Origin of the sequence: Azotobacter beijerinckii (assembly GCF_900110885.1) — a bacterium.
GTDB lineage: Bacteria > Pseudomonadota > Gammaproteobacteria > Pseudomonadales > Pseudomonadaceae > Azotobacter > Azotobacter beijerinckii.
Genome location: NZ_FOFJ01000002.1, coordinates 1 through 56488, shown reverse-complemented (window position 1 = coordinate 56488; position 56488 = coordinate 1). Strand labels below are relative to the sequence as shown.

The 56488-nt window shown below is 63.8% G+C and carries 50 protein-coding genes and 1 pseudogene (1 of these 51 cut by a window edge); 22 read left to right on the top strand and 29 right to left on the bottom strand.

Annotated elements, in window-relative coordinates:
* The 15 genes and pseudogenes from BMY22_RS01215 to BMY22_RS01145 all read right to left on the bottom strand — a co-directional run.
* On the bottom strand, positions 1-759 hold the 5' portion of the coding sequence (locus BMY22_RS01215) for a glycosyltransferase (RefSeq protein ID WP_090618933.1). 384 nt of this gene lie to the left of the window's left edge; 759 of the gene's 1143 nt are visible here — the first part of the coding sequence; it begins with the start codon at positions 757-759; its stop codon lies beyond the left edge, outside the window.
* Positions 756-1721 carry a glycosyltransferase family 2 protein gene (locus tag BMY22_RS01210; RefSeq protein ID WP_090618932.1) on the bottom strand — a complete coding sequence of 322 codons (966 nt, stop codon included), beginning with the start codon at positions 1719-1721 and terminating at the stop codon, positions 756-758. Before BMY22_RS01210 ends, BMY22_RS01215 begins: the two co-directional genes overlap by 4 nt.
* A gap of 39 nt (positions 1722-1760) precedes the next feature.
* Positions 1761-2591 (bottom strand): glycosyltransferase domain-containing protein, encoded by an 831-nt coding sequence (locus BMY22_RS01205; RefSeq protein WP_090618930.1) that lies wholly within the window; start codon positions 2589-2591, stop codon positions 1761-1763.
* A gap of 289 nt (positions 2592-2880) precedes the next feature.
* Positions 2881-3792, bottom strand: coding sequence for a glycosyltransferase family 2 protein (locus BMY22_RS01200; protein ID WP_090618929.1), 912 nt, complete (start codon positions 3790-3792; stop codon positions 2881-2883).
* A 161-nt stretch (positions 3793-3953) separates the two neighbouring features.
* Positions 3954-4934 carry a glycosyltransferase gene (locus tag BMY22_RS01195; protein ID WP_167363679.1) on the bottom strand — a complete coding sequence of 327 codons (981 nt, stop codon included), beginning with the start codon at positions 4932-4934 and terminating at the stop codon, positions 3954-3956.
* Between the two features lie 91 nt (positions 4935-5025).
* Positions 5026-5964, bottom strand: a complete 939-nt coding sequence (locus BMY22_RS01190) for an ATP-grasp fold amidoligase family protein (protein ID WP_090618926.1) — start codon at positions 5962-5964, stop codon at positions 5026-5028.
* 96 nt (positions 5965-6060) lie between these two features.
* Positions 6061-7011, bottom strand: coding sequence for a phosphoribosyltransferase family protein (locus BMY22_RS01185; protein WP_090618924.1), 951 nt, complete (start codon positions 7009-7011; stop codon positions 6061-6063).
* Between the two features lie 66 nt (positions 7012-7077).
* Positions 7078-8868 (bottom strand): ABC transporter ATP-binding protein, encoded by a 1791-nt coding sequence (locus BMY22_RS01180; protein WP_090618923.1) that lies wholly within the window; start codon positions 8866-8868, stop codon positions 7078-7080.
* A gap of 50 nt (positions 8869-8918) precedes the next feature.
* Positions 8919-10022, bottom strand: a complete 1104-nt coding sequence (locus tag BMY22_RS01175; RefSeq protein ID WP_090618921.1) for an NAD-dependent epimerase/dehydratase family protein — start codon at positions 10020-10022, stop codon at positions 8919-8921.
* On the bottom strand, positions 10019-11296 hold the full coding sequence (gene tviB / locus BMY22_RS01170) for a Vi polysaccharide biosynthesis UDP-N-acetylglucosamine C-6 dehydrogenase TviB (RefSeq protein ID WP_090618920.1): 1278 nt from the start codon (positions 11294-11296) through the stop codon (positions 10019-10021). The genes BMY22_RS01175 and tviB overlap by 4 nt, the downstream gene beginning before the upstream one ends.
* Positions 11297-11362: 66 nt before the next feature.
* Positions 11363-13576, bottom strand: coding sequence for a polysaccharide biosynthesis tyrosine autokinase (locus BMY22_RS01165; protein WP_090618918.1), 2214 nt, complete (start codon positions 13574-13576; stop codon positions 11363-11365).
* Positions 13577-13609: 33 nt separating this feature from the next.
* Positions 13610-14056, bottom strand: coding sequence for a low molecular weight protein-tyrosine-phosphatase (locus BMY22_RS01160; RefSeq protein WP_090618917.1), 447 nt, complete (start codon positions 14054-14056; stop codon positions 13610-13612).
* A gap of 633 nt (positions 14057-14689) precedes the next feature.
* Positions 14690-14872, bottom strand: a pseudogene (locus tag BMY22_RS01155) (MATE family efflux transporter); the annotation flags it as partial.
* Positions 14873-14929: 57 nt separating this feature from the next.
* Positions 14930-16291, bottom strand: coding sequence for an IS701 family transposase (locus tag BMY22_RS01150; RefSeq protein WP_090618915.1), 1362 nt, complete (start codon positions 16289-16291; stop codon positions 14930-14932).
* 28 nt (positions 16292-16319) lie between these two features.
* Positions 16320-17555, bottom strand: coding sequence for an MATE family efflux transporter (locus BMY22_RS01145; protein WP_090618913.1), 1236 nt, complete (start codon positions 17553-17555; stop codon positions 16320-16322).
* 135 nt (positions 17556-17690) lie between these two features.
* Between BMY22_RS01145 and pdxB the strand changes: the two genes are divergently transcribed.
* The 5 genes from pdxB to BMY22_RS01120 all read left to right on the top strand — a co-directional run bounded on the left by pdxB (position 17691) and on the right by BMY22_RS01120 (position 23770).
* Positions 17691-18833 (top strand): 4-phosphoerythronate dehydrogenase PdxB, encoded by a 1143-nt coding sequence (gene pdxB, locus BMY22_RS01140; protein ID WP_090618911.1) that lies wholly within the window; start codon positions 17691-17693, stop codon positions 18831-18833.
* 232 nt (positions 18834-19065) lie between these two features.
* Complete coding sequence (locus BMY22_RS01135; RefSeq protein ID WP_090618909.1) at positions 19066-19983, top strand: AAA family ATPase; 918 nt, start codon at positions 19066-19068, stop codon at positions 19981-19983.
* The gene (locus tag BMY22_RS01130) at positions 19983-20942 is read left to right on the top strand and encodes a DUF58 domain-containing protein (RefSeq protein ID WP_090618908.1); all 960 of its coding nucleotides are present in this window, start codon (positions 19983-19985) and stop codon (positions 20940-20942) included. Before BMY22_RS01135 ends, BMY22_RS01130 begins: the two co-directional genes overlap by 1 nt.
* On the top strand, positions 20939-22945 hold the full coding sequence (locus BMY22_RS01125) for a transglutaminase TgpA family protein (RefSeq protein WP_090618906.1): 2007 nt from the start codon (positions 20939-20941) through the stop codon (positions 22943-22945). The genes BMY22_RS01130 and BMY22_RS01125 overlap by 4 nt, the downstream gene beginning before the upstream one ends.
* A gap of 72 nt (positions 22946-23017) precedes the next feature.
* Positions 23018-23770, top strand: coding sequence for a CHAD domain-containing protein (locus tag BMY22_RS01120; RefSeq protein WP_090618905.1), 753 nt, complete (start codon positions 23018-23020; stop codon positions 23768-23770).
* 18 nt (positions 23771-23788) lie between these two features.
* Here BMY22_RS01120 and BMY22_RS01115 read toward each other — a convergent pair whose 3' ends face one another.
* Together BMY22_RS01115 and BMY22_RS01110 are read right to left on the bottom strand one after the other, a co-directional pair.
* A complete protein-coding gene (locus BMY22_RS01115) occupies positions 23789-24133 on the bottom strand; it encodes a hypothetical protein (protein ID WP_090618903.1) in 345 nt (114 codons plus the stop codon).
* 103 nt (positions 24134-24236) lie between these two features.
* On the bottom strand, positions 24237-25049 hold the full coding sequence (locus BMY22_RS01110; RefSeq protein WP_090618902.1) for a TatD family hydrolase: 813 nt from the start codon (positions 25047-25049) through the stop codon (positions 24237-24239).
* A gap of 221 nt (positions 25050-25270) precedes the next feature.
* On the opposite strand from BMY22_RS01110, the gene BMY22_RS01105 reads away from it, so the two are divergent.
* Positions 25271-26707, top strand: a complete 1437-nt coding sequence (locus BMY22_RS01105) for an MltF family protein (RefSeq protein WP_090618900.1) — start codon at positions 25271-25273, stop codon at positions 26705-26707.
* Positions 26708-26718: 11 nt separating this feature from the next.
* Here the strand turns inward: BMY22_RS01105 and thpR are convergent, their stop codons facing one another.
* The 4 genes from thpR to BMY22_RS01085 are packed head-to-tail and all read right to left on the bottom strand — an operon-like array spanning position 26719 to position 31004.
* Positions 26719-27246, bottom strand: coding sequence for an RNA 2',3'-cyclic phosphodiesterase (thpR, locus tag BMY22_RS01100; RefSeq protein ID WP_090618898.1), 528 nt, complete (start codon positions 27244-27246; stop codon positions 26719-26721).
* Between the two features lie 23 nt (positions 27247-27269).
* Positions 27270-27767 (bottom strand): transcription elongation factor GreB, encoded by a 498-nt coding sequence (gene greB / locus BMY22_RS01095; RefSeq protein WP_090618897.1) that lies wholly within the window; start codon positions 27765-27767, stop codon positions 27270-27272.
* Positions 27768-27818: 51 nt separating this feature from the next.
* Positions 27819-30320 carry an ABC transporter permease gene (locus BMY22_RS01090; RefSeq protein ID WP_090618895.1) on the bottom strand — a complete coding sequence of 834 codons (2502 nt, stop codon included), beginning with the start codon at positions 30318-30320 and terminating at the stop codon, positions 27819-27821.
* The gene (locus tag BMY22_RS01085; protein ID WP_090618894.1) at positions 30321-31004 is read right to left on the bottom strand and encodes an ABC transporter ATP-binding protein; all 684 of its coding nucleotides are present in this window, start codon (positions 31002-31004) and stop codon (positions 30321-30323) included. It abuts the gene before it with no gap.
* 10 nt (positions 31005-31014) lie between these two features.
* On the opposite strand from BMY22_RS01085, the gene BMY22_RS01080 reads away from it, so the two are divergent.
* The 3 genes from BMY22_RS01080 (at position 31015) to BMY22_RS01070 (ending at position 33021) form a co-directional block, all read left to right on the top strand.
* Positions 31015-31620: an arylesterase gene (locus BMY22_RS01080; protein WP_167363678.1), complete on the top strand. Its 606-nt coding sequence runs from the start codon at positions 31015-31017 to the stop codon at positions 31618-31620.
* An 88-nt stretch (positions 31621-31708) separates the two neighbouring features.
* On the top strand, positions 31709-32002 hold the full coding sequence (locus BMY22_RS01075) for a hypothetical protein (protein WP_090618892.1): 294 nt from the start codon (positions 31709-31711) through the stop codon (positions 32000-32002).
* A gap of 62 nt (positions 32003-32064) precedes the next feature.
* Positions 32065-33021: a L,D-transpeptidase family protein gene (locus BMY22_RS01070; RefSeq protein WP_090618891.1), complete on the top strand. Its 957-nt coding sequence runs from the start codon at positions 32065-32067 to the stop codon at positions 33019-33021.
* Positions 33022-33134: 113 nt separating this feature from the next.
* Here BMY22_RS01070 and BMY22_RS01065 read toward each other — a convergent pair whose 3' ends face one another.
* A complete protein-coding gene (locus tag BMY22_RS01065; RefSeq protein ID WP_090618889.1) occupies positions 33135-33386 on the bottom strand; it encodes an Lpp/OprI family alanine-zipper lipoprotein in 252 nt (83 codons plus the stop codon).
* A gap of 468 nt (positions 33387-33854) precedes the next feature.
* Here BMY22_RS01065 and BMY22_RS01060 point away from each other — a divergent pair, with 468 nt between their 5' ends.
* The gene (locus BMY22_RS01060; RefSeq protein WP_090618888.1) at positions 33855-34127 is read left to right on the top strand and encodes a GNAT family N-acetyltransferase; all 273 of its coding nucleotides are present in this window, start codon (positions 33855-33857) and stop codon (positions 34125-34127) included.
* A gap of 62 nt (positions 34128-34189) precedes the next feature.
* Here BMY22_RS01060 and BMY22_RS01055 read toward each other — a convergent pair whose 3' ends face one another.
* On the bottom strand, positions 34190-35266 hold the full coding sequence (locus BMY22_RS01055; RefSeq protein WP_090618886.1) for a 3-deoxy-7-phosphoheptulonate synthase: 1077 nt from the start codon (positions 35264-35266) through the stop codon (positions 34190-34192).
* A gap of 276 nt (positions 35267-35542) precedes the next feature.
* Between BMY22_RS01055 and cysB the strand changes: the two genes are divergently transcribed.
* Positions 35543-36517: an HTH-type transcriptional regulator CysB gene (gene cysB, locus BMY22_RS01050; RefSeq protein WP_090618885.1), complete on the top strand. Its 975-nt coding sequence runs from the start codon at positions 35543-35545 to the stop codon at positions 36515-36517.
* Between the two features lie 21 nt (positions 36518-36538).
* On the opposite strand, the gene BMY22_RS01045 is transcribed toward cysB, so the two are convergent.
* The 5 genes from BMY22_RS01045 to rloA all read right to left on the bottom strand — a co-directional run bounded on the left by BMY22_RS01045 (position 36539) and on the right by rloA (position 41881).
* Complete coding sequence (locus tag BMY22_RS01045; RefSeq protein ID WP_090618883.1) at positions 36539-37273, bottom strand: phosphoadenylyl-sulfate reductase; 735 nt, start codon at positions 37271-37273, stop codon at positions 36539-36541.
* A 126-nt stretch (positions 37274-37399) separates the two neighbouring features.
* Positions 37400-38734, bottom strand: coding sequence for an aminodeoxychorismate synthase component I (gene pabB / locus BMY22_RS01040; protein WP_090618882.1), 1335 nt, complete (start codon positions 38732-38734; stop codon positions 37400-37402).
* A gap of 88 nt (positions 38735-38822) precedes the next feature.
* Positions 38823-39809, bottom strand: a complete 987-nt coding sequence (locus BMY22_RS01035) for an alpha-L-glutamate ligase-like protein (protein ID WP_090618880.1) — start codon at positions 39807-39809, stop codon at positions 38823-38825.
* Positions 39810-39812: 3 nt separating this feature from the next.
* Positions 39813-41339 (bottom strand): osmotic stress tolerance membrane protein RloB, encoded by a 1527-nt coding sequence (gene rloB / locus BMY22_RS01030; protein ID WP_090618878.1) that lies wholly within the window; start codon positions 41337-41339, stop codon positions 39813-39815.
* Between the two features lie 5 nt (positions 41340-41344).
* Positions 41345-41881, bottom strand: a complete 537-nt coding sequence (gene rloA / locus BMY22_RS01025; protein ID WP_090618877.1) for a retropepsin-like aspartic peptidase RloA — start codon at positions 41879-41881, stop codon at positions 41345-41347.
* 278 nt (positions 41882-42159) lie between these two features.
* Between rloA and BMY22_RS01020 the strand changes: the two genes are divergently transcribed.
* From BMY22_RS01020 to prpF, 5 genes are all read left to right on the top strand, one after another.
* The gene (locus tag BMY22_RS01020; protein WP_090618875.1) at positions 42160-42882 is read left to right on the top strand and encodes a GntR family transcriptional regulator; all 723 of its coding nucleotides are present in this window, start codon (positions 42160-42162) and stop codon (positions 42880-42882) included.
* Positions 42879-43763: a methylisocitrate lyase gene (gene prpB, locus BMY22_RS01015; protein WP_090618874.1), complete on the top strand. Its 885-nt coding sequence runs from the start codon at positions 42879-42881 to the stop codon at positions 43761-43763. Before BMY22_RS01020 ends, prpB begins: the two co-directional genes overlap by 4 nt.
* Positions 43764-43843: 80 nt before the next feature.
* Positions 43844-45007 (top strand): bifunctional 2-methylcitrate synthase/citrate synthase, encoded by a 1164-nt coding sequence (prpC, locus tag BMY22_RS01010; protein ID WP_090618872.1) that lies wholly within the window; start codon positions 43844-43846, stop codon positions 45005-45007.
* A 1-nt stretch (position 45008) separates the two neighbouring features.
* Positions 45009-47612, top strand: coding sequence for a Fe/S-dependent 2-methylisocitrate dehydratase AcnD (gene acnD / locus BMY22_RS01005; RefSeq protein ID WP_090618870.1), 2604 nt, complete (start codon positions 45009-45011; stop codon positions 47610-47612).
* 115 nt (positions 47613-47727) lie between these two features.
* Entirely contained in the window at positions 47728-48921 is a 1194-nt protein-coding gene (prpF, locus tag BMY22_RS01000; RefSeq protein ID WP_090618868.1) for a 2-methylaconitate cis-trans isomerase PrpF, read from the top strand.
* A 115-nt stretch (positions 48922-49036) separates the two neighbouring features.
* Here prpF and ppsR read toward each other — a convergent pair whose 3' ends face one another.
* A complete protein-coding gene (gene ppsR / locus BMY22_RS00995; RefSeq protein WP_090618867.1) occupies positions 49037-49855 on the bottom strand; it encodes a posphoenolpyruvate synthetase regulatory kinase/phosphorylase PpsR in 819 nt (272 codons plus the stop codon).
* 163 nt (positions 49856-50018) lie between these two features.
* On the opposite strand from ppsR, the gene ppsA reads away from it, so the two are divergent.
* From ppsA to BMY22_RS00965, 6 genes are all read left to right on the top strand, one after another.
* A complete protein-coding gene (ppsA, locus tag BMY22_RS00990) occupies positions 50019-52394 on the top strand; it encodes a phosphoenolpyruvate synthase (protein ID WP_090618865.1) in 2376 nt (791 codons plus the stop codon).
* Positions 52395-52684: 290 nt separating this feature from the next.
* A complete protein-coding gene (rraA, locus tag BMY22_RS00985) occupies positions 52685-53173 on the top strand; it encodes a ribonuclease E activity regulator RraA (RefSeq protein WP_090618863.1) in 489 nt (162 codons plus the stop codon).
* A gap of 221 nt (positions 53174-53394) precedes the next feature.
* Positions 53395-53646, top strand: a complete 252-nt coding sequence (locus BMY22_RS00980; RefSeq protein ID WP_170849272.1) for a CrfX protein — start codon at positions 53395-53397, stop codon at positions 53644-53646.
* 1 nt (position 53647) lies between these two features.
* A complete protein-coding gene (locus BMY22_RS00975; RefSeq protein ID WP_090618860.1) occupies positions 53648-54472 on the top strand; it encodes a mechanosensitive ion channel family protein in 825 nt (274 codons plus the stop codon).
* A gap of 86 nt (positions 54473-54558) precedes the next feature.
* Entirely contained in the window at positions 54559-55149 is a 591-nt protein-coding gene (gene sigX, locus BMY22_RS00970; protein ID WP_090619098.1) for an RNA polymerase sigma factor SigX, read from the top strand.
* Positions 55150-55255: 106 nt separating this feature from the next.
* The gene (locus BMY22_RS00965; RefSeq protein WP_090618858.1) at positions 55256-56308 is read left to right on the top strand and encodes an OmpA family protein; all 1053 of its coding nucleotides are present in this window, start codon (positions 55256-55258) and stop codon (positions 56306-56308) included.
* Positions 56309-56488: the final 180 nt, after the last annotated feature.

Below are 56488 nucleotides of genomic sequence, written 5' to 3'. Positions count from 1 at the left end.
ATGCGGCTGGTAGCCCGGCAGGTGTACGCACTCGTCCAGTTCCTGCGCGCGGATGGCGGCTTCGAGGCGTGCGCGCTCGCGCCCTTCGCCGATCAGCCAGAGTTCCACGGGAATGCCGCGGGCCAGCAGCAGGTCGGCGGCCTCGACCAGCGCCAGGGGGTTCTTGACGGCTTCCAGGCGGCCGACGAAGCCGACCCGCAGCGCTCCCGGCGTCGCGGCCTGCCCGCTGCGTTCGACCGGCAGCTTGACCGGGTTGTAGACCCGCACCGCCTTGGCCGGCGGCACCTCGCCGCTCTCGACCAGCCAGCCGGTCACCGCATCGGAGATGCCGACGACGCAGTGGGCGCAGCGGTAGAGCTGGCGGAACACCCGGCGAGCCCGCCTGCTGTGCGCCGGGATGCCGATCTCCTCGCCGACCCGCACCGGCACGCCGGCCAGCCGGGCGGCGATCAGACCGTGGAAATTGGCCTCGGCGCCATGGCTGTGCACCACCGTCGGGCGCAGCTGCCGGAACAGCCGGAACAGGGCGAGGATGGCGGCCGGGCTGGGAATCCTCACCGGCTGCTGCAGGCACTGGACCGGGGCTCCCAGGGCTTTCAGGCGCCGCTCCGCAGCGCCGCCGCCGCCGATGGCGCAGAACAGGTGCCGCATGTCACCCACAGGCTGTTCGGCGAGGATTTCCATGCGTTTTTCGACGCCGCCGAAGTCCAGCGAGGTAAGCAGGTGGAGGACCGACGGGCGTTGGGTGGCGAGCGTCATGGCCGGACCATGTCCTTGAGGGCGCTTTTCCAGCCGGCGAAATTCCGGTAGCCGCCCGACAGCCAGAAACGCAGCAGTTCCGGAGGGCGGCGCCAGCGCGGGCGCGAGGCGATCTCGAGGCGTTTTTCGAGTGCCGGGAGCTTGCCTTGCAGGGCGGCGATCGTTTGCTCGACGAGCTCGCCGGCGCCCAGGGCCCTCAATTGGCGAGCCCTTTTCTTGAGCCTGCTTATGTACAGGTTCGTGGCGATTATCTGGTGCTTCCAGCCGCCGCTGGCATCCCGGATGCCGTAGTGGGTGAGCTTGCTCAGCCGGGAGAGCTTTCCGGCGCTGCTGGTGAGGCTGTGCGAGGTGTTTTCTTCATGTCTTCGGTAGATCTGCAGCGGTTGCTCCACGATCAGCCGGAGCTTGCAGAAATCGCCGATGCGATTGATCCAGGCATCGTGCGTTCCGATCTCGACCGGAATGGGCAGCACGACTTCGAGCCAGGATTTTCTGAGCGCCGTGCAGCAGCCGGCTTTCAGGTAGGATTTTTCAAGGCCGAGTGCGCGGATGTTTTCCAGGGTGGTGCCGGTGGAGGATTGCAGGTCTTGACTGGCAATTCTCTGATCGTTGGTGACGATCATTTTTTCGGGGTGGGCAAGAAAGGTTTTTTCTATGATTTGCAGCTTGTTTTCCAGCCAGACATCATCCTGATCGCTCAGGAAGATTATTTCGCCGGTGCACAGCGAGAGCGCCCGCTCGAAGTTTTTTATGAAGCCCAGGTTCTTTTCGTTCCGATAAATGAGCACAGGAAACGGAGCCTGCTTCTGAAAGTCCGTCAGGATGGCGAGGGTCCCGTCCTGGGAACAGTCGTCGCAGACCACCAGTTCATCGGGCTGCCGGGTCTGGCGGAGGAAACTGTCCAGCTGCTCCGGCAGATAGCGCGATCCATTGTAGGTGGCCATGGCAATGGAAATTTTCATGGCGTGCTTGAAAGTCCCGTGATTAGTTGTGATATCCACTTATTTCGATTGTGCGCCATCAGGCCTGATATAGGTCAGGCCGGTCAGGTTTCTGATTATCTTTCTGTATGCCTTTCGCATATAAAATGTCATCAGATAAGTTGAGTAGCGGTAGTGGCAGGAATAGTGCTCGGCTGGTGGGTGGCGTAGATGCTTTTCTCGCAAGGAAAAATATTTGCTTTTTCCGTGTGCGTTGTCGTCGCCCATGACGGTAAATTTGAGGTTGTACTTGAGTGCTATATAGTTGAAGGAAAGCTGGTCTCGTCTGCTTCGATTGAGCACTATTTCCCACCAGGCGTTCATGGCCTGTTCCAGTGCTACGGTTTTCTTTCTGAGCAGGACATTGCATTCATTCAGTCCATTTTTTTCCGGGTAGCCCTGCCTTTTCAGGAACTCGACGTGTTCCTTGATTACCTCGATAGAGTCCTTCTTGCGTGACAGGCAGGCCATGGCTTCTTCATAGACGCAGTTTCTGGATGGGTGCTTGAAGGTAACCAGATCATGTTCGTCAAGCAGTCCAATCAGTTCGTTCACATCGCCTATTATGTCAATGTTGCCATCGATCCATATGGTATAGTCGTAGTTTTCGAGGACGGGATGTCCGACGATTTTGGGTTTTCTCGATTTTCTGACGCTGTCCAGGTGCGCGTACTTTTCGTCGAGAGGAATTATTTTCCAGAACTTGGAGTGGATATCGCAGTCGGTGAACGCCAGGTAGTCGATGTTTCCTTCTGTAGACTTGTAGGTCAGCTCTTCCAGATTGTCATAGCCTGCCGTTATGGCCGTATATATGGCTATTCTCTTGCGTGTGGCTGCGCTGGTCTGATCCATGTCGATGGGTTCTTGAGTGGTATATTGTCGCTCAGCGATATTGCCTTGCCGGTCCGGATGTGTCTTGTGGAGTTGCTGTCGACTTGCTCCGTCGATGAGGAATTTCTGGCGTTATAGGCGGCGCAGGATTCGACGACCCGGCTGCAGGCGGTTCAGGTCGCTTGCCGGGGATAATCTCTTGCATGCGGACGCACGGGGCAGGCTGGACGAGGAGAGCCGATGGGTTGGGTGCGCTACACGCCAGCATGATTACCCATCGAGCTTGGGTCGGCATCCGTATGGAGGGGGCCTAGTCAACCTTCAATCCAAGGTTTTTCAATGTCTGGTGCAGAATGGGTCTTACTCTGTTTTGACACTTGTTCATATGCTGTCGCACATAGGCGCGCAGGGGCGTGGTGTCTTTCTTGTATAGCGTGTTTTTCCACATGTCCTTCAGAGAGAATTCCTGTCTGACCAGCCGTGCATAAGATGTCAGGATGTAGCTGGATTTCTCATCGTACATATCCTTGTTTCTTTCGTGCAGTTCTTCGAGAGCAACGTCCAGAGGGATGCTTCGGGAGACTCGCAGTGCACCGATTTCATGGTCGTGATGCAGGACATAAAGTGGTGTTCGCTGCCGGTAAAAGTATCCACCGTAACGGCTGCAAAGGCGCAGCCAGGTATCCCAGTCCTGCAGGCGCCTGACGTCCTCTTTGAAGCCGCCGATGCTTTGCAGTCGACTCGTTTGGGTCAGTACCTGATTGGAGGCCACATTTTTGATAAGCAACTGCTGGAGGGTAAGTAGACAATCCTCCGGAGGATAATAGAGTTGAGGTTCCTGGCCGGGCCTCTTGCTCCAGAAATTGCTGCAGACAAAGGCGTATTTGTCATCCCAGACATGCAGCAGGCGCTCGAGCCGTTCGGGGAGAAATTCGTCGTCGTCATCCAGTCCGGTAATGAACTCACCACGGGCGGCGAATATTCCCAGGTTGCGTGCGCTGCAGGCGCCGCGTGGAGCCGGATTTCTGAAATAGCGGATCTTCGGATTGTCTTCGGCCAGTTCCGAGACCCATGCAGAGGTCCTGTCCGTGGAGCCATCGTCGCAAATCAGTATTTCGTAGTTCTCGTAAGTCTGGTTCAGTACCGACCGCAAGGCGCGTTCGAGCCTCTCGACCCGATTGTGAGTTGGAATATAAATGCTGACCAGCGGATTCGGGCGCATGCCTGGTACTCCGGCAAGTAATGCTCTAGCAAAAGTCAGGTTGTCATTTGCGAGCACATACCATTTACACATGCCCCTCAAGCCTTTGAGGTTGCCCGTGACCGGGTTCGGCAAGGATTGAAACCCGACTTCTTGTCGGGTGCTTACCAGACGAGCTCTGCTTACGAGTAGTTGGATTGTTGGCGGAGAATGTCTTTCAGAGCACTCTTCCAGCCGGAGAAGTTATTGTAGTCGCCGCTTAGCCAGAGCCTTATTATTTTTGGAAGGCGTTTCAGTCGATTTTGGGAGTTGTTATGGATTCTGGATTCCAGTGCGCTTATTCTTCGATCCAGCTTCCGTATGGCTGTCTCTTGTCGTGACAGCAGTCCCAGCTCTTTCAGGTTTTCCGTTCTTTCCAGAAGGCGCTTTCTGGCCCAGCGTGTTCTATCGAGTTCCCGGCGCCAGGCTCCGGTTTTGTCGGCTAGCCCATAGACCCTGATGGAGTCGAGAACATTCATTTGTTCGGGTTTGCTGGCACGCCACTGGGATACATTTTTGTCATGGCGGCGATAATACTGTTGAGGCGGTAGGCAAATAGTTCGAACATCCATGGCTAATGCTAGTTTGTGGATCCAGGTGTCATGGGCGGCGACCTCCGTGGGGATGGGGAGCACGATCGAGACCCACTCCCTCCGTAGAGCCGTGGCACATCCGGAGACATAGGTTTCGACCGTGGAGCCAAGGGCGAGGATATTGCCCAGCTGTGTCTGTCGGGAGGGAACAAGGTTTTCGTCGGTGATGATCATGTCTGTATGGATAACGAAAATATTCGGCTGGGCCAGGAGTACTCTGGTCATTTCCAGGATTTTCGTATCGAACCAGTAGTCGTCCTGGTCGCTCAGAAAGATGATGTCGCCCGTGCAAAGTGAAATTGCCTTTTCAAAGTTTTTCTTGTATCCGAGTCGGATCGGGTTTTGCTCGATTCTTACCTCGAACGGGGCGTCTTTTTGAAAGCTCTGGAGAATCGCCATGGTCGAATCGCTGGAGTCGTCGTCACATATTACCACTTCGTGAGGTGGTTTTTTCTGCCGAAGAAAGCTGTCCAGTTGTTCCGGTAGGTATCGAGCACCATTGTAGGTGGCGATGGCAATTGAAATTTTCACGAAGAATCGCTCTGTTTTTTGCTGGATCAGACAGTGAATATCCAAGGTTGTGCGGATATTCGGTTGCGGCAGTTTTAGAGGCTCAACCAGCTCAGGCTGGCGGCGGTTTCTCGGGCCAGCCGAATTTTCGGCCCAATATCAGATCCCATTCGGGAGGGCTGAGTCTATAACCTCCTCCGCCTGGGGTGATGGTTAGTTCGCCGATATATATTTTTCTATCGTACAAATAGAAGTCAACCCGCAGATAGCCAAAGGGAGCCGCAAGTCGTTTGGCGATGCTGAGCATTTCCGGCAGCTCTTGGGGAGGGGTGAGCAGGCGCTGGTCTTGGCTGGGTTTTTTTTCAACGCGACTGAAGGGAGCAATGGACCAGTCTTCGAGAAACAGGCTTTGCGTTATTTTTTTGAAGCGACCTTGCATGACTTGTATGAAAATATAGGGTGAAGTGCCGGGGGCACCATTGAATACATTGAACTTGTAGTCGTCTGGCGGTTCGCCATTGGAGAGCAAGGCCTTTTCGAAGATTATTTTGGGGCGGATGCTGGCGTAGTGTTTTTCCCGGGCCAGTCTGGAGAAATCCTTCTTCAGCCAGTCATTGGCTGTTCTAGCCAATGCCGCAAAGTCTTCTTTGTGCTTTTCGGTGACGATCTTGATTTGTCCGGAGCTATGGTTGGCTTTCATTACAAAGCTATCAGGAAGCGTTTCGAGGGTTTTCGTCGTTACTCGTTCGCAAACAAGATAGTTGGGGATCAGGTATTGGCTGCCTACGTTTTTTTCTATGTAGTCGCGGACGCGAACCTTGTCGGCCAGGACGGAAAATATGGGGGATGGGTAGCGCATCCTGTGGAAGATTTTCTCGGAAAAGCACCTCGGCTCTTTGAAGTTGCAAAATTTTCCATGGAGTATGAAATATCGCCGCTGATAGAAGATCGGTTCGGGAAGGGTCAGATCCAAAAATTTTTGGGCTTTTCTGTGGAGGACGAGAATCTTGAGAGGAAGAGCTTCCCTGAGCAAACCTTTGATGCTTGGCATTTTTCTATCGTACGTATTTTATATGTTGATCTTGGGCGGAGCTTGTAGTTATGCGATCTGAATCGATCGATTCGCATTCAGATGGTCAAGAGTTTTTCAGTGTCTTCTGGCCGGCAGGGACAGTGATTGCGTCAATTTTTTGTATATGTTTCGAAAGACCCAGAGGGAAGGGGTCGTATAAATAGATTGCAATGCGCCGGACTGATAGAGTCTGTGGTTGGTGGCGCAAAATACTGGCTTGCCTGTTGCTTTTGCTATTTCGAGCGCCTGGCCTGGATCGCTTTCCAGGAACAAGTCCAGTCTGGAGGTGCTGTAGTACTCGGCCTTGTGCATAGCGTGCGTTCGGGGATGGCAATATTTGCTGTCTGGCAAATCCCGCATGATCAAGTGTTCGTATTTGATGTTGTGCGCTCTTAGCCAGACCTCGGTTTCTTTTCTGTATTTTTCCGGTCGACTGCTGATCAGTGAGTGGATCTTGTACGACGGCAGGTTCAGCGGCTTGGCGTTTGTCAGAAGGTCCGTGTATTTTTCATCGTCTTCATTCTGGTCTTTTATTGGGGGGGCACACAGGACGCCATCTATATCAATGCATGCGTGAGACAGTATGCGGTGGTGATAAATATTCCACTCGAAAATCCGCGGACACGCTACGTGTTCAAAGTAAATGTCAATCTCTGCGGGTTTTGCCGAGGCGGAGTAAACAGCCATTTTGAGGAGTTTTCCCATGAACGCGCCTGGCAGTTGCTCGACGGCTGACCGCATGGACATGCCCGAGATGATGCTGTCGTCCACCAGCAGGATTTTCTTCGCATCCCAGGCATTGGTCAGGATATTGGCGGTTCTTCTCGTTCGACCATGGGCAGGTTTTTCATTTCTGCAGAACGAGGCAAGGTCAAGGCAGTTCACATTCAAGTACAGGGAGATCATGTAGGCGGGGATCATGCCGCTTCTGGGAATACCGACTACCAGGTCAATTTCCCTGTCGTGCAACTTGTGAATGTTCTTTCTGATGTCTTCGGCGAGGTTGGCATAGGAGATGAAGTTCATAGGGATACTTGCCTCGCACGGGGTGATTTTCTCGAGGGCAGGATGAGTCTCAAAAGCCTTGCAATGTCAGGAGCTGCCGATCGGCCGGCGGCAAAGAACCTGCTCGTGGTTTTCCGTGCGCAGCAGGAGGCCACCGGCAAGTTCGTAGATGCAGTCGCAACCGCTTAGCGTCGAGGTGCGGTGGGCGATGATGAGTACGGTCAGCTCCGGCCCCAGGTTGCGGATGGCTTCCATCACGGCGCTTTCGGTGCCGTGGTCCAGGGCGCTGGTGGCTTCGTCGAAGATCAGCACGTCGGCCTGCTTGTAGAGCGCGCGGGCGATGCCGATGCGCTGGCGCTGGCCGCCGGATAGGCGCACGCCGCGCTCGCCGATCTGGGTGTCGTATTGCTCCGCCAGGCCTTCGACGAACTCGGCGATATGCGCCTGGCGGGCCGCCTCGCGCAGGCGGTTCCAGTCCAGGTCGCGCCGCTCGACGCCGAAAGCGATGTTTTCGGCGATCGAGGTGTCGGCCAGGTAGATGCTCTGCGGCACATGGGCGATGTGGGCCTGCCAGTCGCGCCGGTTGGCCGGGGTCAGGGCAACGCCGTCGATGAGGATCTGGCCGCCGGTGGGTTCCAGCAAGCCCATGAGCAGGTCCAGGCTGGTGCTCTTGCCGCTGCCGGTCTTGCCGACGAAGCCGACGCGGCTGCCCTTGGCGATTTCCAGATTCAGATGCCGGAGCACGTCGGGACCTTCGGGGGCATAGCGAAAGCAGATGTCCCGCAGCTCGATGCTCCGTGCGAAGGGTATCGGTCGTGGCGCTTCCCGTTTCAGGTACTCGGCCGGAATGGGTTGTGCGAGCAGGTCCATCACATCCTCGATGTTGCCCCGGCTGCCCATGATGGTCGCCCAGCAGTGATAGAGCTGCTGCATCTGCGGCAGCAGGCGTTGCGCGCCGATCGCCAGGGCACCCAGTACCGGCAGGGCGGCGGCCAGACCGCCCGCGCGCTGGCTGAGCCCGTAGGCCAGCATGGCGAGGGAGAGCATGCCGACGGCTTCGATCAGGTAGCGGGGCGCTCCACCGAGAAAGGCGTTGGCCACCTGCGCCTTGCGCAGGTCGGCGTCGACCTTGCGAAAGCGTTTGACATAGAGCGCCTGGGAGCCGTCGATCAGGATGTCGCGAATGCCGCCGAGGCCTTCCTGGATGGCTTGCAGGCGGACATTGTGCGCCTGGGCGATGCTCCGGCTGTTTTTTCGCAGCTTGCGCCGGGTACCCAGGCTGACCAGCAGGTACTGCAGGCCGAACAGCAGGCCGGCGGCGAGGGCGACCGCCGGGTCGATCAGGGTCAGGGCGGTAAATATGGCCAGCGCCATGAGGCTGGCGATCATGGCGTTGATCAGCGGCATGAGCAGGCCGCCGACCACGCTCTGGACCTTGCCCATGCCGGCGATGATCTGGCTGGTATTGCGCGCCACATGGTAGCGGTAGGGCTGCATCAGGGTGCGCCGGTAGACCTCGACGCCCAGGTCGTAACCGATGCCGTGGGTGGTCTTGTTGCTGGCCCAGGTCAGGGTGATGCGGATGAGTGCGGCGACCACCGCCATCGATCCGAACAGTAGGCTGGCGGGGAGCAGGATGTTCTCGTGGCGCCAGCCGAGCAGATTGAACAACTGTTGCAGCAACGGATAGTTCTGTGCCTTCTCCGGGTCGGCCAGCAGCGCGAGGAAGGGAAGCACGGCGCTGAAGGTCGCCAGTTCGGCCAGGATGCCGACCAGCATGAGCAGGATCAGGCCCAGCAGTTGGAGACGCCGGCGCCTGGACAGGTGGGCATAGAGGCGTTCGAGGATATGGCGCAGCGAGGGGGCGGTATCGCGCATGGGCAAGGGCTCGCTCCGATGGTCGGTGGCGGGTGGGTGGCATCCATCCGTCATCGCGCGGCAAGTTGCGTATGTGGCCGGGATGAGGTGGGTGCCGGAGCCAGGTTCTGGGCGATGTACCAGGACATGGCCCGGGCGAGGCCGGCCTGGAAATCGTATTGCGGGGCGTAGCCCAGCAGGCGCTGCGCCTTGCCGATGTCCGCCTGCGAGTGGTGCACGTCGCCGGAGCGGAAGTCGCGGTAGCGCGGGGCCTGGTTGTAGCGCACGCCGTTTTTCGCCAGGTTCTGCCTGAGCGTCTGGAACAGCCGGTCGAGGCTGGTGCGCTCGCCGACGGCGACGTTGTAGACCTGGTTGCGCGCCTCGGCGCTGGCGCAGGCGGCGAGCAGGTTGGCCTGCACGACGTTGTCGACGTAGCAGAAGTCGCGGCTGGTGCTGCCGTCGCCATTGATGAACACCTCTTCGCCGCGGAGCATCGCCGCGGTCCATTTCGGGATCACCGCGGCATAGGCGCCTTCCGGGTCCTGGTGCCTGCCGAAGACGTTGAAGTAGCGCAGGCCGATGCTGTGCAGGCCGTAGCTGCGGGCGAAGGTGTCGGCGTACAGCTCGTTGATGTACTTGGTCACGGCGTAGGGGGAGAGCGGTTTGCCGATCTGCTCCTCGATCTTGGGCAGGCCGGGATGGTCGCCGTAGGTGGAGCTGCTGGCCGCGTAGGTGAAGCTCTCGACCCCGGCGTCGCGGGCGGCCACCAGCATGTTGAGGAAGCCGTCGACATTGCTGGCGTTGGTGGCGATGGGGTCTTCCAGCGAGCGCGGCACCGAGCCGAGGGCCGCCTGGTGGAGGACGTGCTCGACCGGGCGAGGCGGGCCTCCCGTTGCGACCGGCACGAAGATCAGAGCCTGGCGGCAGTCGTGCAGGTGGCGGATGTCGCCGCGGATGAACTGGAACCTGGCCCACCGTTCGGGAGAAACCTGCCGGCGGACTTCTTCCAGGTTGCGCGGCTGGCCGGTGGCGAAGTTGTCCAGGCCCACCACCCGCTGGTCGAGTTCGAGCAGGGTTTCCAGCAGGTTGGAGCCGATGAAGCCGGCGACGCCGGTGATCAGCCAGGTGCCGGGCGTTTGTGGCAGGTCGAGGAGCAGGCGTTGGTAGCGTGTCATAGGCGCAGGTCCGCTTCGTCGGGCTTGAACAGGTACTTCAGGTCGTAGAGGACGTGGTCGGGTTTGCCGAGTCGGCGGATGTTCGCCGCGCCCATGATGCGGAATTCGTTGTGGGCGACGGCGAGGATGATGCTGTCGTAGGCGTTGACCAGGGGTTCGGCCAGCGGCGTGATGGCGTATTCCTGCTCGGCTTCCTCGGTGCTGGCCCAGGGGTCGTAGACGTCGACCGAGATGTTGTACTGGCGCAGCTCCCGGACGATGTCGACGACGCGCGTGTTGCGCAGGTCCGGGCAGTTTTCCTTGAAGGTCAGACCCATGACCAGGGTGCGGGCGCCGTCGATCTGGATGCGCCGCTTGAGCATGGCCTTGATCAGCTGGGACACCACGTAGCTGCCCATGCCGTCGTTCAGGCGCCGGCCGGCGAGGATGATCTCTGGGTGATAGCCGATGGCCTCGGCCTTGTGGGTCAGGTAGTAGGGGTCGACGCCGATGCAGTGGCCGCCGACCAGGCCGGGCCGGAACGGCAGGAAGTTCCATTTGGTGCCGGCCGCCTGGAGCACCGCCTCGGTGTCGATGCCCATGCGGTTGAAGATCACCGCCAGTTCGTTGATCAGGGCGATGTTGAGGTCGCGCTGGGTATTCTCGATGACCTTGGCGGCTTCGGCGATCCGGATGCTGCCGGCCTTGTGGGTGCCGGCGGCGATGATTTCCCGGTACAGCGCGTCGACCAGCTCGGCCACCTCGGGGGTGGAGCCGGAGGTGATCTTGCGGATGCCGGTGATGCGGTGTTCCTTGTCGCCGGGGTTGATCCGCTCCGGGCTGTAGCCGGCGAAGAAGTCGCGGTTGAACGCCAGGCCGGAGACCCGCTCCAGCACGGGGACGCAGCCTTCCTCGGTGGCGCCGGGGTAGACGGTGGACTCGTAGACGACGATGTCGCCCGGCTTCAGGACCTGGCCGATGGTTTCCGAGGCGCGGATCAGGGGTGTCAGGTCGGGCTTCTTGTTGGCGTCGATCGGCGTCGGCACGGTGACGATGTAGAAATTGCACTCGGCCAGGCTGGCGATGTCGGCGCTGTAGCGGAGTTGGCCGGCCTCCTTCAGCTCCTTGTCGTCGACCTCCAGGGTCCGGTCGTGCCCGGCCTCGAGGGCGGCGATGCGCGCGCGGTCGATGTCGAAGCCGACGACCGGTCGGCGCTTGCCGAATTCGACCGCGAGCGGCAGGCCGACGTAGCCGAGCCCGATGATGGCGAGTTTCAGGTCTTCCAGGTTGTGCATAGCGGTATCCGTAGCGGCGGCGGTGGGAGAAAGGCATCCGATGCCGGCTCGAGCGGAGGGCTGTGCTCAGGCGTTGTCCGACTTGTACTCGTAGTGGTGGTAGGCGGCGTGGCCATAGCCGTAGGCGGAGGCACGTTTTTCCAGGCCGTTGAGGATGGCACCCTTGATCTCGATGCCGTTCTGCGCGAAGCGCCTGACGGTCAGCTCGATCTCACGGGCGGAACTCAGGCCGAAGCGGGCCACGATCAGGGTGGTGGCCGCTTGCCGGCCGACGATGGTGGCATCGGTGACGGCCAGCAGGGGCGGGGTGTCGAGAATGACCAGATCGTAGCTCGCACTGGCCTGTTCGAGGACGGCGGTGAAGTTGGGGTGCATCAGCAGCTCGGAGGGATTCGGTGGGATCTGTCCCCGCGGCAGCAGGAACAGGCCCTCGATCGGGGTCGGGCGGACCACGTCGGCGAAGTCGCAGCGCCCGGCCAGGAGGTCGGACAGGCCCGTGTCCGCCTGCATGCCCAGCAGCGAGTGCAGGTGGCCCTTGCGCATGTCCACGTCGACCAGCAGCACGCGCTTGCCGGTCTGGGCGACGACGGCGGCCAGGTTGGCACAGACGAAGCTCTTGCCCGCTTGCGGGCCGGGGCCGGAGATGGCCAGGCGGTTGTCCTGCGCGCCAAGCATGATGAAGTGCAGGCTGGTCCGCAGGCTGCGCAGGGCTTCCACCGCCGGATCGTGCGGCTGGCTAAGGGCGAGCAGCGGGGAGACCTGGACGGAACTGTCGGCCGTCCGGCGGCGCCGAGGCTTGAAGTGCGCCTGGCATTCGCTGAAGGGGACTGCCGCGTATACCGGCAGGCCCAACTGCTCGATGTCCTCCGGGGTCTCCAGACTCGGGTTGAGCAACTTGCGCAGCAGCACGACGCCGATCGCCAGCAGCGCTCCGACCAGCGTGGCGACCAGCATGATGAGGGTTCTGTTCGGGGCGACCTGGCCGCCTTCGAGAACCGCCTGGTCGACGATGCGCACATTGCCGACGGTGCCGGCGCGGACCAGGTCGAGTTCCTGGGCCCTGTTCAGCAGTTGGGTGTAGATCGCGGTACCGACCTGGACATCCCGCGACAGCCGCAGGAGTTCCTGCTGGGTTTCCGGCAGGCCCTGCATCCGCCTGGCGATCTCGTTCTTGCGCTGGGTCAGGCCCTGGATCTGCATCAACAGGGCCTTGTAGGTCGGATGCTCGCGGGTAAACCGGCGGTCGAGCTCGGCCTGCTGCATCTTCAGCTCGGAGATGCGGGTTTCCAGACCCACGGCCTGGTTGAGCACGGTACTGGTTTCCATGCCGATGTCGACGGAGCCGTGGCGCTTGCGGTAGTCGTTCAGCGCGTCTTCGGCCTTTTCCAGGTCGCGGCGCACCTCCGGCAGCTGGGTGCGGAGGAACTGCAGGCTGCCATCGGCCTCGGCGGACATGCGTTCGACGTTCTGCTGGACGAACAGGCGGCCGATTTCATCCACCACCCGGCTGGCATGCTGGGAGTCGGGATGGCTCATGGCCACGGTGATCAGGCCGGTGTCCTGACCCAGTTCGGTGAGTTCCAGCGCGCCCCGGTAGGTGCGGATGGTGCTCAGGCGGTTCGTCTTCGCCAGAGTGAAGCGGGTACCCGGCCGCGCTTGCAGCTCACGAAGCTGCAGGCGGATGCCCTGCTGATCGAGGGCTTCGCCGACCCGGCCCCGGAGTAGCTGTTTGCCCTCGCCGTCCTGCAGGCTGAAGGCGCCGTTGTCTGCGGCCGTCAGTACCAGGCGCTTGCCCGCCCACTGTGGGTCGACGTCGAAGCGGAAGACGTCGATCTTCTCGCCGCCCCAGGCGTATTCCTCCAGGCCGAGAAAGGGCTCCGCCAGGCCTGGGCCACGATGGCGACGGACGAGGTAGTCGCCGATCAGCGGAAAGCGCTGGGGGGTGGCCTGGACATCGAGGTGCAGGTTGTCGACCGCCTGGCCGATCACGCTGCGCGAGCGCAGCAGTTCGATTTCCGTTCTGGCGCTGGAGGCCTGGGCGTTGAAGTCGCCTCCCATCTCCAGTCCGGGGACGGTGCCGCTCTTCTTCTCGATCTGGACCAGGGCGGTGGTGCGATAGATGGGCGTGGCGAACATGCCGTAGAGGGCGCCGCCCAGGCAGAACAAGACGGTCACGCCGATGATCGGCCATTTGTGGTCGAGCAGGGTGCCGAGCAGCTTACGCAGGTCGATGCCGGCATCGTCGTGATCTTGCGGGGAGGGGATGGAGACGGGCTGCATGGGGTTGTTTCCCTGGAGGAGGCGGTCCGGCAGTCAATGGCTCAGGCGGATGGCCCATGCCTCGACGGCTATGCGGATCTGTCGATAGGCTTGTTCGAAGGCCGTCCGGTCCCGGCGGAACGGGTCCCGTATTTCCTGCTCGTCCTGCCACTTGCCGAGCAGGAAGATCTTGCCGCGCGCTTCGGGGGCGATCCGGTAGATGCCGTCGACATGCCGGCGCTCCATGACCAGCACCAGCTCGGCCTGTCGCAGCATGGCGATGTCCAACTGGCGGGCCCGGTGTTCGAGAGGCCGGTGCCGGTGTTCGAGGAGCACAGCGCGGGCGGTGGGTTCCATGGGCAGGCCGACTTGGGCCGCCAGACCGGCGGAATCGATCTTCAGGTTCCTATTGCCGCGTGAAGCCGCTTCTCTCATCAGCGTCTGGGCACAGGGGCTGCGGCATATATTCCCAATGCAGACGATCAATATCCGTTCGAGCACTTTATCGATCCAGAAGTTTGACCGGAGAGATATATTGAGCGCAACTGCGGAAGCGGTTGCGGGTGCTGTCAGTTAATATCTGGCGTGAGCTTGCCGTTCGCCGGATATTGAAACTTTATGAAGGCGGCCTGGCGGATATGGTACTGGCGCTTACGCTTGTATGTATGGCTTTCCGATCGGTCGTCTCTTGGCACGCTACCGCCCCGGGATTTCACGTCGGGCTCCCGAGGACGAATGGGCAGCCATTCCGGGGCGCGCAGGTATCTGCCCGCTGTCCTTTCGGGCTTGCGTTCGGTTCTCCGAATAGGGTCATCGCCGGAACACTGGCTCGGCATTCAATCCACCGTGCAGACATCCATCGGCAGGGTACTTCGCGGATTCTTTATTTATATTTATGCGTTAAGGCTTGCAGTGGCTGCTCCTGTTTGGCGATTAATGGCAGCTTAATGTCACTTCGCTAAATCACGGCAGAACATTTCGTTGGAACTGGCAGAGTTTAGTTCAGGGACTTTTTCCGTGTTCCTCCGGTAAGCCGTTAACCGATAAGTGGTCATTTACCGACCGGAGGCAAAGGCAACTCCGTCGTTCCCGGAAAATTTTCGCGACACAATGCAGGACGATGCGAAGAAAAGTTCAACTCGAACCGGGAACATGAATGCGCCGGCGCGCGCTGCGGGTCAGGCGTGCGCCGAGCAGGAGGGCCGCGCAGCTCAGGCCGATCACCATGCCCTGCCAGAGTCCGCGCGGACCGCTGGGTTCGCCGAGCCAGTCGGTCAGGCCGAGGCAATAGCCGATCGGCAGGCCGATGCCCCAGTAGTCTTACTGTGTCATAAACGTGGATAGCCCAAACCGCCGTACAGGTCCCGGCAATACTCAAGCATCAGGTAGACACCCAGTTGATGACGCAGCGTCGTGATCGAGTCCGCCACGTGCCGCTGCGCGCGCTGGCCGACCGCGGGGGTGGTAATCCGCGGGAAGCGCAGGTACCGGGCCGCCCATGAGGTTTTTTTTTCCTGGGCCATCCGGTCCGGACAGGGCCTCACGGCGCAGGCGCTGCCCGAGCAGAAAACCGTAGGCGGCGATGCTCAAGCTGGCATGGTGGTGGAATCCCCGCCAACCACGCCCCTCGTAATGTCCCAGCCCCAGGTCCTGCTTGAGATCCTGATAGTCGCGCTCGATACGCCAACGCAGATGGGCGATGCGTACCAGCTCCGGCAGCGGCGTGTCCTCCGCAAGCGTGGACAGCCAGTAGCGGGTCGGCTCGGCTTGGGCGAGGGGCCATTCGATCAGCAGCCATTGCTGCGGGTGCAGCCGCTGTTTTGCCGATACGCTGCCGGCAGGGCGTACCCGTACTGCAGCGAAACGCCCGCTCAGCGGCGTGTTGGTTCCCTGGCGCCAGGTGAGTTCCGTAAAGGCGTCGGGCGGCAGCGACAGGGCCAGTTCCTTCACCGACAACGGTCGATGCTGCGGCGAACGTCGCGTGGCTACCGGCGGACGTCCCTTGCCACTCCACGGTTTGGGCGGTAGCGGCTGCTGCCCGGGCGGCCACACCCGCACGACCGAGGTGATACCGACCACATAGGGCAGATCCATGGCCGTCAGGCCCTGGCGAAAGGCGCTGTCCACGCCGTAGCCGGCATCGGCCACCACACAATGGTGCGGCTCTCCAGCCGTGAGCAGCGCCTGCAACTGCTGCAACGCTATCTGGGGCTTGGTGGTGAAGCGGACTTCCTCGGGCACGCCGGCCTGGCGGCGTCGCCCGGCATCTTCGGCCCACTCCCGGGGCAGGTACAAACGCCACGCCATGGGCAGGCTCGCCTGTTCGCAGGCCAGCGAGACACTGACCGCCACCTGGCAGTTGTCCTGCTTGCCCAGTACCCCGCAGTACTGGCGTGCCACGCCCACCGAGTGCCGCCCCTTCTTCGGGAAGCCGGTGTCGTCCACGAGCCAGTAACCGCCCGCGGACAGATCCATTGTCGGCAGGACCCACCGGGCCACGCGGCGCAGCAGTTCGGCATCCGACCAGTCGGCCTTGGCCACGAAGTGATGCAACGCCTGGTGCCGGGCACTGGCATGCAAGGGGTCGAGGTGTGCCGCCATGGGCTCCACGCTCTTGCGCGCCAGGGGCAGCATCAGGCCTGAGCAATAGCCGCGCAGCCCAGCTTCCCGGTCGGCATGTCCCAGGCCGGCCGCCAGATGCGCCAGGTATTCGTCGAACCGGATCATCGAGTCCATCGTCGGTCTCCTTCGAACTGCCGAAGATCTACTGACGATAGCTCAATTTAGTGACACAGTAAGAGTAGGCGAACAGGGTGATCAGCATGATCGCGGGGGTGTCCTGGTAGCCGCGCAGGGCCCCGGCGGCGGTCACCTGGATGGCGTCGGAGAACTGGAAGAGCGCGGAATAGAGGAGCAGGCCGCCGGCGATGGCGACTACCGCCGGGTCGGTGCTGTAGATCTGCGGGATGCCCTCGCGCAGCAGCAGCATGGCGCCGGCCGCCAGGGCGGCGAAGCCCAGCGCGGTGGCCATTCCGACGCCGGCGCTGAAGCGGGCGTCGCGGGGGCTGCCGCGGCCCAGGGCATGGCCGACCCGGACGGTGACCGCCATGCCCAGGGAATAGGGGATCATGAACACCAGGCCGGAGAAGTTCAGGGCGATCTGGTGACCGGCGACCACCTGGGCGCCGAGGCCGCCGATCAGCAGGGCGATCACCGAGAAGATGCTCGCTTCGGCGAACACTGCCACGCCGATCGGCAGCCCGATCCCCAGCAGGCGGCGGATGACCGGCCACTGCGGGCGGTCGAAGCGGTCGAACAGCCGGCTCGGCCGGTAGCACGGCGCCCGCCGTGTCCAGACGAGCATGGCCAGCAGCATGAAGATCATCACCAGGGCGGTCGCCCAGCCGCAGCCGACCCCGCCCATGGCCGGCAGGCCGAACTTGCCGTGGATGAAGACGTAGTTGGCCGGAATGTTCAGCAGCAGGCCGGCGATGCCGATCAGCATGCTCGGCCGGGTATGGCCGAGGCCGTCGCTGAAGCAGCGCAGCACGTAGTACAGGGCCACCGCCGGGATGCCGCAGGCGACCGCGCGCAGGTAGCCCATGGTCGGCTCGATCAGGGCGGCTTCGACCTGCATCAGATGCAGCGCGGGTTCGGCGTTCCACAGCAGCAGGGCACCGCCGCTGCCGGCGGCGAGAGCCAGCCAGAGCGCCTGGCGGACCAGCGGGCCGATTTCCGGCTGCTGGCCGGCGCCCTGAAGGTGCGCGACCTTGGGCGTGGTGGCCAGCAGGATGCCGGTGGTCAGCAGATAGGTGGGCACCCAGAGCGAGTTGCCGAGGGCGACCGCGGCGAGGTCTGCGGGTCCGACCCGGCCGGCCATCAGGGTGTCGACGAAGCCCATGGCGATATGCGCCAGTTGCGCGACGATGATCGGCAGGGCGAGGCTGACGAGGGCGCGCAGTTCGCGGCGCAGCCGCTGCAGGCGCGGTTCGAGTGGCATGTCCGGTCGTCGTGGGGGAAGCGGAGGGGTGGGTAGTCTACGCCCGGGGGCGGCGGTGGGAAATGCGCGGTGCCCCGGACTGGCCCTCGGCCTAGCGATGCGTTTTAGAATGGGCCTCCTTGAAAGGAGCCTGCCATGCGAATCCTCGTCGACGAAAACATTCCCCTGATCGATGCCTTCTTTTCCGCCTTCGGCGAGATCCGACGGCTGCCCGGGCGCGCCATCGACCGTGCCACGCTGGAGGATGCCGAGGTGCTGCTGGTGCGTTCGGTCACTCGGGTCGATGCCGGCCTGCTGGAGGGCAGCCGGGTGCGTTTCGTCGGCACCTGCACCATCGGCACGGACCATCTGGACCTGGACTATTTTCGCCAGTGCGGCATCGCCTGGGCCAGTGCGCCGGGCTGCAACGCCCGCGGGGTGGTCGATTACGTGCTGGGTAGTCTGCTCAGCCTGGCCGAGCGGCAGGGCGTCGAGCTGGCTTCCCGCTGCTACGGGGTGGTCGGTGCCGGCCAGGTCGGCGGGCGGCTGGTCGAGGTGCTGCGCGGGTTGGGCTGGCGCGTGCGGGTGTGCGATCCGCTGCGCCAGGCGGCCGAGGGCGGCGATTTCGTCGACCTGCCGACCCTGCTGGGCGAGTGCGACGTGGTGAGCCTGCACACGCCGCTGACCCGCGAGGGCGCTCATCCGACCTGGCACCTGTTCGGCCGCGAGCGGCTGGCGCAGCTGCGGCCGGGTAGCTGGCTGATCAATGCCAGTCGCGGCGCGGTGGTCGACAACCGGGCGCTGCGCGAGACGCTCGGCGAGCGCAGCGACCTGCAGGCGGTGCTGGACGTCTGGGAGGGCGAGCCACAGGTGGATGTCGCCCTGGCCGGGCTCTGCCATATCGCCACGCCGCACATCGCCGGGCATAGCCTGGACGGCAAGTGGCGCGGTACGGCGCAGGTCTACCGGGCCTTCTGCGAGCACCTGGGCGTGCCGCCGAGCGTGCAGCTGGACGAGCTGCTGCCGCCGCCCTGGCTCGGCGAGGTGGGGCTGGAAGGCGGCGCCGATCCGGCCTGGGCGCTGGCGATGCTGTGCCGGGCGGTGTACGACCCGCGCCGCGACGACGCCGATTTCCGCCGCAGCCTGGGTGGCGACGAACAGGCCCGGCGCACCGCCTTCGATGCCCTGCGCAAGCATTATCCGCCGCGTCGGGAGATCGATGGCTTGCGCGTGAGGCTGGCCGGCGAGGCTCCGCTGTTGCGGAAGATGGTCCGGGCGCTGGGGGCCTTGCCGGTCTAGCGCCCGTTTCACTCCGTTCATTTCTCGATCACCCTGGCTGCCAAGGCTCCGCTGGCGGCAGGCAGAGGCAATCAAGCGCAAGCCCGCCGGCATCATGGCTAGAGGCCGGCGACCTGGGTCTTTTCGCGCCGGTCCAGGGGCTGCGTCACATTTCTGCCGTTGCGCGCGCCGGCAGCCTTGCCCTCGCGGGGCAGGCCGGTAGCATCGGGCCTTCGCAATCGAGGAGTCAGGCATGCGCACGCGACTGGAAAGCTGTTTGCAGAGTATCGACCGGGTGTTGCTGGGCAAGGAGTTGCAGGTGCGTCTGGCCCTGACCTGTCTGCTGGCGCGCGGCCATCTGTTGCTCGAGGATCTGCCCGGCATGGGCAAGACGACCCTCAGCCATGCGCTGGCCAGGGTGTTGGGGTTGGGTTTCCAGCGCATCCAGTTCACCGCCGACCTGTTGCCCGGCGACATCCTCGGTACTTCGGTGTTCGACCGGGAAAGCGGGCAGTTCGTCTTTTATCCGGGACCGATCTTTGCCGAGCTGATCCTGGCCGACGAGATCAACCGGGCTACCCCGAAGAGCCAGAGCGCGCTGCTCGAGGCGATGGAGGAGGGGCAGGTGACCATCGAGGGCGCGACCCGGCCGCTGCCCGCGCCGTTCTTCGTGATCGCCACCCAGAACCCGGTCAGCCAGGGCGGCACCTTCGCCCTGCCGGAGTCGCAACTGGACCGCTTCCTCATGCGCCTGTCGCTGGGCTACCCGGCGCGGGCCGCGGAGCGGGCGCTGCTGATGGGCGGCTCGGGGCGCCAGCGGCTGCCGGAGCTTGCGCCGATCCTCGACCATGCCCTGCTGGCGGAGATCCAGGCGGAGATCCCACGGGTGCGGGTCAGCGACGCGCTGGTCGACTATGTGCTGCGGCTGGTCGAGGCTACCCGCAGCCAGCCGCAGTTCGCCTGGGGGCTGTCGCCGCGGGGCAGTCTGGCGCTGCTGGCGGCGTCCCGGGCCTGGGCCTTCCTTGCCGGGCGCGACTACGTGATCCCGGAGGACGTGCAGGCGGTGCTGCCGGCGGTGGCCGGCCACCGCCTGCGCGAGCGGGCCGATCCGGCGGGGCACGGCGGCGGCACGCTGGTGCAGTGGCTGCTGCGCGAGGTGGCGGCAGTCTGATGCTGGCCGAATCCCTGAAAAGCGTCCGCACCCGCTGGCCGGGGCGGATCGTCGGCGCCGCGGGTGGTGCGCGGCTCGACCGCGGCTGCATCTTCATCGTCCCCAGCCGCGTCGGTGCGGCCTTCGGCGCGGCCCTGCTGCTGATGCTGCTGGCGGCGATCAACTACCGCAACAGCCTGGCCTATGCGCTGACCTTCCTGCTCGGCGCGGTGTTTCTGGTCGGCGTCCTGCATACCTATCGCAACCTGGCCGGATTGCGCCTCCAGGCCGGGGCGCCGGCGGCGGTGTTCGCCGGCGAGCAGGCGCGCTTTCCGATCCGCCTGGACAGCGACGGCCGCGCCCATCAGGCGCTGGCGTTGGGCTGGTCGAGCGGCGCGCCGCAGCTCTACGACCTGCCTGCCGGGGGGGCCGTCACCGTGGAGCTGGGCCTGCCCGCACCGCGACGCGGCTGGCTGCCGGCGCCGCGCCTGCGGGTCGAGAGCCGCTTTCCGCTGGGGCTGATGGTGGCCTGGAGCTGGATCGCCCCGGAGCAGCGGGCGCTGGTCTATCCGCAGCCGCTCTCCGGCGATCTGCCGCTTTCCGCCGGTGCGCTGGAGGAGGCCGAGGAGGAGGGGCGGCGAGCGCGGGGCGAGGGGGTGGACGACTACCAGGGGCTGCGCGCCTACCGGCCCGGCGACTCGAAACGGCGTCTGGACTGGAAGGCCTATTCCCGCGGCCGGGGGCTGTTGGTCAAGGATTTCGCCGCGCTGGAGGGCAGCGAGCTGTGTCTGGATTTCGCCGCGCTGGCGGGCGACGGTGAAAGCCGCCTGTCGCTGCTCTGTCACTGGGTGCTCGAGCTGTCCGTCTGCCAGCGGCCGTTCGTCCTGCAACTGCCTGGCCGGCGGCTCGGCCCGGACAGCGGCGAGGCGCACCGCGAGGCCTGTCTGCGCGCCTTGGCGCTGTACGGGGAGGCGCCATGACGGCGGCGCAGTCCGGCGCGGCGCTGCAGCCGATCCCGCGCGTCGGCCTGACCTGGCTGCTGATCGCCCAACTGCTGGTGATCCTGCCGCACCTGGGCCATCTGCCGGCGTGGATCGTCGGCCTCTGGCTCGGCTGCGCCGGCTGGCGCATCCAGATCTTTCGCATGCGCGCGCCCTATCCCAACGGCCGGGTCAAGGCTGCGCTGATGCTCGGCACCGGGCTTGGCGTGTATCTCTCCCGCGGTGGGCCGGTCGGTCTGGAGGCCGGGGTGGTGCTGCTGATCGCCGCCTTCGTTCTCAAGCTGGTGGAGGTGCGCAGCCGGCGCGATGCGCTGGTGGTGGTCTTCCTCGGCTTCTTCGCCCTGGCCACCGCCTGCCTGTTCGAGGACGGCATTCTCGCTGCGCTGTACTACCTGCTGCCGCTCGCCGCCCTGCTGGCGGCGCTGATCGGCCTGCAGCAGAGCGCCCTGGCGGCCAACCCCTGGGCCACCCTGCGCCTGGCCGGCGGCCTGCTGTTGCAGGCGGCGCCGCTGATGCTGTTGCTGTTTCTGTTCTTTCCGCGCTTCGAACCGCTGTGGACCCTGCCCGGCCCCCGCGAGCGGGGCGTGACCGGTCTGTCCGACAGCATGACGCCCGGCGACATCGCCGAACTCGGTCGGTCCGGCGAGCTGGCCTTCCGGGTCGGTTTCGAGGGCCCGCTGCCGGAGCGCAGCCGGCTCTACTGGCGGGCGCTGACCCTGGAGCATTTCGACGGGCGGCGCTGGTCGCAGGCCCCGGGTGCGCAGCAACTCGAGCCGCCGGCCTGGGAGAAGCGCGGCGAGCCGCTCGCCTACAGCATCGTCATGCAACCGAGCAACCAGCCCTGGCTGTACAGCCTGGATGTCGCCGGCAGCGCTCCCGACGACGCCCGCCTGATGGACGATTTCCGTCTCCAGCAGCGCCGCCCGGTGACCCAGCCGCTGCTCTACCGGGTGGTCTCCTGGCCGGACGCCCTGCGCGAGCCGGAGGGTTCCGCCAGTGCGCTTCGGCGTGCCCTGCAACTGCCGGAGCGGGGCAATCCGCAGAGCCGTGCCTGGGCCGCCGAGCTGCGTCGTCGCCATCCGCAGCCGGAGGCGCTGGTGCAGGCGCTGCTCGATCACTTCAACCGCGAGCCTTTCCACTACACCCTGAAACCGCCGCTGCTGGGGCGCGACAGCATCGACGAGTTCCTCTTCGCCAGCCGCCAAGGCTTCTGCGAGCATTTCTCCAGCGCCATGACCTTCGTGCTGCGCGCCGCCGGGATTCCCGCGCGAGTGGTCACCGGCTACCAGGGCGGCGAGTTCAATCCGGCCGGCAACTACCTGCTGGTGCACCAGTTCGACGCCCATGCCTGGGTCGAGTACTGGCAGCCGCAGCAGGGCTGGAGCGCCGTCGATCCGACCTTCCAGGTGGCGCCGGAACGCATCGAGCGGGGGCTGCAGCAGGCGCTCGGCGAGGAGCAGGGCTTCCTCGAGGAGGCACCGTTGTCCCTGGCGCGCTATCGCGACATCGGCTGGCTCAATCGGCTGCGGCTGTCCTGGGACAACCTGAACTACGGCTGGCAGCGCTGGGTGCTCGGCTATCAGGGCGAACAGCAGCTGCAGACCCTGCGCAGCTGGTTCGGCAACGCCGACCTGCGTCTGCTGGGGGTGGCCGCCGTCGCCTCCGTCGCCGCGATGTGGGCGGTGGTCGCGCTCTGGCTGTTCAAGCCCTGGCGGCGCGAGGGCGACGCGCAGCAGCGGCTGTTCCGGCGTTTCGAACGCTTGCTGGCGCGTCACGGCCTGCAGCGCGGGCCGGGCGAGGGGCCGCGGGCCTTCGCCGAGCGGGCGGCGCGGCAGTTGCCCGCGCAGGCCGGGGCGATTTGGGCCTTCGTCGTGCTCTTCGAGGCGCAGCGCTATGCCGGACGGGAAGGGGCGCCGGGCGAGCTGGCGCGGGCCCTGCGGCGTCTGCGTCGGACGTTGCCCTGGCGCGTCGGCAGCGGCTGATCCGTACTACGCTGCAACTGCATGTCCGGCGCGCCGTTCATCCCGGGGCGCCTGTTTCGAGGGAGGTGATGGATGATCGCCGATCGGTTGCAGGAGCGGGTTATGCGACTGGACGTTGCGCTGCAGGCCTGTGCCACCCGCCTGGCCGCCCGCAGCGATGGCGAGGCGTTGCACGATCTGCGCGTCGCCTTGCGCCGGCTGCGCAGTCTGCTGCGCCCGTTGCGCGGTTTGCCCGGCGTCGATCCCCTGGATGAGGCGGCCGCAGCAGTGGGGCGCCTGAGCACGCCGCTGCGCGACGACGAGGTGCTGCTGCAGGAGCTGGAGTCCGTCCGGCCCGACCGGATCGGCTCGCGCCGGGAGCAGCTGGAGGTCGGGCGCGACGGCTTGCTGGCCAGCCCCGAGTGGCGGCAGTTGTGCGGCACCCTGACCCTTTGGCCGTCGCTCTGGCGCCAGGCCGGGCGCGACGGGGCCCTGCGCGGGCTGGCCAGGCGCATTCTCAAGCGTCAGGCGCGCCAAGGCCGGCGTCTGGGCGAAGCGCTGCGCGATCCGACCCACGACCGCCACCGGCTGCGGCTGCTGATCAAGCGGGTGCGCTACGGCGCCGAGGCCTATCCCGATCTGGTCGACTTTTCCGGCGCCGAGCCGGAGCTGCTGAAGGCCGCGCAGTCGGCACTCGGCGACTGGCACGACCGCTTGCAGTGGCTGTCGCGGGCGGAGCGGGAGGCCGATCTGCAGCCCTTGGTCGACCGCTGGCGCGAGGAGCTGGATTCGACCGCGCAACAGGCCGATCAGGTGTTGCTGACCCTGGGCGAATATTTCGGCTGAGGGGGCTCGCTGCCCGGCTCAGTTACGCCGACAGGCCTTCCAGGCCCGCCGCCAGGCGCCGCTCAGGACGAACCAGGGGAAGGTCAGGAACTGCTCGACCAACAGATGGGACAGGGAGTTCTCCGGATGGCGGGGGTCGGAGCCCGTCTCGAACCGGTGGCCCTGGGCGAGCAGGGCGAGGGCGGCGGACAGGCCGAGTCCGCCGAGTATCAGCGCCAGCAGGTTCAGGCTCAGCAGCGCGCTTGCCAGCACCAGGCACGCCACGACGAACAGCGGCAGGGCCAGCATGTGCAGGGCCAGGTTGGTCCGGTTGTGGTGGCAGTCTTCGTAGTGGTGGAAATATTCCGTTGTGCGCTTACCCATGTCCCTCATCCTCCAGGCGATGAGGGAAAGTCTAGGTTCCTGGCCGGCATTTCGCCCGGGACTGGACGAGCGGAGCAGGCCCGCAGCGTCCTTGTCCTTCCGTTCAGCGGTCGGCGAGTTCCGGCAGCGCGAAGAAGCGCCGGGCGCAGGCCGTGCTGTGTTCGGCCAGCGCTTCTTCGGATTCGTTGCGATGGCGGGCGACCTCGCGCAGCACTTCGGGCAGGAAGGCCGGTTCGTTGTGCCCGCTTTTGGGTTTGGGGCGCAGGGTCCGCGGCAGCAGGTAGGGGGCGTCGCTTTCCAGCATCAGCCGGCCGGCGGGGATTTCCCGCACCAGCGGGTGCAGGTGGGTGCCGCGGCGCTCGTCGCAGATCCAGCCGGTGATGCCGATGTGCAGGTCCAGGTCGAGATAGGCGAAGAGGGCCTGTTTGTCGCCGGTGAAGCAGTGCACCACGGCCGCCGCCAGGCTGTCACGGTAGTGGCGCAGCATCTCGACCAGGCGCTGGCTGGCATCGCGCTCATGGAGGAACACCGGCTTGCCGAGCTCGACGGCCAGCGCCAGCTGCTCTTCCAGGGTCTTTTCCTGTCGTGGCCGCGGGCACAGGTCGCGGTTGAAGTCCAGGCCGCACTCGCCGACGGCGCGAATTCGCTCTTCCTTCAGCAGCTCGCGCAGCTGGCGGGCGCTGTCGGGCGTCCACTCGCCGGCATCGTGGGGATGGACGCCGGCGGTGGCGAACAGGCGCTCGCCAGCCTCGTCCAGTTGCCGGCAGAGCGCCAGGGCCTGTTCGCTGTCCGCCACGCTGGTGCCGGTCAGCACCAGCTGGCAGACCCCGGTCTGGTAGGCCCGGACCAGCAGGGCTTCGCGGTCGTGGTCGAAGCTGGAATGGGTCAGGTTGACGCCGATGTCGACGAGTTGCATGGCAATACCTCGAAAATGAACGCGGGGAGCATAGCAGAGCCTATTCGATGAAATTAAAAGGTTTGGCAAATCAGTAGCTTGACGGCCAGCGGACGAACCGGTCTGGCCTTGGGCGGCATGCTGTGAGAGTCTTGGCGGTTCATGCCCTGGGGAACTTGCTCCAGATACGGGAGTTCTTACTGCGTTCATTTGTTCGCCAAATGCTGCTTTCTGGAGGCCGGATGCCAATAACAACAAGAAGAAGATTGCTCCTGTTGGTCTGCCTGCTGAGCCTGTTGCCACTTCCGGCGGCAGCGCGTCTGGCCGGGCCGCCGGAGGCCTGGCAACGGCCGGGAGAGGCCCGCGACCTACCACAGGTGCGCAGCAGCGGCGTGCTGCGGGTGCTGGTGAATCAGAGCCGGAACAGCTCGGGCGAGGTGAATGGACAGCCCATCGGCGTCGAATACCTGCGCCTGCGTGCCTTCGAGCACTACCTCAACCGCATCGCCAAGGACGGTCGCAGCCTCCGTCTGGAGATCATTCCCAAGGCCAAGGACCAGTTGATCGCCGCCCTGCAGCGTGGCGAGGGCGATCTGGTCGCCCCCGGCGAGCTGCTTCATCTGCGCGGTCACGGCGATGTCAGCCCCAGCGCGCCGATCATGAGCCAGGTGCCGCTGGTCCTGGTCGGCCGCCAGGGCGCGCGCCGCTACCGGCGGCTCGACCAGCTGGCCGGCAAGACCCTGGTGTTGCCGGCCGGCAGCGCCGTCGGCGATGCCGTGCACAAGGTCAACGAGCAACTGGCCGCGCGCAACCTGCGGCCGATCGTCATCGAGTGGGTCGATCCCAGCCTGGCGGTGGAGGATGTGTTGGAAATGGTGCAGGCCGGCATCTATTCCCTGACCGCGGTGGAGCTGCCGATCGCCCAGCGTTGGGCCAAGGTGCTGCCCCAGCTGCAGGTGGAGTCCGAGGTGGTCTTCTCCCGCGACGACGATCTGAGCTGGTTCGTTCGCCGCGATGCCGGCATGTTGCGCGCCAGCGTCGACCAGTTCCTCAAGGACTACCGCAGCCCGGCCGATCAGGATGCGGTCTTCCAGCGCGTCTACCGGCGTCTCTACAAGGTGCACAATCCCCTGGGCGGGAACGAACTCAGGCGCCTCGAGAGGGTTCGCCCGGTCCTGCAGCAGCATGCCGAGCGCAACGACCTCGACTGGCTGAACCTGGCAGCGGTCGCCTTCAAGGAGTCGAGCCTGAATCCGGCGGCGCGCGGTGCCGGCAGCGCCACCGGGCTGATGCAGGTCACCCCGACCGCCGCCCGCAGCGTCGGGGTGGGCAACATCCATCTGCTGGACAACAACGTCCAGGCCAGCGCCCGCTACCTGGCTTCGCTGCGCCGGAACTTCTTCTCCAGTCCGCGTTTCAACGAGCGCGAACGCATGGCCTTCACCCTGGCGGCGTACAACATCGGGCCGCAGCGGGTGCAGCAGCTGCAGGCCGAGGCGAGACGGCGCGGGCTGAACCCCGACCAGTGGTTCTTCCAGGTCGAACGCATCGCCGCCGAGCAGGTGGGCATGGGCGTGGTCAACTACGTGAACAGCGTGAACAAGTATTTCCTCGCCTTCCATCGCGAGCGCAATGCCCTGGAATCGCAACCGCGGGTCGCCAGTCGCGACGACGAGTGACGGCCCGCCCCTCAGTCCGGCACGGGGAGCGGCCAATGGAACAGGGGGCGATAGACGCCGCCCTGTTCGTCGTTCGTCGAATGGAAGAGCACGAAGCGCTCGGCCGTCCAGGCGAACTCCGGAAGGCTGTCGAGGACCGGATGCGTCCGGCACTGCCGAGCCAGGGTGAGATGCGGCCAGAAAGCGCGCTCCTCAAGGGGGTAGCCGGCGGCACGCAGACTGTCGTGCAGCTCGCCGGCCAGCTGCATCAGCGCTTCCGGCGGCTGGCTGGAGCCCAGGGAGACGAGGCCATGTCGGCCGACTTCCAGACGGTCGAGCTTCAGCTCGAAGCCCTTTCCCCGTATCTGGCCGGCCAGCCATTGCAGTTCGTCCAGGCGCTCGACGGGCTGGCTGCCGAGAAACACCAGGGTCAGGTGCAGGTTGCGCTTGTCGACGGGGCGGCCGCCGAGCGTCAGTCCGTTGCGCCAGACGTCGATCGCCGCCGCCTGCCGGTGCGGCAGGGGCAGGCCGAAGAACAGGCGCAGGCTCTTGATGCTCATGACACTCCCTCATTGTCGTCGGCTCAAGGGTAGTCGATCGCGACCAGGTACCAGGTCTTCTCCCCGGTGGGCGTCGGCACCCGGACTTCGGCATCCAGCGCCTTGCCGACCAGTGCGCGGGCGAGGGGCGCGTCGATGCTGATCAGGCTCTGTTTCAGGTCCAGTTCGTCGGGGCCGACGATGCGGTAGCGCGCCTGTCCGCCGTCTTCGTCCTCCAGGGTGACCCAGGCGCCGAAGTAGACCTTGTTCGGGTCGGCGGGACGCTCGCCGATCACCTTGAGTTTCTCCAGCCGCTTGGTGAGAAAGCGCACGCGGCTGTCGATTTCCCGCAGCATCTTCTTGCCGTAGGTGTACTCGGCGTTCTCCGAGCGGTCGCCCTGGGCGGCGGCCTCGCTGACTGCCTGGGTCACCTGTGGGCGGCGTACATGCCAGAGTTCGTGCAGTTCGGCGCGCAGGCGCGCTTCTCCTTCGGGGGTGATCAGGGGCGTTCCGGCAGATCGGGGCGGTCGATAACGGCTCATGGTCTTCGCGATGTCGAAAGGGGCTGAAGATAGCAAAACCCGCTCGCGGGCTCAGCCTTCCCGCAGTACCTGCAGCGGGCTGGCGTTGAGGGCGCGGCGGGTGCCCAGCAGGCCGGCGCCGCTCACCAGCAGCGCGCCGAGTGCCGGCAGCAGCAGGAGCCAGGGATGGAGATGCCACGGCAGGTCGAAGGCAAAGCGGTAGAGCAGAGCGCTGACCAGCTCGCAGCCCAGCGCAGCGAGCAGGCCGCTGACTGCTCCCAGCAGGGCGAACTCCAGACGTCTGGCCTGGACTAGCAGGCGCCGCTCGGCGCCCAGGGCGCGCAGCAGGGCGCCTTGGCGGAGGCGTTCGTCGAGGGTGGCCTGCAGCCCGGCGAAGAGTACGCAGAGGCCGGCGGCGAGGACGAACAGCAGCACGTATTCCACCGCCAGGGTGACCTGGGCGAGGATGCCGCGCAGCTGGGCCAGCAGGGCCTCGACCTGGAGCAGGGTCACTGCGGGGAAGCTGCGCGCCAGGCGGACCACGTCGGCATCGTGGCCGGGCGGCAGGTAGAAGCTGGTCAGGTAGGTGGTCGGCAGGTCCTGCAGGGTGCCGGGCTGGAAGATCATGTAGAAGTTCGGCTGGAAGCTGTCCCAGTGCACTTCGCGCAGACTGCTGACCCGCGTATCGCGGGTCAGGCCGCCGACGCTGAAGGTGAGGCGGTCGCCGAGCTTGAGGCCGAGGCTCTTGGCCAGTTCGGCCTCGACCGATACGCCGGGCAGGTCGCCGCTGCCGACCTCGTCCCACCACTGGCCGGCGCTCAGGCGATTGTCGGCGGGCAGTTGTTCGGTCCAGGTCAGGTTGAGGTCGCGCTGGGTGGCGCGCTCGCCGCGGGAGTCCTTGCTGACGATCTGCTTGACCGGCTCGCCGTTGATGGCGGTCAGGCGTCCTGCCACCACCGGGTAGAGGGGCGCGTTCTGCAGGGCGATGCGCGCCACTTCCGCCATGAAGCGCTCCTTTTCCGCCGGCAGGACGTTCAGGGCGAAATGATTGGGTGCCTGCTCCGGAAGCTGGTTTTGCCAGGTATCCAGCAGTTCGCCGCGCAACAGGGCGACCAGTGCCATGGCCAGCAGGATCAGGCCGAAGGCCAGGGCCTGTCCGGCGGCGGCGAGGGGATGGCGCAGCAGCTGGCCGATTCCCAGCCGCCAGGCCAGCGGTGCCGCGGCGAGCAGACGGCGTAGCGTGCGCAGACCGAGCAGGAGCAGGGCGCCGAGGGCGAATGCGGCGAGCAGGCCGCCGCCGAGCAGGGCCAGAGTGAGTTTCAGGTCCAGGCTCAGTCGCCACATGATCAGGCCGAGCGCCAGCAGGGCGGCGCCGTAGGTCAACCAGGCGCTGGGCGGTACCGGCAGCAGGTCGCGGCGCAGCACCCGCAGCGGCGGCACCCGGCCGAGCGCAGCGAGCGGCGGTAGGGCGAAGCCGGCCAGGGCGACCAGTCCGGTCGCGCTGCCGGCCAGCGCCGGCAGCAGGCCGGCGGCCGGGATCTGTGTCGGCAGCAGCCCTTGGAGCAGCCAGAACAGCACCTGTTGCGCCAACCAGCCCAGTGCGGCGCCGAGGCTGCAGGCGAGCAGGCCGAGCAGGCCGAGCTGCAGGCCATACAGGGCGAGGGTGGCGTGCCGCGACAGGCCGAGGCAACGCAGCAGGGCGCTGGCGTCGAGACGCCGGGCGGCGAAGCGTGCCGCCGACAGGGCCACGGCGACGCCGGCCAGCAGCACCGCGGCCAGGCTGGCGATATTCAGATAGCGTTCGCCGCGGCTCAGGGCGGCGCCGATCTGCCGGTTGCCGGCGCGGGCATCTTCCAGACGCTGGTCGGCGGCGAGCTGCGGCTCCACCTCTTGGCGATAGGTCCGCAGCGCTTCGGGGCTGCCACGCCACAGCTCGCGGTAGTGCACCCGGCTGCCGGGCTGCACCACGCCGGTGGCGGCCAGGTCGTCGAGATGGATCAGCACTTGCGGTGTCAGGCTGTAGAAGCTGCCGGCCCGGTCTGGCTCCTGAGTGAGGATGCGGGTCAGGCGCAGAGACTTCTCGCCGACCTCGATGCGGTCGCCGACCTTGAGGTTCAAGGCGACCAGCAGGCGTGCCTCGGCCCAGGCTTCGCCGGGCGAAGGACCCGGACCGCGGCTGTCCGGCTGGTAGAGGGCCGGTGCGCTCTTCAATTCTCCGCGCAGCGGATAGGCGCTGTCGGCGGCTTTGACGCTGGCCAACTGGATGCCTTCATCGGTGGCGATCACGCTGGAAAACTCGACCACGCCGGCATGTTCCAGTCCGAGTGCCTTGCCGGCTGCCAGTTGCTCCGGAGACGCCGGGGAGCTGCCGCTCAGGCGCAGATCGGCGCCGAGGAACTCGGTGGCGCGCAGCAGCAGGGTGGCGTTCAGGCGAGCGCTGAAATAGCCGATGGCGGTGGTCGCCATCACCGCCACCAGCAGGGCGAAGAACAACACCCGCAGTTCCCCGGCGCGGGCGTCGCGCAGCAACTGGCGGACGGCCAGGCCCAGCAGGCGGAAGAAGGGCAGCTCCATTCAGGGCTCCGAGGGAACGACCAAGTGGCCGGCTTCCAGGCGTATCGAGCGCTGGCAGCGTCGGGCCAGGCGCTCGTCGTGGGTGACCAGCACCAGCGTGGTGCCGCGCTCCTGGTTGAGGGCGAAGAGGAGGTCGCTGATCCGCTCGCCGGTCTGGCTGTCGAGGTTGCCGGTCGGTTCGTCGGCAAAGAGGATGTCCGGCTCGGCAGCGAAGGCGCGGGCGATGGCGACGCGTTGCTGCTCGCCGCCGGAGAGCTGCTTCGGATAATGGGTGAGGCGCCGGCCGAGTCCCACCCGCTCCAGCAGCTCGCGGGCACGCTCGCGGGCATCGGCACGGCCTTCCAGCTCGAGGGGGAGCATGACGTTCGCCAGGGCATCGAGGGTGTCGAGCAACTGGAACGACTGGAAGACGAAGCCGACGTGCTCGGCACGGAGTCGCGCCCGGCGGTCCTCGTCCAGGCCGGCGAGACTGTGGCCGGCCAGCACGACCTCGCCGCTGCTGGGCAGGTCGAGCCCGGCAAGGAGCCCGAGCAGGGTCGACTTGCCGGAGCCGGAGCTGCCGACGATGGCCAGGCTGGCGCCGTGCGGGAGGTCGAGGTCGAGCCCGTGGAGGATGGTCAGCTCGCCTTCCGCACTGGAAACCACTTTGCTAAGGTTCTGCGCAACGAGAATGCTCGGGCTCATGGAGATTCCAATGCGTGGGTGGTTGCTGGGCGGTGCGCTGGCTTCGTTGCTCTGGGCACAAGGGGCGCTGGCGGGGACCGTGCTGGTCGTCGGCGATAGTATCAGCGCCGCTTTGGGCGTGGAAACCAGCCGGGGCTGGGTCGCCCTGCTGGAAAAGCGTCTTGCCGAGCACGGTCTGGCGCATCGCGTGGTGAATGCCTCGATCAGCGGCGACACCAGTGCCGGCGGGCTCGCGCGCCTCCCTGGGCTGCTCGCCAGCTACAGTCCGGAGCTGGTGATCATCGAGCTGGGTGGCAACGATGGCCTGCGCGGGCAGTCGCCACGGCAATTGCAACAGAATCTTGCGGCGATGATCGACCGGGCGTATTCCGGCGGAGCGCGGGTCGTGCTGCTCGGCATGCAGCTGCCGCCGAACTACGGGTCCCGCTACAACCAGGCCTTCAGCCAGGTCTATGCGACCCTGGCCGAGGAGAAGCAGGTACCGCTGGTGCCGTTCTTCCTCGACGGCGTGGGCGGCGTGCCGGGGATGATGCAGGCCGACGGCATCCACCCGACTGCGGAGGCCCAGCCGAGGATGCTGGACAATCTCTGGCCGACCCTGGAGCCGCTGCTTTAACGGTGAAAGTCTCTCGCGAAAGGGACTTTTCGGGCTTTTCCGCGCGGGCCCTTTCGGCTAATGTTGCGCCCCCCTTCTGGAGCCCCCCATGCCGCGTCCCGTCTGGTCCTTGCATGCCTATTACCTGATCGAACCGGATGAGCAACTCGATCTGTTCGCCTGCCGCGAGGTGCGTCTGCATCTGGTCGGCCGCCAGCTGGAGCTGGGCGGCCAGATCGATCGGACCCTGTGCGGCGGATTGCTGCCTGCACAGCCGCGTTGGCACGGACTTACCAAGCCGCTGCTGCGCGATAAGCGGTTATGTCCGGCCTGCCGTGCCGCCCTGGAGGCGCAGCGCCGGGGCGATTGCCTGGGCTGGTCGATCCCCTGGGTTCTTGGCTAAACGGGCCGATGCTGTACAATCAAGAATTCTAACTTGGGCTAGCCATGCCAAGGACTGTCCTGATGTTTGTGCGTATTGCTGCTTCCCTGTCCCTCTCGGCGCTGCTGAGTGCTCCTCTGGCGGCTCTGGAGCTGCCGCTCCCTCCGCCGGGAGAGGATGTGGTCGGGCAGGTCAAGGTCGTCAAGGCGGAGTACGAGGATACCTTTGCCGATATCGGCCAGGCCAACGACATCGGCTACCTGGAAATGGTTGCGGCCAACCCGGGGGTGGACCCTTGGTTGCCGGGCGTCGGGACCGAGGTGCTCCTGCCGACGCGTTACATATTGCCGCCGGGGCCTCGGGAAGGGATCGTCATCAATCTGGCCGAGTACCGCATGTACTATTTTCCCAAGGACCAGAATGTGGTGCATACCTATCCTCTGGGGATCGGGCGTGAGGGCTGGGGTTCTCCCATCACCGAAACCCGCATCACCGGCAAGGTCAAGGATCCGGCCTGGTATCCGCCGAAGTCGATCCGCGAGGAGCATGCTGCCGACGGCGATCCGCTGCCGACCGTGGTTCCGGCCGGGCCGGACAACCCGTTGGGTCCCTTCAAGTTCACCCTGGGCTTGTCCGGCTATCTGATCCATGGCTCGAACAAGAAGTTCGGCATCGGCATGCGGGTCAGTCATGGCTGTTTCCGCATGCTGAACCACAATGTGCTGGAACTGGCGAGCATGGTGCCGGTGGGTACCAAGGTGCGCATCATCAACGAGCCGTACAAGTTCGGTATCTCGGGTGGCAAGGTTTACCTCGAGGCCCACGCTCCGCTGGAAGACGAGTCTGCGAAGACTTCCGTGGTGGACAAGCATGCGGCGCTGGTCGACGAGTTGCTCAAGCGCAACGACTTGCTGGGTCAGCGGCGACTGGATTGGGAAGTTGTTCGAGAGGTTGTGGCGGCGGAAGATGGCTTGCCGGTTGAAATATCCGGCCCGGACTCCGGGCTGGCGGCCAGTAGTCCTGACGCAGCGGATATGTGAGAGCTGTTCGCGGGCGCTGCAAGTTGTCAGTGCCTCGTCGATCTTGCTCTATGTCTTCAAATAAAAAAGCCGACCCCACAAGTGGGTCGGCTTTTTTGTTTCCAGGGAAACAGTTACTTGCGGCTGGCTTTTTCCAGCATGCGCAGGGCACGCTCGTTGGCTTCGTCAGCGGTTTGCTGGGCGCGCTGAGCGGCCGACAGGGCTTCGTCAGCTTTGCGATAGGCTTCGTCGGCACGAGCCTGGGCGCGAGCGGCGGCATCTTCGGTGGCGGTGATGCGGGCTTCGGTTTCTTTGGAGGCGCTGCTGCAACCTGCGGCCAGCAGGGCGGCCAGGGTCAGGGCGGAAATTTTCAGAGCGTTGTTCATCGTGTTCCCCTTTTGAGGTGGCTTTCATCTTAAAAAGCAATTTCCCATGCGAGGGAAATTCGCCGAGCAACATAGTACCTATAACTTCTAGTAAGTAAACTGAGCATGCGCAAGACCGCTATGTTTTTTTTATGCGGATTCGAAAGTTTCACGAATTTGTCTAAATTTTATCCAAAATTGTGCATGTGAAGGCCCTATCAAGGTTTGGGAGAGCTTGTAGAGTTAGTCTTGGACGATCGTTCTATTGATCTTCTTCGTGCATGACTCCGTGCTCGATTGCCGAGCGCCCGGAAAAGTGCTTGCGCTTCATCCGATTGGCAGGCGGTTCTTCCCGAAGCGTGCTACACCGAAAGCGAAACAGCAGTTGCGCTATTCGAGCGAAACAGGAGGAGAGGGTATTTCTTGGTCGGAGAAAGAGCGATAAGGTACGAAGCGTTCAAAAAAAGACAAGACTCAAGGGGAGACGGAATGAGCGAGGCGTTGTCCATTCACCATGACCAAGCCGGGCATCAGTTCGAGGCTATCGTAGATGGGCATCGCGCCTATCTGGCCTATATGGACTTGGGTAAGAATACCTTGGATATCTACCGCACCTATGTCCCCACTTCCTTGCGCGGCCGTGGTATCGCGGCCGCCTTGGCAGCCGAAGCGCTCGATTATGCCAGGCGGATGGGTTACACGGTGATTCCATCCTGTTCGTACGTCGAGCGCTACATGGAGCGTCAGCAGTATCGGCCCTGATTAAAAGGGGTCGCCACGAACGAAAAACGCCGGGTGATCCCCGGCGTCGCTATTTCTGGCGATCAGTGGCGCTTTCGTTTCGGCAGGACGTCCTTGAGTTTGGTGTGCATGTCGCGAACGGCCTTGACCGTGGTGTCCCAGTCGATGCAGGCGTCGGTGACGGAGATCCCGTACTTGAGGTCGTCCAGATTCGCGGGGATCGACTGGCTGCCCCAGCCCAGATTGCTTTCCACCATCAGGCCGATGATGGACGAGTTGCCTTCGAGGATCTGGTTGGCGACGTTGGCCATGACCAGTGGCTGCAGGGCCGGATCCTTGTTCGAGTTGGCGTGGCTGCAATCCACCATGATGTTCGGCAGGATGCCGGCCTTGTTCAGTTCCTGCTCGCAGATGGCGACGCTGACCGAATCGTAGTTGGGCTTGCCATTGCCGCCACGCAGAACGACGTGCCCGTAGGCGTTGCCCTTGGTGGCGACGATTGAGACGCTGCCCTGTTGGTTGATGCCGAGGAAGCGATGGGGTCTGGACACCGACTGCAGCGCGTTGATCGACACGGTCAGGCTGCCATCCGTGCCGTTCTTGAAGCCGACGACAGACGACAGGCCGGAGGCCAGTTCGCGGTGGGTCTGGGACTCCGTGGTGCGGGCACCGATGGCCGACCAACTGAACAGATCCTGCAGGTACTGCGGGGAAATCGGATCCAGGGCCTCGCCGGCGGTCGGCAGTCCCGTCTCGGCGATGTCGAGCAGCAGCTGGCGAGCGATGTGCAGCCCCTCCTGGATCTTGAAGGTGTCGTCCAGGTAAGGGTCGTTGATCAGACCTTTCCAGCCGACGGTGGTGCGGGGTTTCTCGAAGTAGACGCGCATCACTAGGAACAGGGTGTCGGAGACCTCCGCGGAGAGGCCCTTCAGGCGCTCCGCGTATTCCTGTGCCGCCTTGACGTCATGGATGGAGCACGGTCCGACGACCACGAACAGGCGATGATCCTTGCCGTCGAGAATGTTGCGGATGACTTCGCGACCGTGGGAGACGGTGTGCATGGCGGCGGCGCTCAGGGGAATTTCGGTCTTGAGCTGCTCGGGGGTGATCAGGGGGTCGTTGGAGACAATGTTGATGTCATTGATCGGTAAATCGGCCATCGGGTTACTCGTCAGGTCACGGTGCCAGCCGCCAGCATCCCCACGCGACGGGACACGGCTGGTGAGGCAATGGGGGAAGGGAGAACCTTAACGCGTTATGCGCGGCGTCGACAATGGGCTTTCGGAGAATGCTGCGCTTGGCGGTGATTGGCCAGTTGGGGGCAGGAATGCGATTGAGGTGACGAATCGTCTGGCTTTATCCAGTAAACTATCAATAATGGTTATAAGAATGCTGTCATTTTGCGGGCGTTCGTTATCTTGGGTTGAGGGACAGCCATGAAGCTTCAGCAACTGCGTTACATCTGGGAAGTTGCGCACCACGATCTCAACGTATCGGCCACCGCCCAGAGCCTCTATACGTCACAGCCCGGCATCAGCAAGCAGATCCGTCTCCTGGAGGACGAGTTGGGGGTGGAGGTTTTCGCGCGCAGCGGCAAGCACCTGACGCGGGTGACACCGGCTGGCGAACGGATCATCATCACTGCCGGGGAAATCCTGCGCAAGGTGGAAAGCATCAAGCAGATCGCCCAGGAGTTCTCCAACGAGAAGAAGGGCACCCTGTCCATTGCGACGACCCATACGCAGGCGCGCTATGCCTTGCCGCCGGTGATCAGTGCCTTCATCCGGCAGTACCCGGAGGTTTCCCTGCACATGCACCAGGGGACGCCGACACAGATCGCCGAGATGGCGGCCGACGGAACCGTCGACTTCGCCATTGCCACCGAAGGGCTGGAGCTGTTCAGCGACCTGATCATGATGCCCTGCTACCGCTGGAACCGTTGCGTGGTGGTACCCCAAGGGCACCCGCTGAGCAAGTTGCCCAAGCTGACGCTGGAGGCGGTGGCCGAGTATCCGATCGTCACCTATGTATTCGGCTTCACCGGGCGTTCCAAGCTGGACGAGGCCTTCCTCAAGCGCGGCCTGACCCCCAAGGTGGTGTTCACCGCCGCCGATGCCGACGTCATCAAGACCTATGTGCGGCTCGGTCTTGGCGTGGGCATCGTGGCTCGCATGGCGCTGGACGAGAAGCTCGACGACGATCTGGTCGTTCTCGATGCCAGCGAGCTCTTCGAGTCCAGCGTGACCAAGATCGGTTTTCGCCGCGGCACTTTCCTGCGCGGGTTCATGTGCGACTTCATCGAGAGGTTCGCCCCCCACCTCACCCGCACCGTCCTGAGCAAGGCCATGCAGTGCCACAACAAGGCCGAGCTGGACGCGCTGTTCGAGGGGGTCGAACTACCGGTGTACTGACGGGGCGAGCCGCCGGGCGGATCAGTCCTTGTCGGCCAGGTTTCCGGCGTGCAGCCCGCACTCCTTGTGAGTGGCTTCCTCCCACCACCAGCGTCCCTCGCGCTCATGCTGGTTGGGCAGTACCGGGCGGGTGCAGGGCTCGCAGCCGATGCTGATGTAGCCCCGCTCATGCAGGGGGTTATAGGGGATCTCCAGCATGCGGATGTAGCCCCAGACCTCCTCGCTGCTCATCTGCGCCAGCGGGTTGAACTTGTACAGCGGCCTGTCCGGCGAGGAGAAGGCGCCATCCACCTCGAACGCGGCCACCTGGCTGCGAGTCCCGGGACTCTGGTCGCGGCGCTGGCCAGTGGCCCAGGCGCGGACGGTGGCCAGTTTACGCCGGAGCGGTTCGATCTTGCGGATGCCGCAGCATTCGCCGTGACCGTCCTTGTAGAAGCTGAACAGCCCCTTTTCCCTGACCAGGGGCTCGAGCAGGCGGGCATCGGGCGAGAGCACCTCGATGGCGATGCCGTAGTGCTCGCGCACCTGCTCGATGAAGCGGTAGGTCTCGGGGTGCAGGCGGCCGGTGTCCAGGCTGAAGACCCTGACGTTCTTGTTGATCTTCCAGGCCATGTCGACCAGCACGACGTCCTCGGCGCCACTGAAGGAGATCCACAGTTCCTCGCCGAAGCGATCGAGGGCGATCTGCAGAATTTCCTGAGGCGATTTGCCGGCGCAGGCGGCGGCCAGTTCGGCGGTATTCACGGCTTGCTTCATCAGGCGGTTTTCCTAGTAGGTATCGATGAGCGGCTGGGGATGGTGCGTCGCAAATGCTAGCAAAGGGGTAGTTTCTCCCCTAAATGCGCGATCGCCAATGGTGAATTCTTTTTTTGTTATAAGCGGTTACAGGGCGCGCAGCGTTTCCAGGAGCGTCCGCACCTTGGTGATGGACTCCCGGTATTCTTCCTCCCAGTCCGAGTCGGCGACGATACCGCCGCCGCCCCAGCAACTGATGCGCCCATTCCGGGCCAGCAGGGTGCGGATGGCGATCGAGCTGTCCAGTTCCCCGCGCACGTCCAGGTAGAACAGCGAGCCGCAGTAGATCGAGCGGCGCGTACCCTCCAGCTCGTCGATGATCTGCATGGCGCGGATCTTCGGTGCGCCGGTGATGGAGCCGCCCGGAAAGCTGCCGGCGATCAGCTCCAGGGCATCCTTTCCGGAAGCCAGTTCGCCGGTGACGGCGCTGACCAGATGGTGCACGTTCGGGTAACTCTCCAGGGCGAACAGCTCGGGGACGCGCACCGAGCCGGGTCGGCAGCTGCGGCTCAGGTCGTTGCGCAGCAGGTCGACGATCATCAGGTTCTCGGCGCGGTCCTTGGGGCTGTTCCGGAGTTCGTCGGCGAGCGTTCGATCCTCCGCGTCGTTGCGGCCGCGCGGGCGGGTGCCCTTGATCGGCCGACTTTCCACCTGACCGTGGGTGGTTCGCAGGAAGCGCTCCGGCGAAAGGCTGAGAATGGCGCCGCCGTCGGCCAGTGGCTGGTATCCGGCGAAGGGCGTCGGACAGGCCCGGCGCAGGGCTTGGTAGGCGGCCCAGGGGTCGCCCTGGAAGGGCGCCTGAAAGCGCTGGGCGAAGTTCACTTGATAGCAATCCCCGGCCTGGATGTAGGCGAGGATGCGCTCGATGGTCCGGCGGTAGTCGCCGGGGGGCAGGTCTGGCGCGAAATCCGCTTCAAGGTGGAACTCCGCGGCCTGGATTTTGGCCGGTGCGGAAAACAACTGCTTCAGGCGCTTGCATTCGGTGCTGTCCAGGCTGGGATGGAAGACCAGCCCGGTGGTTCTCGACTGGTGATCGCTGACCAGTGCCCAGGCATACAGGCCGATCTGGGCGTCGGGCAGCGCCAGATCGTCGTGGACGGCGTTGGGCAGGCGCTCCAGGCGCCGGGCGAAGTCGTAGGACAGGTAGCCCATGAGGCCGCCGGCGAAGGGGCTCTCGTGCGCTTGTGCGTAGCCCAGGCCGGCGGTCGCCTGGCGCAGGCGGCGGAAGAAGTCGCGGCCGCTCTCGCCGGGTTCCGGGCTGAATCGGGCCAGTGGCCAGGCGCTAAGCAGGTCGTAGCGTCCCCGCTGCGACGCTGGCTGGCCGCTGTCGAACAGCACGGCGCCGGGGGCCTGGCGGATCCTCTCGAAATAGACGGCTGGATCGGCGCTATAGGGGAGGGCGTGGGTACGGCAACTGGGCATGCGGGAGAGTCGGTTGTGGCGAGGCCTGATTGTAGCGCCGGATGCCAGTGGTGGGCGCGCTCCGCCCCTTGGGGGCGGAGCGTTCGGGTCAGACGGTAGCGATGGAAACGTGGCCGAACAGCTCCTGGGAGAAGCGTACGCGCTCGTCCGGCGTCTCCTGAGTGGCGCGTTTCTCCAGCTCGGCCAGGTGGGTCTCGATCGCATGGGTGCGAAGGACCAGGCCGCAGTCGTTGGCGATCTGGATGTTCAGTCCGGGGCGGGCGTTGAGTTCGAGGATCAAGGGCCCCTTGGTCTCGTCCAGCACCATGTCCACGCCGATGTAGCCGAGGCCGCAGAGCTCGTAGCAGCCGGCCGCGAGCTTCATGAAGCCGTCCCAGTCGGGCAGTTGCACGCCGTCCACCGGGTTGGTGGTGTCCGGGTGCTTGGCGATCTTGTTGTTCAGCCAGGTGCCGCGCAGGGTGATGCCGGTGGCCAGATCGACACCGACGCCGATGGCTCCCTGGTGCAGGTTGGCCTTGCCGCTGGACTGGCGGGTCGGCAGGCGCAGCATGGCCATCACCGGATAGCCCATCAGCACGATGATGCGGATGTCCGGCACGCCCTCGTAGCTGATGTTCTTGAAGATCGGGTCGGGCTTGACCCGGTATTCGATCAGCGCCCGATCCCGGTGCCCGCCGAGGGAGTAGAGGCCGGTGAGGATGCTGGAGATGTGATGCTCGAGCTCGTCATGGGTGACGATCTTGCCGGAGACCGTCTTGTAGCGGCCCTCGAAGCGGTCGGCGATGACCATGATGCCGTCGCCGCCGGCCCCCTGGGCCGGCTTGATCACGAAGTCGCTGTGCTCGCCGATGATCTGGTCGAGCTTCTCGATTTCCTTCTCGGTCTCGATGATCCCGTACAGTTCCGGCACGTGGATGCCGGCCGCGATGGCGCGATGCTTGGTGATGATCTTATCGTCGACGATGGGATACAGGCTGCGCTTGTTGTACTTCAGCACATAGTCCGCATTGCGTCGGTTGATGCCCATGATGCCCTTGGCTTGCAGGGCCTTCCATCTCTTCCACAGGTTGATCATGGCTCAGTCCTTCAGGAAGGCCTTGAAGCGAAGCAGCTCGGTCAGGCGGTAGCCGCGGTAGCGACCCATCGCCAGCATGAAGCCCACCAGGATCAGCAGCACCGTCGGGAAGGTGAAGATGAAATAGGTCAGCTGCGGAATGTTCATCAGCAGGTGGGCCAGCGAGGCGGCGATCAGGGTACCGAGGGCAACCTTGAAAGCGTGGCCGCCGCCGCGCTCTTCCCAGGTGATCGACAGGCGTTCGATGGTCATGGTTAGGATCACCATCGGGAACAGCGCCACCGACAGGCCGCGCTCGAGGCCGAGCTTGTGGCTGAGCAGGCTGATGACGGCGATCAGCACCACCACGAAGGTCAGCACCACCGACAGGCGTGGCAGCATCTGCAGCTTGAGGTGCTCGAGGTAGGAGCGCAGCGTCAGGCCGAGGGCGGTGATCAGGGTGAACAGGATGATACCGAAGCCCACCTGGGTTTCGCGGAAGGCCAGGGCGATCAGCACCGGCGTGAAGGTGCCGAGGGTCTGGATGCCGATCAGGTTGCGCAGGATCAGGATCACCAGCACGCCGATCGGAATCATGATCATGATCTGGTAGGTCTGCTGGGTTTCCAGCGGCAGGCCGTACAGGGTGTATTCGAGGAAGTCGGCATCGGTGTTCTGGTCGGTCATCTTGGCCAGGCCGATGGCGTTCAGCTCGCTGTTGTTCAGGGTGAAGGTGACCTGGGCCTGCTTGCCGCCATCCACGCTGAGCAGGGGTTCGTCGCCGGTCCACCAGATCAGGCGGTCGGCCGGCAGGCCCTGTTCGCCATTGTCCGGGTTGAAGTACAGCCACTTCTCGCCATTGAAGCTGCGAATCCAGAGTTCGGGGCTGATCTTCTGGTCGGCGATCAGTCGCAGGGTGTGCACGCGCTCCACCGGCACATGGGCGGAGGAGAGCAGGAGTTCGAGGATTCTGACCCGGTTCGAGGTCGAGGTGTTGCCGGCGGTGAGCAGCTTGACGTTGTCGTCGTTGAGGTTGTTGACCCGCTTGATGGTCTCGCCGATGAAGGTCTCGACATCGGCCGAATGCTCGCGGATGGGCGCCAGCAGGGCTTCGGCGGCGATCTTTTCGGCCCCTTCCAGTGGGATGCTGTCGCGGAAGGTCGGGCCCTTGGCCTTGGGCTGGTCGCCGGTATAGCGCTTGGTCAGGGCCAGGCGATAGTAAAGGGTCTGCTTGCCGCTAACGCGCCGTGCCGACCAGGTTACCCGGCGGTTGTTGCCGACCTGGTTGACGCTCACCCCGTAGTTGTTGGAGATGAAGCTCTCGTTGAGGCTGACGTAGTCCTGATTGAGCGGCGGAGCGAACATCTGCACTTTCACCGGCTCGTGGGGATTGGCCTGGAATTCGACGCGCGCGTCGATGTTCCACAGGTCCTCGGTCTCGTCTTCGGTCACCGGGATGCCCAGGACGAAGATCTGATACGCCGTGACCAGAACCCCGATCGACACCAAGAGGACGATCAGTATTTTCAGATGCAGGTTGAGAGCGCGCATGCGTATTACTCGGCGGAGTTTGCAACGGTGGCGCAGGCGGGCTTGCCGGCTGCGTATTTAAGGCTCGGATCGACCAGAGCGCCGAAGCGTGCGAGCGCCTCGGAGCCGATCAGCAGCGGGTATTGGAATGCGCTCCGGTCGGTCAGGTTCACTTCGATGGTGCGCAGAGTGCCGCCCATGCAGACGTCCAGCTCGATGACCGGGCGAGCGGTGTAGGTCTTGCTCTCTTCCGGATCGTAATCGCCGGAGCGGCGCTTGATCTTGCTGATCCGCGCCAGCGGCCGCTCGATGGGATGTGCGTGACTATCGTCGATGGCCAGGTAGAAGCGTACCCAGGCCTCGCCGTTGCGCTTGAACCGGCTGATGTCGCGGGCACTGAGCGATGCCGTCGCGGCCCCCGTGTCCAGCTTGGCCGACACCTCCAGCTTGATCTCGGGCAGCGACACGTATTCGTTTAGACCATAGATGGTCTTCTCGGCGGCAGGGAGCAGGCTGGGGACGAGCAGCAGACAAGACAGCAGGGCAAGGGGTTGGAATCTCATAGGTCCTGTGGGCGGAAGCGATCGACGGTTCAGGCATCGGCTGGGCGGACGGACCCCGCTGCCCGGTGCGGCGTGCGGGTGCGGACAAGGCCTCCGGCCGCGCGCGGCGCGCATTCTAGCACGGGTTTTTCATATCGGCGGATCGTCGCCCCGGCTCTCGGGAGCGCGGCGGAGAGGCGCGCCTTATTCGACGATTGTCGACAATCTGCAAGATGTGTTTGACAGTTAGATCGCTTAAGCCTAGTTTCTGCGCAACAAAGGCATGAAGTGTCGACAATATGCTGGACGCTACTTATTCATCCCAGGCTATCCCGGATGACTCCGAGACACTCTCCGAGCATGTCTTCCGCCGCATCCAGGCGGCGATCGTCAAGGGTGAGATCGCGCCGGGCAGCAAGATCTCCGAGCCCGAGTTGGCACGTACCTACGGCATCAGTCGGGGTCCCCTGCGCGAGGCCATTCATCGCCTGGAAGGGCAGAAACTGCTGGTTCGGGTACCCCATGTGGGGGCCAGGGTGGTTTCGCTCAGTCACCAGGAGTTGGTCGAGCTGTACGAGATTCGCGAATCCCTGGAAGGCATGGCCTGCCGGCTGGCCGCCGAACGCATGACCCAGGCCGGCGTCGACGAACTGCGCCGGGTGCTGGATACCCACGAGCGCGATGCGGCCTTCCAGGCCGGTGTCGGCTATTACCAGCAGGAAGGCGATTTCGACTTCCACTACCGGATCATCCAGGGCAGCGGCAACCAGACGCTGGTGCGCATGCTCTGCGGGGAGATGTACCAGTTGGTGCGCATGTACCGCATCCAGTTCTCCTCCACGCCCAACCGGCCGCGCCAGGCCTTCAACGAACACCACCGCATTCTCGATGCCATCGCCGACCACGACGGCGAATTGGCCGAGCTGCTGATGCGCCGGCACATCGCTGCGTCCCGGCGCAACATGGAGCGTCACTATGAGAGCGCTCCGGTCAATCCAGCCAATAAGAGGGGTAAGTCATGACTCAGACGTCTGCCGGGCAACGTTTCCGCGATGCCGTCGCCAGCGAGCATCCGCTGCAGGTGGTTGGTGCCATCAACGCCAACCATGCGTTGCTGGCCAAGCGTGCCGGCTTCAAGGCTATCTACCTGTCGGGTGGCGGGGTGGCGGCCGGCTCCCTGGGCTTGCCGGACCTGGGCATTACCGGCCTGGACGATGTGCTGACCGATGTACGCCGTATCACCGACGTGTGCGACCTGCCGCTGCTGGTCGATGTCGACACCGGCTTCGGCTCTTCGGCCTTTAACGTCGCCCGTACCGTCAAGTCGATGATCAAGTTCGGCGCTGCCGCCATCCATATCGAGGACCAGGTCGGCGCCAAGCGCTGCGGCCACCGGCCGAACAAGGAAATCGTTTCCCAGCAGGAGATGGTCGACCGGATCAAGGCCGCCGTCGACGCCCGTACCGATGACAGCTTCGTGATCATGGCGCGTACCGACGCGCTGGCGGTCGAGGGTCTGAACTCCGCGCTGGATCGCGCTGCCGCCTGCATCGAGGCCGGTGCCGACATGATCTTCCCGGAGGCGATCACCGAGCTGGCGATGTACAAGACCTTCGCCGACCGGGTGAAGGCGCCGATCCTGGCCAACATCACCGAGTTCGGCGCCACGCCGCTGTACACCACCGAGGAGCTGGCCTCGGTCGACGTGTCCCTGGTGCTCTACCCGCTGTCGGCGTTCCGCGCCATGAACAAGGCGGCCGAGAACGTCTACACCGCGCTGCGCCGCGACGGCACCCAGAAGAACGTGGTCGACACCATGCAGACCCGCATGGAGCTCTACGAGCGCATCAATTACCACGCGTTCGAGCAGCACCTCGACGCGCTGTTCGCAGCCAAGAAGTGACCCGGCACCCGGGCCGGCCTGAGCAGGTCGGCTCTGGGGAAAACAAGAGAAATATCCAACCGGATGAGGAGAAACGAGCGATGAGCGCTACCGCAGAAACCACCACTGTGGGCTTCAAGCCGAAGAAGTCAGTGGCCCTGAGTGGCACCGCCGCCGGCAATACTGCCCTGTGCACCGTGGGTCGCACCGGCAATGACCTGCATTACCGCGGCTATGACATTCTCGACTTCGCCACCACCTGCGAGTTCGAGGAAATCGCCCACCTGCTGGTGCATGGCAAGCTGCCCAACGTCGCCGAGCTGACTGGCTACAAGGCCAAACTCAAGGCCCTGCGTGGCCTGCCGGCCGGCGTGAAGGCCGCCCTCGAGCAACTGCCGCCTTCTGCCCACCCGATGGACGTGATGCGTACCGGCGTGTCCGTGCTGGGCTGCCTGTCGCCCGAGAAGGACGACCACAACCACCCGGGTGCCCGCGACATCGCCGACAAGCTGATGGCCTCCATGGGCTCCATGCTGCTGTACTGGTACCACTTCAGCCACAACGGCAAGCGCATCGAGGTGGAAACCGATGACGACACCATCGGCGGCCACTTCCTGCACCTGCTGCACGGCAAGAAGCCGAGCGACTCCTGGGTGAGCGCCATGCACACCTCGCTGATCCTCTACGCTGAGCACGAGTTCAACGCGTCCACCTTCACCTCCCGGGTGATCTCCGGCACCGGCTCCGACATGTTCTCCTGCATCACCGGCGCCATCGGTGCGCTGCGCGGGCCGAAGCATGGCGGTGCCAACGAGGTGGCCTTCGAGATCCAGAAGCGCTATGACAACCCGGACGAGGCCGAGGCCGACATCCGTGCCCGCGTCGAGCGCAAGGAGGTCGTGATCGGCTTCGGTCATCCGGTCTACACCGTTGCCGACCCGCGCAACAAGGTGATCAAGGAAGTTGCCCGCGAGCTCAGTGTCGAGCAGAGCAACACCAAGATGTACGACATTGCCGAGCGCCTCGAGAGCGTGATGTGGGAAATCAAGAAGATGTTCCCCAACCTGGATTGGTTCAGCGCCGTCAGCTACCACATGATGGGCGTCCCCACCGCGATGTTCACCCCGGTGTTCGTGATCGCCCGTACCTCCGGCTGGGCCGCCCACGCCATCGAGCAGCGCATCGACGGCAAGATCATTCGTCCGAGCGCCAACTACGTCGGTCCGGAAGACTTGAAGTTCGTGCCGCTCAAGGAGCGCAAGTAAGATGAACACCCAATATCGCAAGAGCCTGCCCGGTACCCAACTGGACTACTTCGACACCCGTGCGGCCGTCGAAGTCATCCAGCCGGGCGCTTATGACAAGCTGCCCTACACCTCCCGCGTGCTGGCCGAGCAACTGGTTCGCCGCTGCGATCCGACCATGCTGACCGACTCGCTGAAGCAGATCATCGAGCGCAAGCGTGACCTGGACTTCCCGTGGTACCCGGCCCGTGTGGTCTGCCATGACATCCTCGGTCAGACCGCGCTGGTCGACCTGGCCGGCCTGCGCGATGCGATTGCCGAACAGGGCGGCGACCCGGCCAAGGTCAACCCGGTGGTGCCGACCCAACTGATCGTCGATCACTCGCTGGCCGTGGAGTACGCCGGTTTCGACCCGGACGCCTTCGAGAAGAACCGCGCCGTCGAAGACCGTCGCAACGAAGACCGTTTCCACTTCATCGAGTGGACCAAGACCGCCTTTAAGAACGTCGACGTGATCCCGGCCGGCAACGGCATCATGCACCAGATCAACCTGGAGAAGATGTCGCCGGTGATCCAGGCCCGTGGCGGCGTGGCCTTCCCGGATACCTGCGTAGGTACCGACAGCCACACTCCGCACGTCGACGCCCTCGGCGTGATCGCCATCGGCGTCGGCGGTCTGGAAGCCGAAACCGTGATGCTCGGCCGCGCATCGATGATGCGCCTGCCCGACATCGTCGGCGTCAAGCTGACCGGCAAGCATCAGCCCGGCATCACCTGCACCGACATCGTGCTGGCGCTGACCGAGTTCCTGCGCAAGGAGCGCGTGGTGGGTGCCTACGTCGAGTTCTTCGGCGACGGCGCTGCCAGCCTGAGCATCGGCGACCGCGCGACCATCTCCAACATGTGCCCGGAATACGGCGCCACCGCGGCGATGTTCTACATCGACCAGCAGACCATCGATTACCTCAAGCTGACCGGTCGCGAGCCGGAGCAGGTGGCGCTGGTCGAAAACTACGCCAAGACCACCGGCCTGTGGGCCGATGCGCTGGTCGGCGCCGACTACGAGCGCGTGCTGGAGTTCGACCTGTCCACCGTGGTGCGCAACATGGCCGGCCCGTCCAACCCGCACAAGCGCCTGCCGACCTCCGCCCTGCACGAGCGCGGCATTGCCGACGAAGCCAAGCTGGCCGCCGCCAAGGCCGAGGAGGCCGAAGGCCTGCTGCCGGATGGCGCGGTGATCATCGCCGCCATCACCAGCTGCACCAACACCTCCAATCCGCGCAACGTGGTCGCCGCCGGCCTGCTGGCCAAGAAGGCCAACGCGCTGGGCCTGGTGCGCAAGCCGTGGGTGAAGACGTCCTTCGCGCCGGGCTCCAAGGTCGCCAAGCTGTATCTGGAAGAAGCCGGCCTGTTGCCGGAGCTGGAGAAGCTCGGCTTCGGCATCGTTGCCTACGCCTGCACCACCTGCAACGGCATGTCCGGCGCCCTGGATCCGAAGATCCAGCAGGAAATCATCGACCGCGACCTGTACGCCACCGCCGTACTGTCCGGCAACCGCAACTTCGACGGCCGTATCCACCCGTACGCCAAGCAGGCCTTCCTCGCCTCGCCGCCGCTGGTGGTCGCCTACGCCATCGCCGGTACCGTGCGCTTCGACATCGAGAAGGACGTGCTGGGCGTTGATACGGCCGGCAACCCGATCACCCTGAAGGACCTGTGGCCGAGCGACGAGGAAATCGACGCCATCGTCGCCTCCTGCGTCAAGCCGGAGCAGTTCAAGCAGGTCTATATCCCGATGTTCGATCTGGGCACCGTGGAAGAAGCCAAGAGCCCGCTGTACGACTGGCGTCCGATGTCCACCTACATCCGCCGCCCGCCGTACTGGGAAGGCGCGCTGGCCGGTGAGCGGACCCTCAAGGGCATGCGTCCGCTGGCGGTGCTGCCGGACAACATCACCACCGACCACCTGTCGCCGTCCAACGCCATCCTGGCCAACAGCGCTGCTGGCGAGTACCTGGCCAAGATGGGCCTGCCGGAGGAGGACTTCAACTCCTACGCGACCCACCGCGGCGACCACCTGACCGCCCAGCGCGCTACTTTCGCCAACCCGCAGCTGGTGAACGAAATGGCCGTGGTCGATGGCCAGGTGAAGAAGGGTTCGCTGGCGCGCATCGAGCCGGAAGGCCGGGTCGTGCGCATGTGGGAAGCCATCGAGACCTACATGGAGCGCAAGCAGCCGCTGATCATCATCGCCGGTGCCGACTACGGTCAGGGCTCCTCGCGTGACTGGGCAGCCAAGGGCGTGCGTCTGGCCGGCGTCGAGGCCATCGTCGCCGAAGGCTTCGAGCGTATCCACCGCACCAACCTGGTCGGCATGGGCGTGCTGCCGCTGGAGTTTAAGCCGGGCGTCAACCGCCTGACCCTGAACATCGACGGCACCGAGACCTTCGACGTCAAGGGCGACATCTCGCCGCGCTGCGACCTGACCCTGGTCATCCAGCGCAAGAGCGGCGAGACCGTCGAAGTGCCGGTCACCTGCCGTCTGGACACCGCCGAAGAAGTGTCGGTCTACGCCGCTGGCGGTGTGCTGCAGCGCTTCGCCAAGGACTTCCTCGGTCAGGCCTGACTGGCGCCTGCCGTCCTCCCGTCCGCTGTTGTGGTGGATGGGGTGCTGGCAGGACCACGCATTTCTACCTCTGTGCTGCCGTCCGGCAGCACAGTCTCATGAGGACAAGACTCCCATGGCGCATGTACCCCAGATCCGCGTCCCGGCCACCTACATCCGTGGCGGCACCAGCAAGGGTGTGTTCTTCCGCCTGCAGGACCTGCCACAAGCCTGCCAGGTATCCGGCGAGGCCCGCGACAAGCTGCTGCTGCGGGTGATCGGCAGCCCCGACCCGTACGGCAAGCAGATCGATGGCATGGGCGGTGCCACCTCCAGCACCAGCAAGACCGTCATCCTCGCCAAGAGCGAAAAGGCTGATCACGATGTCGACTATCTGTTCGGCCAGGTGTCCATCGACAAGGCCTTTGTCGACTGGTCGGGTAACTGCGGCAACCTGTCGGCGGCCGTCGGTGCCTTCGCCATCAGCGGCGGCCTGGTCGATGCCCGCCGCATCCCGCAGAACGGCACCTGCACCGTGCGCATCTGGCAGGCCAACATCGGCAAGACCATCATCGCCCATGTGCCGATCACCAACGGCGAAGTGCAGGAAACCGGCGACTTCGAGCTGGATGGCGTGACCTTCCCGGCCGCCGAAGTGCAGCTCGAGTTCCTAGATCCGGCCGACGAGGGCGAAGGCGAGGGCGGTGGTTCGATGTTCCCCACCGGCAATCTGGTCGACGACCTGGAAGTGCCGGGTGTCGGTACCTTCAAGGCCACCATGATCAACGCCGGCATCCCGACCATCTTCGTCAATGCCGAAGACATCGGCTACACCGGCATCGAGCTGCAGGAGGCCATCAACGGCGACGCCAAGGCCCTGACGATGTTCGAGACCATCCGTGCCTACGGTGCGCTGTGCATGGGCCTGATTGCGAACGTCGACGAAGCTGCCAAGCGCCAGCACACGCCGAAAGTGGCCTTTGTCGCCAAGCCCAAGGATTACGTTGCCTCCAGCGGCAAGCCAGTGGCCGCCGCCGACGTGGACCTACTGGTGCGCGCACTGTCGATGGGCAAGCTGCACCACGCCATGATGGGCACCGCCGCGGTGGCCATCGGCACCGCCGCCGCGATACCCGGCACGCTGGTCAACCTTGCCGCCGGCGGTGGCGAGCGCAGCGCGGTACGCTTCGGGCACCCGTCGGGGACCCTGCGTGTCGGCGCCGAGGCCAAGCAGGTCGACGGCGAGTGGACGGTGACCAAGGCGATCATGAGTCGCAGTGCCCGTGTGCTGATGGAGGGCTGGGTTCGCGTGCCCGGCGATGCGTTCTAATCTTCAGCGTGCCGGCAGAGAATGACCCGAAGAAGCCCCGGTCCGATGGCTCGGGCTTTTTCCGGGTTTGACGTGGCGAGGGTGTATGGCTCGGGCCTGTCGTTTCGACAGGTAGCTACTTGAAGCGGCGTTCCACACCTTTCTCGACGAGGATCTTCGCCGAGATCTCTTCCACCGAGAAGTGGGTGGAATTGATGTAGGGGATGTTCTCGCGGCGCAGCAGTTGTTCCACCTCGCGTACCTCGAACTCGCACTGGGCAAAGCTGGAGTAGCGGCTGTTCGGCTTGCGCTCGTTGCGGATGGCGGCAAGGCGCTCGGTGTCGATGGTCAGGCCGAACAGCTTGTCCCGATAGGGCTTGAGGGCGCTCGGCAGCTGCAGGCGCTCCATGTCTTCTTCCGTGAGTGGGTAATTGGCGGCGCGGATGCCATACTGCATGGCCATGTACAGGCAGGTTGGCGTCTTGCCGCAGCGGGAGACGCCTATCAGGATCAGGTCGGCCTTGTCGTAGTAGTGGGTGCGGGCGCCGTCATCGTTGTCCAGGGCGAAGTTCACCGCTTCGATGCGTTCCATGTAGTGGGAGTTGTGGCTGATGGAGTGCGATTTGCCCACGGAGTAGGACGAGTGAGACATCAACTCGTGCTCCAGCGGAGCGAGAAAGGTCGAAAAGATGTCGATCATGAAGCCGTTCGATTTGGCCAGTATGTCGCGGATTTCCTGGTTGACGACGGTGTCGAAGATGATCGGTCGGGCGCCATCCTTTTCGGCGGCGCCATTGATTTGCTGCACCATGCCACGCGCTTTTTCCGCCGTGTCGATGTAGGGGCGCGTGATCTTGGTGAAGGATATGTTCTCGAACTGTGCCAACAGGCTCTGGCCAAGGGTTTCCGCGGTGATTCCGGTACCGTCGGAGATGAAGAAAGCGGTTCGTTTCATTGTGCCCTTGGCCTTAAGGATATGACGGTAGTTAGGCTATGATAGGCCCCGACATCGCCGGGGGTTTCCTTGCCTGGCATTGTCACTTATTTCCATGGGTCAAGCCAGAATTGCGCGGAAAGCTTCCGCCTGAGCTACCCAACCCCCTAGTGGAGAATTCATCTTGGTAGAGTACGTAGTTTCCCTTGACAAGCTCGGCGTCCACGATGTGGAGCGAGTAGGGGGCAAAAACGCATCCCTGGGCGAAATGATCAGTAACCTGTCCGGTGCCGGCGTGTCGGTTCCCGGCGGCTTCGCCACCACTGCCCAGGCCTACCGTGACTTTCTCGAGCAAAGCGGCCTGAACGAGCGTATCCATGCCGCACTCGACGCACTGGACGTGGACGACGTGAATGCGTTGGCCAAGACCGGTGCGCAGATTCGCCAGTGGGTGATGGAGGCCGAGCTGCCTGCTCAGCTCGATGCCGCTATCCGCAAGGCCTTCGTCGAAATGGCGGGCAGCAATGACAACCTGGCGGTGGCGGTGCGCTCTTCCGCCACCGCGGAAGACCTGCCCGATGCGTCTTTTGCCGGCCAGCAGGAAACCTTCCTCAACATCCGGGGCGTGGACAACGTGATCCGCGCGGCGAAGGAGGTCTTCGCCTCCCTGTTCAACGACCGTGCCATCGCCTACCGCGTGCACCAGGGCTTCGATCACAAGCTGGTCGCCCTGTCCGCTGGTGTGCAGCGCATGGTGCGTTCGGAAACCGGCACCGCCGGGGTGATGTTCACCCTGGATACCGAATCCGGTTTCCGTGATGTGGTGTTCATCACCGGCGCCTACGGTCTCGGCGAGACTGTGGTGCAGGGAGCCGTGAACCCCGACGAATTCTACGTGCACAAGCCGACCCTCGAGGCCGGTCGTCCCGCCATCCTGCGCCGCAATCTGGGTAGCAAGGCGATCAAGATGGTTTACGGCGAGGAGGCCAAGGCCGGCAAGTCGGTGAAGACCGTCGAAGTGAGCCGCGAGGAGCGTGCCCGATTCTGCATCAGCGACGCCGAGGTTACCGAGCTGGCCAAGCAGGCGCTGATCATCGAGAAGCACTATGGTCGCCCGATGGACATCGAATGGGCCAAGGACGGCGACGACGGTAAGCTCTATGTCGTCCAGGCCCGTCCGGAAACCGTGAAAAGCCGTGCCAGTGCCACCGTGATGGAGCGCTACCTGCTGAAGGAAACGGGCAATATCCTGGTCGAAGGGCGTGCCATCGGCCAGCGCATCGGCGCCGGCCCAGTCAAGGTGATCCACGATATTGCCGAAATGGACAAGGTTCAGCCGGGCGACGTGCTGGTCTCCGACATGACCGACCCGGACTGGGAGCCGATCATGAAGCGCGCCAGCGCGATCGTCACCAACCGGGGTGGGCGTACCTGCCATGCGGCGATCATCGCCCGCGAGCTGGGTATCCCGGCCGTCGTCGGCTGCGGCAATGCCACCACCGCGCTGCGGGATGGCCAGGGCGTGACCGTATCCTGTGCCGAGGGCGATACCGGCTACATCTTCGAAGGCGAACTGGGTTTCGATATCCGCAAGAACTCCGTCGATGCCATGCCGCAGCTGCCGTTCAAGATCATGATGAACGTCGGCAACCCGGATCGGGCCTTCGATTTCGCCCAGTTGCCGAACGAGGGCGTGGGCCTGGCCCGTCTGGAGTTCATCATCAACCGGATGATCGGCGTGCATCCCAAGGCGCTGCTGAACTTCGCCGGCCTGCCGCCGGAAATCAAGGCCAGCGTCGAGAAACGCATCGCCGGCTATGACGATCCGGTCGGCTTCTACGTCGAGAAGCTGGTCGAGGGCATCAGCACCCTGGCTGCCGCCTTCTGGCCGAAGAAGGTCATCGTGCGCATGTCCGACTTCAAGTCCAACGAGTACGCCAACCTGATCGGCGGCAAGCTCTACGAGCCGGAAGAAGAGAATCCGATGCTCGGTTTCCGCGGCGCCTCGCGCTACATCAGCGAGTCCTTCCGCGATTGCTTCGAGTTGGAGTGCCGGGCGATCAAGAAAGTACGCAACGAGATGGGGCTGGACAATGTCGAGATCATGATTCCCTTCGTGCGCACCCTGGGCGAAGCCAGCCAGGTCATCGATCTGCTTGGCAGTCACGACCTCAAGCGTGGGGAGAATGGCCTGCGCGTGATCATGATGTGCGAGCTGCCTTCCAACGCGCTGTTGGCCGAGGAGTTCCTCGAGTACTTCGATGGTTTCTCCATCGGCTCCAACGACCTGACCCAACTGACCCTGGGGCTTGACCGCGACTCGGGCATCGTCGCCCACCTGTTCGACGAGCGAAACGCCGCTGTGAAGAAGCTGCTGTCCAGCGCCATCCATGCCTGCAACAAGGCCGGCAAGTACATCGGCATCTGCGGCCAGGGGCCGTCGGATCACCCGGATCTGGCCAAGTGGCTGATGGAGCAGGGAATCGACAGCGTCTCCCTGAATCCGGACTCGGTGCTCGATACCTGGTTCTTCCTGGCCGAGGGCCAGCTGGCGAGCTGATTGCCCGTTGCGTCGGTGAGCAAAAAAGGGTGGGCTAGTTCCCGCCCTTTTTTCGCGTGCGAATTTGTATATTCGACGTATGTCGTTCCCCGTTTGCACCTGTTTCCGTCCGGTCCGGCATTTCACCCCGGCAGGCCCGCGGCTAAGATGTGCCGCCAAGTTTTCCTACGATCAGTCACTGTCGACGGAGGCGCTATGCTCGTTGCCCTGTTGCTGCCGGCACGGCGCCGAGTTCGATCTGGCGGGCGGCGGTCATCTACCCTGTTGTAATTCTCCAGAGGAGTTTTGCCATGCAATATGTCACCCCGGATCTGTGCGACGCCTATCCCGAGCTGGTACAGGTGGTCGAGCCGATGTTCAACAATTTCGGCGGTCGTGATTCCTTTGGCGGCGAAATCGTCACCATCAAGTGCTTCGAGGACAACTCGCTGGTCAAGGATCAGGTCGACACGAATGGCAAGGGTAAGGTACTCGTGGTAGATGGGGGGGGGTCGCTGCGCCGCGCCCTGCTGGGCGACATGCTCGCCGAAAAGGCCGCCCGCAACGGCTGGGAAGGGCTGGTCGTCTACGGTTGCATTCGCGACGTGGACGTGATTGCCCAGACCGACCTCGGCGTCCAGGCGCTGGCTACCCATCCCATGAAAACCGACAAGCGAGGCATCGGCGATCTGAATGTTCCGGTGACCTTCGGTGGCGTCACCTTCCGGCCGGGCGAGTACCTGTATGCCGACAACAACGGCATCATCGTCTCTCCGCAGGCTTTGAAGATGCCGGAGTAATCTCCTTCCGAGCCTACTCCCTGAGAGTGCAAGCCGTGCGCTTTCCGTGCTGCCGGTTTTGCCAGCTTGCTTAGGCGATGCCGGGCAGCGGAAACCCTGTGGGTATTCCGCTGTCTGCGATCCATTGCTAGCGTCCGTCACCGGTGGACTGTTCTGCGCTTGGATGGACTCGGATGTGACCTGCCGGCAGACGGCCTCGTCTAGGCGTTACATCCCGGGAGGTGCGTATGCACGATCCATTCGAAGAGTCCTTACGCGATCTGCTCAAGTCTTCTGCGCTCGCCCATGACGACGATGCGGCGCTGGGGCGTGTCCTGAAAATGGCCAGTCGCCAAGCGGGTGCCGGCGATCTGTTCGCCCTCGTTGGACATTGGTTCGAGGCGCTGATGATAGGGCTGAACAACGGATCGCCCCATATTGCGCCTGTCTCCCGTCGTAGCACTCTCGATTCTTCTGCAGACAAGGCTGACTGAAATGGAACTCGACCCCTGGACTCAAAGCCTGGTTGCTGCCATGAAAACGCTTTGGACCAAGGTAGCCAACTTCATTCCCAATCTGTTCGTTGCCCTGATCGTGGCGCTGCTCGGCTTCGTCGTGGCCAAGCTGCTCGATACGCTGTTGTCCAAGCTGCTGGCGAAGGTGGGGCTGGATCGCCTGATGTCGGGTACCGGCCTGACCCGGTTACTGGTTCGGATCGGCATTCAGGTGCCGGTTTCGACCCTGATCGGCAGGGTTGTCTACTGGTTCGTGCTGCTCGTGTTCATGGTCTCGGCCGCCGAGTCGCTCGGCCTGGCGCGGGTTTCCGCAACTCTGGATGTGCTGGCGCTCTATCTGCCCAAGGCCTTCGGCGCGGCGCTGATTTTGCTCGCCGGATTGCTGCTGGCACAGCTGGTCAACGGCGTGGTGCGTGGCGCGGCAGAGGGCGTCGGACTCGACTATGCCGGCGGCTTGGGACGTATCGTGCAGGGTTTGGTCATCATCATCAGCATTTCCGTGGCGATCGGACAGCTGGAGGTCAAGACCGACCTGCTCAATACGGTCGTTGCCATCCTGCTGGTCTCCGTGGGGGTAGCGGTTGCCCTCGCACTGGGTCTGGGCAGTCGCGAGGTTGCTGGCCAGATCATCGCCGGCATCTATGTCCGCGAACTCTACCGCGTGGGGCAGGCGGTCAGGATCGGTGATCTCGAGGGGCAGATCGAGGAGATCGGCACGGTCAAGACGACGCTGTTGACCAGCCACGGCGAACTGGTTTCGCTGGCCAACCGTTCTCTGTTGGATGAACGAGTTAGCAGCCGTTAGCGCGAAGATCTGGTAATCTATGCCGCCAATTTGAACCTGAGGTCTGGGCTTTGGCGGCCGCGACCCGACTGCCAGCCTTTCTTGTCTTGAACGCAGACCAATCGATTGCTTCGCGATACGACCCTAAGGAGCTGTCCGACGAGGAGCTGGTTGAGCGTGCACATGCCGAGCTTTTCCATATTACTCGAGCCTATGCGGAGTTGATGCAACGCTATCAGCGTACGCTATTCAATGTCTGCGCAAGATACTTGGGTAACGAGCGGGACGCCGACGATGTTTGCCAGGAAGTTATGCTCAAGGTTCTCTATGGCTTGAGGAATTTCGAGGGCAAGTCGAAATTCAAGACTTGGCTCTACAGCATCACCTATAACGAATGCATCACCCAATACCGGAAAGAGCGAAGAAAGCGGCGTTTGATGGATGCACTGAGTCTCGATCCACTGGAGGAGGCGTCGGAAGAAAAGGCGCCTAAACTAGAGGAGCGCGGCGGTCTTGATCGCTGGTTGGTGCACGTCAACTCTATCGATCGGGAGATACTGGTGCTTCGATTTGTCGCAGAACTGGAGTTCCAGGAGATCGCCGACATCATGCACATGGGCTTGAGTGCCACTAAAATGCGCTACAAAAGGGCTCTGGATCGGTTGCGGGAAAAATTTTCGGGGCTTGCTGAACCTTAGCTTGACAGCTAGCCTCTTAGCGGAATAGCGATCTCGGCTATCTATCTAGCTGAAAACAAACTTCGAGATTGTCTTGACCGTCAAACACCACGATGGGGAAAAACGGATGAAACTGAAAAACACCTTAGGCGTCATTATTGGCTCGGTGGTCGCCGCATCTTCGTTCAGCGTGCTGGCCCAAGGCCAAGGCGCAGTTGAGGTGGAGGCCTTCGCCAAGCATTACGACACTGACGACAGCAGCCGTGACATCGAGAATGATGATGCTGAACTTTATGGCGCATCCATTGGTTATTTTCTGACCGACGATGTGGAGTTGGCACTGTCGTACGGAACTTATCACGATGTGTCCACTAAAGACCGCGTTAATGGTCAGCACAAGAATATCAAGGGCGAACAGACCTCCATCGATGCGATCTACCATTTCGGTTCGCCGGGCGTGGGTCTGCGCCCCTATGTATCCAGCGGTGTAGCCTATCAGAGCATCGGTCAAGCCAAGCCGGGTCGTGATCAGAGCACCTTCATCAACGTCGGTACCGGTCTGAAGTATTACTTCACCGACATGCTCTATGCGCGGGCCGGCGTCGATGGCATGTACAACATCGACGAAGGCTACACCGAGTGGCAGGGCGGCGTGGGCGTCGGTCTGAACTTCGGCGGCAGTGCCGGCAAGAAGCAGCCTGCTCCGGAGCCGGTGGCTGCAGTCTGTGCAGACGTCGACAGCGATGGCGTCTGCGACAACGTCGACCGCTGCCCGGATACCCCGGCCAACACTACCGTCGATGCCGAGGGCTGCACCGCCGTCGCCGAGGTGGTTCGCGTCGAACTGGACGTCAAGTTCGATTTCGACAAGTCGAAGGTCAAGGAAGAAAGCTACGCCGACATCAAAAACCTGGCTGACTTCATGAACCAGTATCCGCAGACCACCACCACCGTGGAAGGTCACACCGACTCCGTCGGTCCGGACGCCTATAACAAGAAGCTGTCCGAGCGCCGTGCCAATGCTGTGCGCGACGTTCTGGTCAACCAGTACGGCGTGTCCGGCAGCCGTGTCGACTCCGTCGGCTACGGCGAGTCCCGTCCGGTGGCTGACAACGCTACCGAATCCGGCCGTGCGATCAACCGTCGCGTGGAAGCGGAAGTGGAAGCACAAGCCAAGTAATACCGGCGATGCTTCGAGAAAACCCGGCTTGGCCGGGTTTTCTTTGGCTATGTCTGAGTTAACTGTTGCAGCAGGCTAAGCTGATCATGACGTCTCCGCATGCGGGAGGTGGATCATGAAAGCGAGTCAGTTCACGCGATGGATCGCTCAGCTCTCCAGCCTCAGCCCAGAACAGCGTGA

What these genes read in the sequence shown, in the direction of transcription:
- tviB (WP_090618920.1), bottom strand. Translation starts at nt 11,296, where the DNA reads ATGCACAACCTGGAAGACCTGAAACTCGCCATCATCGGGCTCGGCTAC.
- BMY22_RS01115 (WP_090618903.1), bottom strand. Translation starts at nt 24,133, where the DNA reads ATGGGTAAGCGCACAACGGAATATTTCCACCACTACGAAGACTGCCAC.
- BMY22_RS01130 (WP_090618908.1), top strand. Translation starts at nt 19,983, where the DNA reads ATGCTGGCCGAATCCCTGAAAAGCGTCCGCACCCGCTGGCCGGGGCGG.
- BMY22_RS01070 (WP_090618891.1), top strand. Translation starts at nt 32,065, where the DNA reads ATGTTTGTGCGTATTGCTGCTTCCCTGTCCCTCTCGGCGCTGCTGAGT.
- pdxB (WP_090618911.1), top strand. Translation starts at nt 17,691, where the DNA reads ATGCGAATCCTCGTCGACGAAAACATTCCCCTGATCGATGCCTTCTTT.
- rraA (WP_090618863.1), top strand. Translation starts at nt 52,685, where the DNA reads ATGCAATATGTCACCCCGGATCTGTGCGACGCCTATCCCGAGCTGGTA.
- BMY22_RS00965 (WP_090618858.1), top strand. Translation starts at nt 55,256, where the DNA reads ATGAAACTGAAAAACACCTTAGGCGTCATTATTGGCTCGGTGGTCGCC.
- BMY22_RS01210 (WP_090618932.1), bottom strand. Translation starts at nt 1,721, where the DNA reads ATGAAAATTTCCATTGCCATGGCCACCTACAATGGATCGCGCTATCTG.
- BMY22_RS01165 (WP_090618918.1), bottom strand. Translation starts at nt 13,576, where the DNA reads ATGCAGCCCGTCTCCATCCCCTCCCCGCAAGATCACGACGATGCCGGC.
- rloA (WP_090618877.1), bottom strand. Translation starts at nt 41,881, where the DNA reads ATGAGATTCCAACCCCTTGCCCTGCTGTCTTGTCTGCTGCTCGTCCCC.
- BMY22_RS01185 (WP_090618924.1), bottom strand. Translation starts at nt 7,011, where the DNA reads ATGAACTTCATCTCCTATGCCAACCTCGCCGAAGACATCAGAAAGAAC.
- greB (WP_090618897.1), bottom strand. Translation starts at nt 27,767, where the DNA reads ATGAGCCGTTATCGACCGCCCCGATCTGCCGGAACGCCCCTGATCACC.
- BMY22_RS00975 (WP_090618860.1), top strand. Translation starts at nt 53,648, where the DNA reads ATGGAACTCGACCCCTGGACTCAAAGCCTGGTTGCTGCCATGAAAACG.
- BMY22_RS01150 (WP_090618915.1), bottom strand. Translation starts at nt 16,291, where the DNA reads ATGGACTCGATGATCCGGTTCGACGAATACCTGGCGCATCTGGCGGCC.
- BMY22_RS01090 (WP_090618895.1), bottom strand. Translation starts at nt 30,320, where the DNA reads ATGGAGCTGCCCTTCTTCCGCCTGCTGGGCCTGGCCGTCCGCCAGTTG.
- BMY22_RS01075 (WP_090618892.1), top strand. Translation starts at nt 31,709, where the DNA reads ATGCCGCGTCCCGTCTGGTCCTTGCATGCCTATTACCTGATCGAACCG.
- prpB (WP_090618874.1), top strand. Translation starts at nt 42,879, where the DNA reads ATGACTCAGACGTCTGCCGGGCAACGTTTCCGCGATGCCGTCGCCAGC.
- ppsR (WP_090618867.1), bottom strand. Translation starts at nt 49,855, where the DNA reads ATGAAACGAACCGCTTTCTTCATCTCCGACGGTACCGGAATCACCGCG.
- BMY22_RS01045 (WP_090618883.1), bottom strand. Translation starts at nt 37,273, where the DNA reads ATGAAGCAAGCCGTGAATACCGCCGAACTGGCCGCCGCCTGCGCCGGC.
- prpF (WP_090618868.1), top strand. Translation starts at nt 47,728, where the DNA reads ATGGCGCATGTACCCCAGATCCGCGTCCCGGCCACCTACATCCGTGGC.
- BMY22_RS01135 (WP_090618909.1), top strand. Translation starts at nt 19,066, where the DNA reads ATGCGCACGCGACTGGAAAGCTGTTTGCAGAGTATCGACCGGGTGTTG.
- BMY22_RS01120 (WP_090618905.1), top strand. Translation starts at nt 23,018, where the DNA reads ATGATCGCCGATCGGTTGCAGGAGCGGGTTATGCGACTGGACGTTGCG.
- BMY22_RS01020 (WP_090618875.1), top strand. Translation starts at nt 42,160, where the DNA reads ATGCTGGACGCTACTTATTCATCCCAGGCTATCCCGGATGACTCCGAG.
- BMY22_RS01125 (WP_090618906.1), top strand. Translation starts at nt 20,939, where the DNA reads ATGACGGCGGCGCAGTCCGGCGCGGCGCTGCAGCCGATCCCGCGCGTC.
- pabB (WP_090618882.1), bottom strand. Translation starts at nt 38,734, where the DNA reads ATGCCCAGTTGCCGTACCCACGCCCTCCCCTATAGCGCCGATCCAGCC.
- BMY22_RS01110 (WP_090618902.1), bottom strand. Translation starts at nt 25,049, where the DNA reads ATGCAACTCGTCGACATCGGCGTCAACCTGACCCATTCCAGCTTCGAC.
- BMY22_RS01080 (WP_167363678.1), top strand. Translation starts at nt 31,015, where the DNA reads ATGCGTGGGTGGTTGCTGGGCGGTGCGCTGGCTTCGTTGCTCTGGGCA.
- BMY22_RS01060 (WP_090618888.1), top strand. Translation starts at nt 33,855, where the DNA reads ATGAGCGAGGCGTTGTCCATTCACCATGACCAAGCCGGGCATCAGTTC.
- prpC (WP_090618872.1), top strand. Translation starts at nt 43,844, where the DNA reads ATGAGCGCTACCGCAGAAACCACCACTGTGGGCTTCAAGCCGAAGAAG.
- BMY22_RS01035 (WP_090618880.1), bottom strand. Translation starts at nt 39,809, where the DNA reads ATGATCAACCTGTGGAAGAGATGGAAGGCCCTGCAAGCCAAGGGCATC.
- BMY22_RS01105 (WP_090618900.1), top strand. Translation starts at nt 25,271, where the DNA reads ATGCCAATAACAACAAGAAGAAGATTGCTCCTGTTGGTCTGCCTGCTG.
- BMY22_RS01200 (WP_090618929.1), bottom strand. Translation starts at nt 3,792, where the DNA reads ATGCGCCCGAATCCGCTGGTCAGCATTTATATTCCAACTCACAATCGG.
- BMY22_RS01180 (WP_090618923.1), bottom strand. Translation starts at nt 8,868, where the DNA reads ATGCGCGATACCGCCCCCTCGCTGCGCCATATCCTCGAACGCCTCTAT.
- BMY22_RS01085 (WP_090618894.1), bottom strand. Translation starts at nt 31,004, where the DNA reads ATGAGCCCGAGCATTCTCGTTGCGCAGAACCTTAGCAAAGTGGTTTCC.
- BMY22_RS01190 (WP_090618926.1), bottom strand. Translation starts at nt 5,964, where the DNA reads ATGCCAAGCATCAAAGGTTTGCTCAGGGAAGCTCTTCCTCTCAAGATT.
- BMY22_RS01175 (WP_090618921.1), bottom strand. Translation starts at nt 10,022, where the DNA reads ATGACACGCTACCAACGCCTGCTCCTCGACCTGCCACAAACGCCCGGC.
- BMY22_RS01065 (WP_090618889.1), bottom strand. Translation starts at nt 33,386, where the DNA reads ATGAACAACGCTCTGAAAATTTCCGCCCTGACCCTGGCCGCCCTGCTG.
- thpR (WP_090618898.1), bottom strand. Translation starts at nt 27,246, where the DNA reads ATGAGCATCAAGAGCCTGCGCCTGTTCTTCGGCCTGCCCCTGCCGCAC.
- BMY22_RS01145 (WP_090618913.1), bottom strand. Translation starts at nt 17,555, where the DNA reads ATGCCACTCGAACCGCGCCTGCAGCGGCTGCGCCGCGAACTGCGCGCC.
- BMY22_RS01055 (WP_090618886.1), bottom strand. Translation starts at nt 35,266, where the DNA reads ATGGCCGATTTACCGATCAATGACATCAACATTGTCTCCAACGACCCC.
- rloB (WP_090618878.1), bottom strand. Translation starts at nt 41,339, where the DNA reads ATGCGCGCTCTCAACCTGCATCTGAAAATACTGATCGTCCTCTTGGTG.
- cysB (WP_090618885.1), top strand. Translation starts at nt 35,543, where the DNA reads ATGAAGCTTCAGCAACTGCGTTACATCTGGGAAGTTGCGCACCACGAT.
- acnD (WP_090618870.1), top strand. Translation starts at nt 45,009, where the DNA reads ATGAACACCCAATATCGCAAGAGCCTGCCCGGTACCCAACTGGACTAC.
- BMY22_RS01205 (WP_090618930.1), bottom strand. Translation starts at nt 2,591, where the DNA reads ATGGATCAGACCAGCGCAGCCACACGCAAGAGAATAGCCATATATACG.